Origin of the sequence: Pararhodobacter sp. (assembly GCF_036802785.1) — a bacterium.
Taxonomy (GTDB): Bacteria; Pseudomonadota; Alphaproteobacteria; order Rhodobacterales; family Rhodobacteraceae; genus Pararhodobacter.
The window spans coordinates 1-48,789 of sequence record NZ_DAIRVN010000031.1 but is presented as its reverse complement, the minus strand read 5'-3'; the positions used below and the strand labels follow the sequence as shown (position 1 = coordinate 48,789).

The window sequence follows — 48,789 nt, the reverse complement described above, 5'->3', positions numbered from 1 at the left end:
CCCCCGTTCTGCGCCTTGATGATCTGGAGCTTTCCCCCCATTCCCACGGCACCGGGTTTGCCGGTGCCGTGGCCGCCATCGCCGGGCCGCTGGGCGCAAGGCACCTTGGTGCGCGCCTGCAGGAGGTTCCGCCCGGCAAGGCCGCATGGCCCTTTCACGCCCATTACGCCAATGACGAGCTTTTCGTGGTGCTCTCCGGCACCGGGGAGTTGCGCTTTGGCGATCAGCGCCATGCGATCGGCCCCGGTATGGTGGCGGTCTGCCCGGCGGGCGGGCCGGAAACGGCGCATCAGCTTATCGCCACCGGGGACGAGCCGCTGCGCTACCTCGCCATCAGTTCGATGCGCGAACCCGATGTGATGACCTATCCTGACAGCGGCAAGGTCAATGTGGTTGCCGGGGCCGCCCCCGGTGCCGACAAGGCGCAGCGCCGCTTCGGTGCCGTGTTCCGTGCCGGGGATGCGGTGGGCTACTGGGACGGCGAGGAGCGATGAGCGGCATCGGGTTCTGGTTCGGCTTCTCTTCAGCCAATGCCTTTTTCGCCGCGCCTTTCTTCTTTGTCGACGGAGAACCCTTCCGGGGCCGGGACCGCATGGCAATGACGGAAGACTGGGCACGGCAAGGCCCGTGGTAAGCGACAACACCCCCCGCCTGCGCCCGCTGCAGCGCGATGATGCCGCCCGGCTGGCCGGACTGGTGAGCGCCTATCGCGCCGCGCTGGGGCATGGCGCCGCCGGGGTGATGAGCGTACCCGCCGCGCAGGCGCTGATCGGCAGCGCTGGTGCCGGCACCCTGCTGCTGGGGGCGGAAACCCGCGCCGGGCTGGTCGGTTTCGCCCATGCCTTTGATCTGCCCGAGATCCTCTCCGGCAGGCGCGCCGGGCAGCTTGATGACCTGTTCGTCGCGCCCGAGGCCCGGGGTGCAGGCGTGGCGCGCGCGCTGATCATGGCGCTTGCCGGTATCGGCAGGGAACGGGGCTGGACGCATCTGCGCTGGCTGGTGCCGCAGGATCAGCCCTCTGCCCGGCGGCTTTATGAAAAGATCGCGGCACCGGCCCCGTGGGACAGTTTTGTGATTGATCTGGCCACTGGCCCTGAAGCGCCGCCTCAGGCCAGGCTGATCTGATAGCGCCGCACGGCAACAGGTTCGGCGATGCGCTCATAGACGGCCTGCGCCGTCAGGTTGCCGGTGTCGGTTTGCCATTCCAGCTTTGTCCAGCCGCCCGCCTGCCCCTCCTGCACCAGCCGTCTGATCAGGGCCTGCGCCAGCCCCCTTCCCCGCGCCGCCTGCGCCACCCAGAGGTCTTCCAGTATGCCGACCGGGCGCGGGCTGAAGGTATGCGCGCGCAGCACGACATGGGCCAGCCCGGCAGGCGCGTGGTCAAGCAGCATCAGCCAGCCGTGCAGGGGTTCATCCGGGGCAAGCAGTCGCTGCCAGAGGCCGGGAAGGGCGGCAAACGCGCTCTCACCTGCCCCGAAATGCAGCAGATTGTCGCGCCACAGCGCTTCCCATGCGGGCTGATCTGCCGCGCCCAGCTTGCGGATCGTGATTTCTGACATGGCACCCTTCCTGTTACGCATTCCCGGTCAGGGTGCGCCGTTTTCTGCCCGCGTCTCCTGCGCGGTTCCGGTCATCCAGCGACTGAGGTTGCGCACCCGGCGGTCGCGCGCCAGTGCCTCGGGATAGACCAGATAATACCCGCCGCCGGTCTGGGCGCGATGGCTGAAAAGCGGGGTCAGCCGCCCGGCCCCGACATCAAACGCCGCAATCTCGGCCCCGGCAAGGGCAACGCCTGCCCCGTCCATCGCGGCGCGCAGGGCCAGCCCGGCGGAATCGACCATCATCACCGCGGCCGGGCGCACCGGGCCGCCGGGCAGGGTGGCGTTCCAGCGCGCATAATTCTCGCGCCGGTGCTGCGACAGAAACAGCGTCATCCCCGCGATTGCCGCGCGCATCGCCTCGGGCGTGGGGCGCGCCAGCGCGGGGGCGGCGAACAGGCCCACGGTTTCGGTAAACAAGAGATCGGCGCGCAGCCCTTCCCATTGGCCCTGCCCGTGGCGCACGGCGGTATCGGCAGCCCCCGCCGAAAGATCCACCGCCACCTGCGAGGTTGAGATCAGCAGATCGAACCCCGCCTTTTCAAACGGATAGCGGGTGAGGCGGGGGGAGAACCAATGCGCGGCGAAGGTGGGCAGCAGCGACAGGCGCAGGGGGCCGCTGCTGCGCTCCTGCATCAGGGCGGCGACGGCGCCATGGATGCGCGCGAAGCCTGCGGCCAGTTCGGGCGCCAGCCGTGCCCCGGCCTCGGTCAGGGTCAGCGCCGTGCCGGTGCGGCGAATCAGGACCAGCCCCAGCGCCTCTTCCAGCGCGCGCAACTGGTGACTGACCGCCGAAGGGGTGACGCCCAGTTCATGCGCCGCCGCCTTGACCGACAGATGCCGCCCCGTCGCCTCGAAGGCGCGCAGGGCGTTGAGGGGCACGTGGCGCACATGGGGCACATGGGGCCGGAAGAGGGGGGTTTTGCTGTTCATCGCGCCTGTCCTGGCCGGACTATCCTCCAATCCGCCGGCGAGCACGAGCGGTGATTTTTCAGCGGGGGCTGAGAATCGCTCAGTCAGCGGGGCGGGGGTAGCCGCTTGCTGGCGCAGGATAACCCGGGCGGGCGGGCGCAAGGCAAGGGTGGAAACGGTGCGTCAGACCCGTTTCAGACGGCGGCGCGCCACATCCTGAACCGCCCCTGCCCTGTCACCTCGCGGATCAGGCCCTGCCCCTCCATCCATGTCAGGTTGCGCTGGACGGCGGCGCGGCTGGCGCCGGTCAGCCCTTCGGCCATGGGTGCGGACAGAAGCGGCCAGTCGGCCAGTGCCGCGCGCAGAAGGGCGGGTGTGCGCCCGGAAAGCGGGGCCATGACGGTTTGCGCCCGCGCCGTCCATTCCTCGATCTGGTCCAGATGGCGCATCGCGGTCAGAAGCGCGCTTTCCATCCCCTCAAGCCAGCGCGCCAGCCGCACCGCAGGCGTGCCCGAGGCGCGCAGCCCCCCTGCCCCGCCCATCGCCAGCGGCGTAAAAACGGCCCCGCGCCCCTCGCTGGCGGCAACCCGCGCGGCGGTCACCGCCGCTTCCAGCCGGTCGCCCTGCTGGCCCAGCCCGGCCAGCGCCCAAAGGTGAAAGCCCATACAGGCGCGGGTGACCGGGTGCAGCGCGCGGGCCGACAGCATCAGCGCCTGCCAGCTTTCGGCGCGGTCGGTCAGCCGGTCGGCGAGGGGGTCGGCATGCGGGCTGCCCGCCTCTTCGCCCGGGTCATGGCGGCCCAGAAAGTCCTGCAAGCCCGCTTCCGGCCCCGGCCCCCCGGTCAGCCGCCGCACCGCCCAGCCCATCCGCGCCAGCGCGCCTGCATCATCCTGCACGCCCGAAAGCCGCAGCGCGACCCAGAGCGCAAGGCGTTCCGCGCCGATCCGGTCGCCGGAAAACCAGCTCAGTTCCGCCGCTTCGGTCAGGGCCAGCCGGTGGCGCCAGCCCTCGGGGCCGCGCGCCAGCCGGTCATCCAGCGCCCCCAGCCGCCCGGCAAGCCGCGCAAGCCGTGCCGCCACCCCTGCCTCGGCGCGCGCCCATTCGTCCAGAATGGCGGCTTCGGGGGTTTCGGCCCTTGGCCCGGGGGGCAGCGGGTGGTGTTCAGGCTCCTCCCCGGAGGGGCCGGGCAGAAACCACAGATCTTCCTCCGCGCTGTCGCCCGGTGCCGGATCATCCCCGAAAGGGTCAGAATACGCGTTGTTCATATGCGCAAAATACGCGGATTATGCGAACAGGCAAGGCACAACGCATCAGACGCCGGTCAGGAAAGCTGCCTGTCCAGGGTATCGAATGCCTTCTGAAACACATTCTCATGCACATTCGGGATCAGTTCCAGATCATCCCCGGGCGCGGCGACCCAGTCGGCGGTCCAGACGGCAAAGGTGTGGCCCGTGTCGGTCAGCGGATAAAGCTGTGCCCCGGCGTGGTAGTTCATCCACGGCATCGGGCTTTTGAGAATGCGGTAGCGGAAGGCGTGGTCGCGGTCTGACAGAAAGGTCAGTTGTTCATGCAACTGCCCCTCGCCAAAGATGAAATCGCGCACGCCAGATACCTTGTCAGCGCGCACCCCGCCGATCATCTCCATCTGCGGGATGTCTTCGTGCCAGTGTTTCATCCCGGCGAAATCGCGCATCTTTTCCCAGACAGAAGCCACCGGCGCATGGATGACGCTGGAGGTAAACACCTTGGCCGGGCGCAGCCCCTGCCAGCGCTGCGCATCGGCGGGCTGGGCCCCGTGCTTTGCCACATGAGCGGCCAGCGCCTTCAACCCGCCCGCAAACACCGTTTTCGAGATGAGGGCGGCGTATTTACCCTTATCCCCCGCGCCCTCATCGAACGAGGCCTGCCAGCGCACGAAGGTCTTGTTGCCATTGGTGACGGGGATCAGTTCCAGCACCGCAAGGTAGTTTTCCACCGGAAAGGCCGGGGTCTCAAAGTTATAGGCCATGTGGTAGCGGCTGTCGTCCAGCGCCAGCAGGCGTTCGCGCACAAAGGTGCCGTCTGCCAGCGTGAAGGCGCGGATGCAGCCCACGCTGTCTGAATCGCGCCCGTCCTCGATGGTGCTTTGCGTGACACCCGGGTTCCAGACCGGCATGCCGTTGAAATCGCGCAGCACGGCCCATACGGTTTCAACGGGCGCGTCGATGATGGTGGTGGCAAGGGCCTGAGCCATGGTCATGCTCCTGTCAGAACGTGAGCGCCTTGAAGGCGCGGGTGGTATTGGCGAGCGCGGTTTCCGTCGGCAGCCGCTCCATCGAGCTGGCGCCGTAGAAGCCGTGGCACAGATGGGTCTGGCGCAGGATATATTCGGCATCCTCAGGGGTGGCGATGGGGCCGCCGTGGCAGATCACCAGAACATCGGGGCGCACTTTGCGCGCGGCTTCGGCCCACAGATCAATGTCGCGCACGCAATCATCGAGCGAGCGCACGGTTTCCGCCCCGATCGCCCCGCCCGAGGTCAGGCCCATATGCATCACCAGAATATCGGCCCCGGCCAGCGCCATTTCATGCGCCTCATCGGCGCTGAACACATAGGGCGTGGTCAGCAGATCGCGCTCACGGGCCATGCGGATCATGTCGATCTCAAGCGCATAGCTCATCCCGGTTTCTTCAAGGTTCTGGCGGAAGGTGCCGTCGATCAACCCCACGGTGGGAAAATTCTGCACCCCGGCAAAGCCCATCGCCTTGAGCCTGTCCAGATGCGGGCCCATCAGCAGGAAAGGGTCGGTGCCGTTCACACCCGCCAGAACCGGCGTGTGGCGCACCACCGGCAGCACCTCGCGCGCCATGTCCAGCACGATCTCGTTGGCATTGCCATAGGCCAGCAGCCCGGCGAGCGAGCCGCGCCCGGCCATGCGGTAACGGCCCGAGTTATAGATCACGATCAGGTCGATCCCGCCCGCCTCTTCGCTTTTTGCCGAAAGGCCGGTGCCCGCACCGCCGCCGATGATGGGAATGCGGCTTTCGGCCATGGCGCGGAATTTCGCCATCAGCGTGGCTCGGTCGCGGTGGCTTTGGGGTGATTGGGTCATGCGGTCATCCTGCGGATTTCGGCGGCCATGGCATCGGCAAAGGCCGGGTCGTTGATTGCGTGGGGCAGTTCGGTCAGGCGGCGGGTGTCGGTTGCGCGGAAGGTTTCGCGGATGGCGGTGAACAGGGCTTCATCGGCCTGCGGGTCATGAAAGGGCATGCCCGGCACATCGACCGCCGACACACCGCCCAGCGGCAGAAACAGCGACACCGGGCCGTGGCACAGGTTCAGCTTTTCCGCGATGAAATGGCCGATGGCGGTGTTTTCCTCAGGCGTGGTGCGCATCAGGGTGATCTGCGGGTTGTGGATCAGAAACTGACGCCCCTCGAATTTCGCGGGCACCGTGTCACGCGCGCCGAAATTGACCATATCCACCGCGCCGACCGACCCCACCCATGGCAAGCCGGTGCGCGCGGGTGCGCCGTAGCGGTCAGGGGTGCAGGGCATGACGCCGCCCACCAGATAATCGGCCACTTCGGTGGCGGTGACATCCAGCAGGGCGGCGACCAGCCCGGAATCGGCCAGCTTCTCCATCGCCGCGCCGCCGGTGCCGGTGGCGTGAAAGACATAAGCCTCGAACACACCGTCAAGCTGCGCGCGCAGGCGGGTGACGCAGTCGGTGGTGACGCCGAACATGGTGATGCCAAGGCCCGGCAGATCGCGCTCTCCCTCGGGCACCGGGTTCAGCGCCATTGCGGCGGCGGCATGGGCAGCGTTGCCGATCACCTTGCGGCTGATTGCGTTCAGCCCGGCAACATCGGTCACCGAATAGACCATCCCCAGATCACTGGCCCCCACATAGGGCGCGACCTGCCCGGAGGCGACGGTAGAGACCATCAGCTTGGGCACCCCCACCGGCAGCGCCCGCATTGCCTGTGTGACCAGCGCAGTATTGCCCGAACCGCCCAGCCCCAGCACCGCGCCGATATCGGGCTGCGCCAGCAGCCAATGGGTCAGCGCTTCGGCCATGGCGGCGACGGCGTGGCCCCGGTCGGTGCCGCCCATCACCGCGCCCGCGCCTTCGGGGTGGTGGGCGGCAACCTCGGCCGCCGTGACATCCGGCGCCTTGCCCGGCGCTGATGTGCCCACATCGACCAGCACCGCGCGGCCCCCCACGGCGCGGATGCGCGCGCAGGCATAGGTCAGCTCCTCCTCCTTGGTGTCGCAGGTTCCGATGACATAGACCGGCCTAATGCCCATGGCTTACCCCCAGATAACGGTTCTGCATGTCGCGGTCGGCGGCCAGATCGGCGCTGGCGACGGTGGCGGCAATCCGGCCCGTGACCATGATCGCCACCTGATCGGACACGGCGGTGGCGACGCGCAGATTCTGCTCGATCAGCAACAGGCCCATCCCCTCGGCGGTGATGGCGCGCAAGACCTCGATCAGGTGATCGACAATCACCGGCGCCAGCCCCTCGGATGGTTCATCCATGATCACCAGCTTCGGGTTCATCAACAGCGCGCGCGAGATGGCCAGCATCTGCTGCTCGCCGCCTGAAAGCTGGTCACCGCCGTTGCGCCGCCGCTCTGCCAGACGGGGGAAGGTTTCATAGACGCGCTCGATGGTCCAGGCGGGGCTGCCCTTTTGCGCCACCAGCAACAGATGCTCATGCACCGAGAGCGAGGGAAACATCCGCCTCCCCTGCGGCACCAGCGCCATGCCCTTGCGCGCGATCCGCCCGGTGCCAAGGCCCAGCACCTCGGCCTGATCCAGCTTTACGCTGCCGGTGGCCGGAACCATGCCCATCAGCGCCGAGCACATCGTGGTCTTGCCCATGCCGTTACGGCCCACCACCGACAGCGGCTGCCCGGTGACCGACAGATCAACGCCCTGAAGGATGGTCGCCCGCCCGAACCGGGCCTGAAGATCGCGGATTTCAAGGTGCCCGGCCATCAATGCCCCTCCCCCAGATAGATCGCCCGGACCATGGGGTCATCGGTGATGCGGTCGGGCGTGTTTTCTGCCACGATGCGGCCATCCTTCATCACCGTCACCATATCGGCATTGGACAGCGCGACATCCATGTCATGCTCAATCAGCACCAGCGTCAGGGTGCGCGGCAATGAGCGGATCAGCGCGATCAGTTCGGGGCGCTCTGCCGCCGAGAGGCCCGCAGCGGGTTCATCCAGCATCAGCAGTTTAGGCTCCCCGGCCAGCGCCATGCCGATTTCGACCTGTCGGCGCTGGCCGTGGGAAATGGCGTCTATCCGCGTCTCCAGCAGCGCGCTGACCCGCACACGTCCGGCCAGTGCCACCGCGCGGGCGACATCGGCATCGCCCTTGCCCGCCTTGAGCAGCGAAAAGCGGCCGGGCCGGGCGGCGCGCACCGCGAGATAGAGGTTTTCAAGCACCGTCAGCCCGTTGAACAGGATGGAGCTTTGATAGGTGCGGCCAATCCCCAGCCGGGAACGCTGGTGGGGTTTGAGCCGTGAGATATCCTGCCCGAAATACTGGATCGTGCCCGAGGTGGGCGGGTAGTCGCCGCAGATGGTGTTGAAAAGCGTGGTCTTGCCTGCGCCGTTGGGGCCCAGAATGGCGCGGCGCTCGCCGGTGCGGATGCACAGCGTCACGTCACTGACCGCCGCCAGCGCGCCAAAGCGGCGGCCCACGCCGGTGAGCACCAGCGCATCGGCGGTGTGGGCCGCAGTTTCAGGCCCGGTTTCAGGCAACACAGAATTCATGGTCATCTTCCGTCGAGGGAGGGCCTGCCCCGGAAGCGCCCGGGGCAGGCAGGACCGGCCTTAGCGTGCCGGGGGGCAATCAGGGTTGTCGCGCGAGGGGGAACCGAGCGCGAGAAACTCCTCGGTCGGCATGCCCATCGTCTGGCTGACCCCTTCAGTGCGCCCGAAAGCCTGCGTGCGCATGGTGCCGTTGTCGTTGACGATGCGCGTCAGGTAGATGTCGGAAATCGCCTGACGGTTGTCATCCAGCCGGACACTGGCACCCATCGGGTTGGTGAATTCGACATTGCGCAGCGCTTCCTGAAAGGCGGCCTGATTGTCGGAGAGATCACCGCCCACCTCTTCCAGCGCCTGAAGCACTGCGATGGTGTTGGTGTAGTAGTTGAACGCATGGATCGAGGGGGAATCAAAGCCATCGGGCCAGCGCTCGCGGTAGGTGGCGACGAATTCCAGCCATTGCGGGTCATCGTTGAGATCGGCAATCGGCCCGGCGGCAACCATACCCTCCATCAGCCGCTGGTGCGGGCCGCGCGCTGAAAGCAGCGTCTGGTCCGCCGTGATGGAGCCACCGATGATCGGCAGATCGCCACCCACCTCGGCATATTGCGTCAGGAAGGCCAGCGCATCGGTGCCGCCCTGAATCAGCAGAACCGCATCGGCGTCATCCGGGATCTGGGCGATGATCGATGAGAAGTCTGTGGTATTCAGCGGCGACCACAGCTTGGTCACGGCCCCGCCCAACTCGCAGTATTCATGCATGAAGCCGAAGACCTGCGCATAGGGGAAGGCATAATCCGCCGCCACCAGCGCCACGTGATGCGCGCCCATGTCGTTATAGGCATGGGTGCCCAGCCCGGCCATCCACTGCGTGCCCTCGGTGTTGAAGCGGAAGAAGTTTGGCGAGGGGTCGCGCAGGGTGGTATCGGCGGCCCCGGACGAGCCGTTGACGATGGTGCGCCCGGTCAGCGTGCGCGAATAGTCGCGCAGCGCAATCCCCTCGGCACCCGAAAGCGGGCCGATGATGATATGCACATCGTCCTGCTCGATCAGTTTGCGGGCGCGGGCCAGTGCCACATCCGGCGTGGCATCAGACGACTCCCGCGTCCATTCGATGGTGTGGCCGCCGACGGTGTAATCAATCGCCTCGAATGCCATTTCCATGGCGCGGTAGGCATCCTGCCCGCCGGTGGCAAACGGCCCCTCCAGCGTGGTGATGGAGCCGATGCGGATGACATCCTGCGCCTGCGCGGGCGACAGCGCAAAGAACGCGGCTGCGGTGCCCATGGCCCAGGCGGTTGCGGTTTTGTAACGGTGTGTTTTCATGGTCTCTTCCCTGTTGGGCCAGCGCTCCTCCACGCTGGCGGTGGTAGTGTCGACCCTTTTCGCGTGACAGGCGGTCAGGTCGCGGTTCCGCCACTCCGGCACGGGGTCAGTGTTCCCCGGCCGCATTCTCTGCTGTGCCGGTATTCTTTGCTGTGGCGCGCCTGCGTCCGCGCGTCAGCCGTTGCCCCATGCCCCAGACCCCGTCCGGCGAGAGCAGAACGATGGTCAGAAACACCAGCCCGATCAGTGTGTTGAAGCGGTCATGGCCGATGATGGTTGAGGCGAAGGTGTCCATCACCGCGTAGATCAGCGCGCCCAGGAACGCGCCCAGCGGGTGCCCCAGCCCGCCGATCACTGCCATGACCAGCACCGCCACCGTGGGCCACAACCCGATGGAGCTGGGCGTGATGCCGATGTTGTAAAACGTGATCAGCACCCCGCCCCACCCGGCGATGAACCCCGCCAGCGCAAAGGCCGCGATCCGGTGCAAGGCCACGTTGAAGCCGATCGCCGCAGTCCGCCGCGCCGAATCGCGGATTGCCTGCAGGGCCAGCCCGAAGGGGGTGCGCACGACATAGAGCACCAGCAGATACATCAGCACGGCCATGATCAGCGCGACATAGTAGAACACGATATGCGTGCGGAACGGCATGCCGAACACTTCCGGCCCGACGATATTGCGGATCCCCTCATAGCCGCGGAACCACTGGGTGTTGGACTGCGCGAAAAGGCTGAAACCCACGGCCAGCGCCAGCGTGATCATCAGCAGGTAAATCTCACGCGTGTTGACCGCGATCAGCCCCACCAGCGCCCCCGCCAGCGTGGCGGCCAGCACGGCCAGCGGAATGGCAAAGCCATAGGGCATGGCAAGCGGCCCCAGCGGGATGGCCGTGGGCGCCATCATCGCCACCGAATAGCCCGCAACCCCGGCCAGCATGGTCTGCGCGAGCGAGATGAACCCGCCATAATGCGCCAGAAAGGTCAGCGACAGCGCGACAATCCCGTAAACCATCGCCCGGCCCAGAATGTTTGCCAGCCAGAAATTGGGCAGGAACAGCGGCAGCATCGCCAGCGCCAGCACCCCCGCGCCGGTCAGCAGCCACTGGCGGTTGGTCATCATGATCATGCCATTTTCCTTCCCATCAGGCCCTGCGGGCGCACGGCCAGCACGGCAGCCATGATCACGAAGGTCAGGATCACCGAATAGGTGGGGAACAGCACCTGCCCCCATTGCTCGGCCAGACCGATCAGGATGGCACCCAGCGCCGTGCCGCCGATGGAGCCCATGCCGCCCACGATCACCACCACCAGCGAGATCAGCAGAAACCGCGCATCGACCCCCAGCGCCATCGGCTGCGCTGTGGCTCCGATCACGCCGCCCAGCCCCGCCAGCCCCGCGCCAAGCGCGAAGACGGTTGCGGCGACCAGCGGCACATTGATGCCGCAGGCGGCCAGCATCTGCCGGTCATCGACGCCCGCGCGCACCATGATCCCCAGCCGCGTCTTGTTGAGCAGCAGCCACAGCCCCACACCCACCGCAATCGCCAGCCCCACCTGAAACAGCCGGAACACCGGGTAGCGCCCGATCCCCGGCACAATCACCGGGCCGAACAGCATGTCAGGCGCAAAGAACTGGAACGGGCTGCCGCCGAAGTTGGCCAGAAGCTGATCGGCAAGGATGATCGACAGGCCGATGGTGACCAGCGCCTGCCGCAGCTCCTGCCCCTGCATCCAGCCAAGCAGCGCCACCTGCATCACCACACCCAGCAGCGCGACCGAGGTGATGCCGGCCAGAATGGCGATCAGCCATGCATAATCCGCCCAGGATGAGCTGTAGAGCGGGTCAAACACCGCAAAGCCGACATAGGCGCCCACCATGTAAAGCGCGCCATGCGCCATGTTGACTGTGCGCATCAGCCCGAAGATCAGCGAAAAGCCACTGGCGACGATGAAGTATAGCGCGGCCAGCGTCAGCCCGTTGAGGGTGACGGTCAGTATGAACTGGAGCGACAAGCGTTCCTCCCTTGGCCTCGCCGCGCGCTGTTGGTCTTCCTCCCGCGCGGCGAATGCCGGTATTGTCGTCGTGATGGTCTAAGCATTGCAGCCGGAATGCCCTCGCGCCACTGGCTATTGCGGGGGATTTTGGGTAAAATCGGGTAATCGCGCTGCAAGGTTCCGCTCATGCCCGTATTGCCTGACCTGCTCATCCTTGATGCCGTCCGCCCTGCCGCCGTGCAGGGCGAATCGTTGCCTGAGCGAATGGCGGAAAGGGTGCCGCAATGCGTTCTGGCGCCGTGGCTGGCGGGGCTGCCGGTGCCGGGGCGTGACCTGCTGGCGCTGTTGCCGGTGCTGGATGTGAACGCCCGCGCCTTCGCCGCCCTGCGCGCGCTGCCCCAGGATGCCGGGCAGAACGCGATTGCCGCGCTTTTCTGTGCCGATCCGTTCCTGCGGGTGCGTGACGCCGTGCAGATATTGCGGGCGGCGGGTATCAGCCGGGTGACGAATTTCCCCACCATTCAGATCATTGACGGCGCGGCGGCCCACGGCTTTGAAAGCGCCGGGCTGGGGATGCGGCGCGAGGCCGAGATACTGGGTGAATTTGTCCGTGCGGGGTTTGCGGTCACGGGCTTTGCCGGTTCGGCGGAAAGCGGGGCGCTGCTGGCGCGGCAGGGCGTGGGCGCGCTGGTGCTGCATCCCGGCCCGGCCATGGCTGACTGGCGGATGCGCACGGCGGCGGCGCGCGACGCGGCGCAGGCGCTGCGCTCGTTGCGGCATCTGACCGATCTGCCGGTGCGGCTGATGGTGCCCGATGGCTATGGCACCGAGCTGGACGGCGCGATGGCGCTGGCCGATGGCGCCCTGCGCTATGGATAGGCGCTATTCCAGCAGCCCGGCGCGGCGCATCTTGTTGTAAAGCGTCTTGCGCGCGATGCCCAGGAAGGCCGCCGTATCGCCGCGCCGGAAGCGGTTGCGGCGCAGCGCGTCCAGCAGCCAGTCGCGCTCGGTCATTGCCTGCGGGGTGTCGCTGTCAGCGGCGGCAGGCCCGGCTGCCCCAATCGCGGCAGACAGCGCGGCGGAGCTGATCACCGTGCCCTCGGCATTCACCGCCGCCCGCTCGATCACCGCGCGCAGCTCAGGGATATTGCCGGGCCAGGCCTGCGCCAGCAGCAGCCGGTAGCCATCGGCCGAGATCTGACGGTGCCGGGCGCGCCCGGCATCGAGCAGCGACAGGATATGCCGCGCGATGGCCGGAATATCCTCTGGCCGGTCGCGCAGGGGGGCGATGTCGATGCGCCCCGGCTCCAGCCGCCGGGCAAGCGCCGGGTCCAGCGCGGTGCCACCACTGCCGGGCGGTTGCTTGATCAGGACCAGCCGCGCGATATCGGCGGGCTGGGTGCCGGCGGGCGGGTGTCCGGCCTGTTCCAGCCAGTCCGCCAGCCGCCGCTGCACGGCGGGCGGCAGCGCATCGGCTCCCTCAATCACCACGGTTGCCCCCAGCCGCGCCAGCATCGCCCGCCGCGTGGGGCCGGAACCAAAGAGCACGGCCTCGGCATCTGTGCCCGCATCCGGTGCGCGCAGGGTCAGGAGCGGCCCGGGGCGCTCAGCCAGCGCATGCAGCGCGCGCGCCAGCGTGCCCCGCCCCAGCCCCGCCGCCCCGCTGATCAGAACCGGCAGGCCGGTGCGCGCCAGCCGCAGTGCCTGATCGAGCACCGAGAGCACGAATTCCGACTGCCCGACAATCCCGGTGATCCGCGCCGCGCGCGACAGTTCGCGCGACTGCGCGCTGTCGGACTGCTTGAGCAGACCGAACGCCTTGAAGGCCGAGGTCCGCTCGGTCACCGAATGCTCAAGCGGCACGCGGTCAAGGGTGGAGCCGCCGACATAGCCATCGGCGCGCGCCTCGTCGCAGACGCGGAACATGTCATCGGGGCTGATGATCGGCCCGCCCTCGACAAAGCACAGCGTTTCAGGCGCGCGGGCGCGGACGGCGGCAAAGACCCGGCGCGCGCGGTCGGCTGCCTCGGATATGGTGAAGCTTTGCGCCACCGACAGCACGCCCCCGGCGTTCCAGCCAAAGTTGAGGCAGATCATGCCGACCCCGGCCTCCATCAGCTGCGCCACCTCGCTGCGGGTCTTGGCGTAGCCAAAGGTCATCAGCCCCGCCTGCCGCGCCAGCGCCAGCATCCGCGCCTCACGCTCAAAGCCGATACCCGCCTCTTCCAGCAACTGGCGGAAGCGGGCGTCGAAATGGATGGCGGAGGGGAAATTGGCCATGCCGTGATAACCCCCATCAAGGGTCTGCGCGACCAGCCGCTCAGGGCTCATCCCCGGATCAAAGCACGACGCGCCGAAAAGCACCGGCACCGACACCCGGTCAAGAATTTCGCGCCGCGCAAAGCCATCGGTGAAGCTGTTGGCATCGCCGATCGGCAGAAGGGCCGCGACCGAGGGCGCGCCCATTACCCGGTAGCGCCCGGCATTCAGCGCCAGCAGAAAATCGGCACCGCCCCGCACCGCCGCCTCGGCGGTCATGCCGATGCCGATGGCCCCGCCCACCAGAAGCGTCCCGGCGCCCGGCTGGCGCTGCAGGAGGGTCTTTGCTGCCTGCGTCATGGATATCCTGCCTGCTTTCGCCCGGGGCCAGAATACCACAGCTTTTGTGCCGTGTTGCAAGGGGTGCGCAGTGATATCATGCGCGGCCTTCTGCCCCTGACCCCTGAAACCCGCAGGATGCCCGCCCCCCGGCGCAGGCCCCCTCAGCACAGCGCGCTGCGCAACAGTCGGGTGAAGCGCGGATGGTTCGCCCGTGCCACGTTGATGCGGATACCGGGCCGGTGGCTGGCGGGATCGACCGAAAAGAACGTGCCGGGCGCCAGGAATATCCCCTCGCCCGCCGCCCGTTGCGCGAAGGCCAGATCATCCATACCCTCGGGCAGCAGCAGATAGGTGTAATACCCCTGCGCCGGTGTCGTATGCGTGCGCAGCCCCAGCCCGCGCAGGGTTGCGGCAAGAGTATCAGCGGCATCGGCAGTCAGCCGCGCGATCCGGTTGAGATGTTTCTGGTAGCGGCGGCTGCGGATGATATCGGCGATCATCAGCTCGGAAAACCGCGAGCTGTTGACCGAGGTGATCATCTTCAGCTCCGCCAGATCAGCGGCGATTTCCGGCGCGGCAGCGATATAGCCTGAGCGGAAACTGGCCGAGAGCATCTTTGAAAAGGTGCCCACAAAGATCACGTTGCGGAACTGGTCCAGCGAGGCAAGGCGCACCCCCTCCACCCCCGGCAGGTCGATGAACGGGTCATCATCCACCACCCGGCACCCGGCCTTTTCGGTCAGCCGCAGGATGCCATGCGCGGTGGGCAGGTCAAGCGAGCTGCCGGTGGGGTTCTGGGCCAGCGACTGGGTGAAGAACATCTTGGGCGCCTCACGCGCCAGTTTCGCCTCAAGATCCTCCAGATCAGGCCCCGCCGGCCCGCGCCGCACACCGACAAAGCGCACCTGTGCCAGTTTCAGCTTGGCGAACAGCGGGTAATAGCCCGGATCATCGACCAGCACGCAATCGCCCTGCCGCAGGTAGCGCCGCACAATCAGGTCCAGCGCGTGATTGCCGCCAAAGGTTGTGACGATCTGTTCGGCGGGCAGCTCAATGCCCTGCGTGCGGTGCCGGGCCGAGATCAGTTCCCGGATGGAGGTGTTGCCCTTGGGCACCCCGTAGCCCGAACTGTCGGCGATGGCATCAGCCGAGGCCGCGAACAGGCGGCGCGGCACCGTCGCCGTCATCCAGCTTCCGGGCGGGCGGCCATCGCCGACGCGCACGTCATAATTCTGATCAAGCTGCGCGCGCAGCAGCGAGATGTGATCGACGGCCTCGACCAGATGGCGCGGCGTCTCTTCCTGCCGGTGGGGGCGCGGGGCCTCGGTCACGAAGAAGCCCGCGCCGCGCCGCGACGTCAGCAACCCCATCGCCACCAGCCGCTCATAGGCCTCAACCACGGTATTGCGCGAAACGCCATGATCCTCCGCCGCGCGGCGGATGGAGGGGACGGCGCCGCCGGGGGCCAGTGCGCCCTGCCCGATCTGGCGGCGCAGGGTATCGACGATCCATTCTGCCTTGGTCATGGCGCTGCTTTTCCTGATCGCTGTACCCATGAACCATAGGGTACAGTTCCGGTATTATTTTGCCAACTGTACCTTTCATTCCCTCCGCTGTCAGCTATCCGTTTGCATAAGCTGGAGGAGCGGAATGTCGCATAATACCAATACCCAAGCCGGGCGCATCACGTCCCGCATCGAAAACCTGCGCAGCATGGAACCCGCCGCGCGGCTGGATGCTGTTGCCAAAGCGGCCGGGCTGGATAACGCGGCAAAGGCCGCGCTTGGGGCTGAACCCGCGCTGCCCATGACCATCGCCAATGGCATGATTGAAAACGTCATCGGAAAATTCGAGCTGCCGCTGGCGGTGGCCAGCAATTTCACCGTCAACGGGCGCGATTATCTGGTGCCCATGGCGGTGGAGGAACCCTCGATCGTGGCGGCGGCATCCTACATGGCGAGGATCGCGCGTGGCTGCGGCGGTTTTGTCACCTCGTCCACCACGCCGGTAATGCGCGCGCAGATCCAGCTTCTGGGCATCGCCGACCCGCATGCGGCACGCCACCGGCTGCTTTCGGCGACTGGTGAGCTGATCGCGATGGCGAACCAGCGCGACAAGGTGCTGATCGGGCTGGGCGGCGGCTGCAAGGATATCGAGGTTCATGTCTTTGAAACCTCGCCCGTCGGCCCGATGGTGGTGCTGCACCTGCTGGTTGATGTGCGCGATGCGATGGGGGCGAATACCGTCAACTCCATGGCCGAAACCATCGCCCCGCGCGCCGCTGAAATCGCCGGGGGGCATGTGCGGTTGCGCATCCTCTCCAACCTTGCCGACCGCAGGCTGGTGCGCGCCCGTGTCAGCCTGACGCCCGAGGCGCTGACCACCGACACCCTGAGCGGGGCAGCGGTGATCGAGGGGATGCTGGAGGCCTGCGCGCTGGCGCTGATTGACCCCTACCGCGCGGCGACCCATAACAAGGGCATCATGAACGGGATTGACCCGGTGGTGGTGGCTACCGGCAACGACTGGCGCGCGATCGAGGCGGGGGCGCATGCCTATGCCGCGCGCGACGGCCGCTATACCTCGCTGACCCAGTGGGAACGCGGCGCGGATGGCCGGTTGCACGGAACGATCGAGATGCCCATGGCGCTGGGGCTGGTCGGCGGCGCCACCAAAACCCACCCCGCCGCACAGGCCGCCCTGAAGCTGATGGGCGTGACCTCGGCGCAGGAGCTGGCCGAGGTGACGGTGGCAGTGGGGCTGGCGCAGAACATGGCCGCGCTGCGGGCGCTCGCCACCGAGGGGATACAGAAGGGGCATATGGCACTGCACGCCCGCAACATCGCCATTCTGGCGGGCGCGACGGGCGCGCAGATTGATGCCGTGGCCAAGGCGCTTGCGGCCTCAGGCAATGTGAGCGTGGACAATGCGCGGGAACTGCTTGACGGCAGCTGACCCGCAACCGGACTTCAAGGGAGGAGAGAAGATGACGATTTCCAACAGACGGACATTCATCCGCAGTGCGGGGGCGGCCATGCTGGCGGCACCGGCGGTTGTGGCGGCAAGCAGCGTGCGCGCGCAGGGCGTGACCCAGTGGCGGATGCAGGCGCTGTGGGACGGTGGCACCACCCCCATGGCCTATGAGGAGCGTTTCTGCGCACGGGTTGAGCAGCTTTCAGGCGGCACCCTGCAGATCCGCCCCTTCTCGGGCGGGCAGATCGTGCCTGCGGCGCAGTCGTTTGACGCGGTGCGCGGCGGTGCGTTCGAGATGATGAAAACCTTTGACGGCTACACCGCCGGGCGCATTGCGGCGCACGGCTTTTCCTCGACCGTGCCGTTCGGCTTTCCGCAGGGTGACCAGTTCGAATCGTGGTTCTATTACCGCGGCGGGCTGGAGATGGCGCAGCGCAGCTATGCGCCCGCCGGGCTGACCTATATCGCCCCCACCACCTATGGTGAGGAGCCGATTCACTCGCGCGTCGAAATCCGCCGCATCGCCGATCTGTCGGGGCTGAAGGGCCGCTTCGTGGGGCTGGCGGCCGCCGTGATGGCCGATTTCGGTGTGGCCGTATCGCCGCTGCCGACGGGTGAGGTGTATTCCGCGCTGGATCGCGGGCTGATCGACATTGCCGACCGTGGCGATGCCCGCGCCAATTTCGAGGAAGGCATTCAGGAGGTTGCGCCCTATCTGCTGCTGCCCGGCGTGCACCAGCCCAGCACCGCGACTTCCTATGTTGCCAATACCGCCGCCTATGACCGGCTGGATGAGCAGCAGCGCGTGGCGCTGGAAGTGGCGGCGCGCGAAATTTCGGTGTCGCTGCGGCAGGATCTGATCGCGGCGGATGGCGAATACCTTGGCAAATTCGCCGAGGCCGGGGTGGAGATCATCCGCTTTGATCCTGAGGATGTCATCGAGGGCCGTCAGCGCGCGGTTGACTCATGGGCGCGGGCGGCGGGCGATGATGCCCTTGCCGTCGAGATGATGGAAAGCCAGAAGGACATGATGCGCGAACTTGGCCTGCTTTAGGCCGCTGCGCATGATCCTGTAAAATGGCCGGCCGGGTTACCCGGCCGGCCCTGCTTTCGCAAGGGAGACAGCGCATGCTGGGCTTTGCACAGGCCGTCACCGGCCTGAACCGTCGGCTTTTCTCGCTCACGCGCTGGCTGGTGTTCGTCATCGCCGGGCTGATGCTGTTCGAGGTGGTCTCACGCTACAGCTTCCGGCTGCCCAGCTCATGGGCGCCCGAACTGGCGACCATGCTGTTCGGCCCCTTCTTCCTGTTCGGCGGGCCCTACCTGCTGCATCTGGGCGGGCATGTCGCCGTGGATATCATATCCGAGCGCGCGAAGGGCCGCCTGCACCGGGTGCTGGCCTGTGTTGCGGCGCTGCTGGCGCTGGTCTTTGGCGCGATCCTGCTGTGGTTCAGCCTGCCGCTGGCGCTGCAATCCTACAATTACGGCGAGACCACCTATTCCGCATGGAACCCGCCGGTCTGGCCGGTCAAGGCGATTTTGCCGGTGGCCGCGCTGCTGCTGATGCTACAGGCGCTTGCCGAACTGGTCTTTGCCCTTCTGGCCCCGGAGACGGAATGATGGAATCCTCTTTCGTCCTTATCGGCATGTTTGCCTCGCTGGTGCTGCTGATGCTGACCGGGGCGGGGCTGGCCTTTGTGCTGGGCGCCATCGCCTTTCTGTCAACCATCGCGCTCTGGGGGCCGCAGGCGCTGATCGTCACGGTGCTGAACACCTACCAGACCATGATGTCCGAGTCGCTGATGGCAATTCCGCTTTATGTGCTGATGGCCGCGATCCTTCAGAAATCGGCGATCATCGACGATCTGTATATGGCGATGGAGAAGTGGTTTGGCGGGCTCAACGGCGGGCTGGCCATCGGCACCGTGGTGATCTGCACCATCATGGCCGCAATGACCGGCGTTGTCGGTGCGGCGGTGGCGGCGATGGGCATTCTGGCGCTGCCGGCGATGCTGCGGCGTGGCTATAACGCGCCGCTGGCGCTTGGCACCATCTGCGCCGGGGGCACGCTGGGCATTCTGATCCCGCCCTCGGTCATCACCATTGTGTTTGCGATCACCGCACAGATCTCCATCGGGCAGATGTTCATTGCGGGCATCATGCCGGGGCTGATTCTGGCCGGGTCTTACTGCGCCTATATCTGGATCCGCACCCGGCTGAACCCTTCGCTGGCCCCCCTGCCCGAGGCCGGGTCAACCCCGCCGCTGCGCGAGCGCATCATCGCGTTGCGCACGCTGATCCTGCCGGTTTTCGTGATCATGAGCGTGCTGGGCACTATCTATATGGGCCTCGCCACGCCGACCGAGGCTGCCGCCGTGGGCGTGCTGGGTGCGGTTCTGTCGGCGCTTGTCTCTGGCCGTTTCCGCATCACGATTCTGGGCGATGCGGCCATGGACACCTTGCGCGTCACCGCGATGATCCTGTGGATCACGATTGGTGCAAAGGCCTTCATCTCGGTCTTCGTGGCGACGGGCGGGGCGGATTCGGTGCTGGATTTCGTGCGCGGCATCGAGGCATCGCGCTGGGTGGTGCTGGGCGTGATGATGGCCATTCTGATCCTGCTGGGGCTGTTTCTGGATGAGATCGGCATCATCCTGCTGTGTGTGCCGGTCTTCATGCCGATTGTGCGGATCCTTGGTTTTGACCCGCTCTGGTTTGGCGTGCTGTTCATGGTCACCGCGCAGATGGCCTATATCACGCCGCCCTTTGGCTATACGCTGTTCTACCTCAAGGGCGTGTTGCCCAAGGGCATCGGCATCGGCCAGGTGTATCGCGGGGTGATGCCGTTCTTTGCCATTCAGGTGCTTGTGCTGATCCTGTTCGTGGCCTTTCCCGGGATTGTCACCTGGCTGCCGGAACTGGCGATGGCCCGGCAGCGCTGAGCGCGGATAAAGCGGTGTGCGCCGGGAAAGGCTTGCATTTGCCGCAGGCCAGCGCCATGCAGTGAGGGTGAAACAGGCGCCCGAAATGACCTCTCCCTTGCTTGCCGGCCTTGGCTGGTCTCTGTTCTTTGCGGAACAGCTTGAACCCGGCGACACCGGCCATGTGCCGGTGCGCATCGCCTCTGTCCACCGCTCGCGGCTGATGGCGGAAACGGGCAGCGGGCAGATACGGCTGCGCCTGCCGCATCAGGTGAACACCACCGATTTCGCGGTGGGGGACTGGGTGCTGACGGAGCCGGAAACCGACACGCTGGTGCGCAGGCTTGAGCGAAAGATGCTGCTGCGCCGCCGGACCGAGGGCAGCCACAGCCCGCAACTGATCGCCGCGAACGTGGATACGCTGTTCATCGTCACCTCGTGCAACGATGATTTCAACCCCGCGCGGCTGGAGCGGTATCTGGCCCTTGCGAACGAGGCCGGGGCGGACCCGGTGATCGTTCTTACCAAGGCCGATCAGGTGGAAGATGCCGCGCCCTTCGTTGCGCAGGCCGCCGCTTTGCAGCGTGACCTTGCGGTGGTTGTGCTCAATGCCACCGCGCCCGATGCCGCGGTGACGCTGGCGCCGTGGTGCGGGCCGGGGCAGACGGTGGCGCTGGTGGGTTCGTCCGGGGTGGGGAAATCGACGCTGCTGAACACGCTGGCGGACAAGGCGCCCGCAGATGCGCAGGCCACCGGCGATATCCGCGCGAGTGACGCCAAGGGGAGGCATACCACCACCGCGCGCTCGCTCCATGCGATCAAGGGCGGCGGCTGGGTGATTGACACGCCGGGGATGCGCACGCTGCATGTCAGCGATGTGGCCGCCGGGCTGGACATGCTGTTTGCCGAGATCACCGAACTGGCCCCGAACTGCCGGTTCCGCGATTGCACCCATGCGCATGAGCCGGGCTGCGCGGTTCAGGCCGCCGTCGCTGCGGGGACATTGTCTGCCGAGCGGCTGGAACGCTGGCGCAAGCTGGATGAAGAGAACCGCGCGAACACCCCGGTTCAGACCGGGCCGCGCGGCAACAAATCCGAGGCACCGAGGGGTCGGCGGCGTTAGAGCGGGTCGCATTCACGCGCGCCCTCTGACCCCCTGATAACGCAGGTTCGGAAAGCAGAAAACCGGCCCCCACCTTTCTGCAACGTGCTCTAAATCCATTGTCAGGCGTCCTGAGGGGTCATTCCGGCAGCGTGGTCAGATCGGCGCCGCGCTGGCGCGCGCTTTCGCGCACGGCGGCGCGCAGCACCTCGTTACGCGCCAGAAGCCGCCGGAAAAGCGCCTCATCCAACACCAGCAGCGTGGAGTGGCTGATGGCCGTGACCTGTGTGCGGCGCATCTGGCGGGTGAGCAGGGCAAGCTGGCCGAACATCTCGCCCCGGCCCAGCTTGTGGCGGTGGCCTGCGGTTTCCACCTCGACCGCGCCGGAGGCAATGAAACAGACCTCGCGCGGGATGTCGCCCTTGCGCATCAGCACCTCGCCGGGGTGGACGTAGCGCGCCTTCAGGGCCCTTGCCAGCGGGCGGCGCGCCTCTTCATCCATATTGGCGAAAAGAGGGAACTGGCGCACCAGCTCGGATTTCTGAACCGCCAGATCCAGCGGCGGGCGCAGCTCAGCGCGTTTGCGCTTGCCGCCCAGCTCCTGCTTCAGGGTTGTGTAAAGCTCCCGCCCGATCAGGCCGTCTTCATACAGCACTTCATATTCGCGCTCTTCCAGACGCAACGAGGTGCGGCGGATGAAGCGGCGTTCGATTTCCTCGGCATAGCCGGGATATTGCAGGCGCAGGCCGTCGATGGCCGATTGCGTTTCCTCCTCGCGCCGTCTGAGCAGTTCATGCAGCAGATCGGCGACGCGGCGACCATGAATGCGGCGGATCTTGGTGTCGATATAGCCGTGCAGGTCGCGCAGCTGAAGGCGCTGGTTCAGCAATATCTCGAACCTGTCCGCCGTCAGCCGTGACAGAAGCCGCGACAGGCGCATGCGGTTGTGCAGAAGCACCGCAAGCTGATACCAGCGCCCGCGCGCAAGGCTCATCCGCCCCGCCGCGCGGTATTCATCGCGCCCGCCGGTCCGGGTGCGTTCGATCAGGCGGTCGGCGTCAGAGAGCATCTGTTCGGCCAGCCGCGCCGAAATCAGTTGTTCGCGGAAGGAATCAAGGATCATGTCGCGTTCGCGCCCGGCCAGCGCGACAAGGCCCAGCGTGATTCTGTCACGGTCTGGTATTTCGTCGGCGGCTTCGGCTTTTCCCATCGCGCCGTCCAGCCGTTCGGCAAAGCGCTTCGCCTCAGAGCGGACGATTTCGCGCGTCAGCTCGTGGCGCTTCGTGGTATCCGCCACCTCTTCGCGCACGTTCTGAAGGGCGACGGCGATCACCTGATTGGACAGCGCGCGGTCCAGCCGGGTCAGCTTGTCCAGCCCCAGAAGCGAGATCACCCAGCGCAGCGTTGTCCCCTGCACCAGAAGCGTGAACAGCGTGAAGCCGGTGGCAAGGATACCGACCTCGCGCTTGATGTCGATGGGCACGCGCAAATTCTCGGTCACCGCGAGGGCAAGCGCCAGCGTGACGGCACCGCGCAGCCCGCCCCACAGGATGGCCACGCGGTAAGGGCGGTCCACCCGGGGGGAAAGGCCAAGCGCGGTCAGCAGTGGCAGCACACCATAGAGCATGACAAGCCGCGCGGCGGTGGCGGCGGCGACCACCACGCCGATCAGCGCCACGTCACGCCACTGGATATCGGCCAGCAGCCGCGGCACCAGCAGGGCTGCCAGCAGAAAGATCAGTGCGCCGGCCCAATGCGCCAGAACATCCCAGACCTCACGCAGGTTGGACCAGTTCCCCGGCGACAGGCGGCCCGGCCCCAGATAGTTCAGCGTCATGCCCGCCATCACCACAGCAATGACGCCTGAGACGCCCAGCAACTGATCCGCCACAAGATAGGTGACATACGGCAGCGCCACGCTGAGCGATATCTGCGCCAAGGGAAAGCGCCCCAGCCATGCGAACAGCGACAGGCAGATCCGGGCCAGCACCCAGCCGGTACCAAGCCCGCCGAAAATCAGCACCGGAAAGCCCACCAGCGCATCGCGCAGCGTGGGGTTGGGCACACCGAGCATGACATAGGTCAGGAAAAAGCCGAAAAGCGCGATGGCGGCGGCGTCGTTGAGCAGGCTTTCGCCCTCGACAATGCGGGTCAGCCGCTGCGGGGCGGCGATGTTGCGGAAGATCGACACCACCGCCGACGGGTCTGTGGTGGCCACAATCGCCCCCAGCATGAGGCAGGCGACCAGCGGCAGAGTGGTAAAGGGCGTCAGCGCAAAGCCGATGACGAAGGTTGCCACCACCACCGCCAGCACGGCCATCACCAGAATCGGCACCCAGTCATCCGCCATGCGCCGCAGGTTCAGGCCCAGTGACACCTGAAACAGGAGCGTCGGCAGCAGCACATAGAGGAAGACATTGGCGCGGATGCTGATTTCAAAGTTTTCGATGGTCAGCGGCAGGCCGAACACGCCGCTGCCATGCTCAGCCAGATAGATGGCGGCGCTGCCGATCAGCCCGCCGATGATGGCCAGAACCACGGTGTAGGGCAGCCGCGTGCGGTCGGCCAGAGGCTCGCTCAGGGAAATGACGATGAACAGCGCGGCAACAATGCCGACAAGGGTAATGACATCCATGACATGGCCAATGACCGCGAAAGCGGCGCAAGAGTTTCACAGCTAGGGGAAACTTCTTGATAAATGATGTTTATCCGCGACCTTGTCAATCATTGCGGCGGCCTTTCCGGTGGGGTGGCGCGCCCGGAAAAGCACCTGTCGCGGGTGGTTCAGGCCCCTTCGACCGTGACCGCAACGCCCATATTCAGCAGGTCACCATCGGCGCCGACAAAGGTGCCGGATACCGGGGCAACCTGGGTGATATGCCTTGCCACGGCAACCGGAATCAGGTTGCCCGCGCCGACCGCGCGGTTGGTGGGGTCAAAGGGGATCCAGCCCGCGCCGGGAACAAAAACCTCCACCCAGGCATGGGTTGACCCCTCTCCTGCCGAGCCGACAAGATCGCGTGAGCGGTCGAACAGATAGCCGGAAACGATCCGCGCGCCAAAGCCCAGCGTTCTGACCGCTTCGGCGAACAGCACCGCGAAATCCCGGCAGGAGCCATAGCCACGGTCCAGCGTTTCAAGCGGGCCCTGCGTGCCTTCGTCGTCGCGGCTCTGATACGAGATCTGCGAGAAGACGCCGTTGCTGACATCCTTCAGCAGCGACAAAGTGTCGGTGGGCCTGCCCATCACGAACCGTTCCACCCAGTCCGACAACCGCCCCGCCCCATCGAAATACTGGGGGCGAGCCAGCGCGCCAAGGTCTGTCCAGTCATCGTCGGAATAGAGGAACGGATAGGATTGCGCCGAGGCGGCGATGTCGAATACCGGCCAGGCAGGCGCGCTCAGATCAACGCGTGTGCGGCTTTCCACGGTCAGCATATCGGTCATCGCGGTGAAACTGGCGGTGGCGACGGCATTGCCCGCCACATCATGCGCCCAGGTCACGTTGGCCGCAGGCGACAGCGTCAGGTCGAAGGACAGCAGGCGCAGTTCGGGCGTTTCGCGCGGGCGCAGCATCATCCGGTGCTGCCCCAGCGCGACGGGGGCGCGATAGTGATACTCGGTCTTGTGCGTAATGCTGAGGATTGTCATGCTCGCTGCTCCGCAGGCGTGAAGCGGATAGCCCCGCCGTGTTGTGTTGTTTCGTCCGGTGGCGCGCCCTGCCCTAGCGGCGGCGCGCGCGGCCATCACCCGAGGGGACAGAGGATTTCCATGATACCGTGCTTTTGCAGCGCGGGCAGACCCGCTCACCGAAACCGTCGCTCCAGAAGCTGGCCTGACAGCACAGGCAGATGCGTTCGGCGGGAATGTCGCCCCGGGCCCTGAGTGGTGTGTTCAGTTCGGGGGAGGTGTCATTCATCGCTTCCGCTCCTTGCGGCTGCCAGAAGCAAACGCCCCTTGGAAAGATATGGCCATGGTCAGGCTCAATTACCACCCATAGGGACGAAGGTCTTTGCGCGCGGCCTCTTGGGTGCGCACCTCAAAGCCCGTCATTTCAGCCGCGCCGAAGGTCTGGGTCAGGGGCACATCGGCGGCGTCACGGCCCTGTGCGATCAGGATTCTGCCAATGCGCGGGGTGTTGTTGCGGGGGTCAAAGACCCACCACTTCCCTTCCAGATACACCTCCATCCATGCCGCGAAATCGCCGGGGGCATGGGGCAGGGGCGTGCCGATATCGCTGAGATACCCGGTGCAGTAGCGCGCCGGGATGTTCATGCAGCGGCAGAAGGCGATGGCCAGATGCGCGAAATCGCGGCAGACGCCGTGGCCTTCGGCCAGCGTCTGCGATGCCGTGCGCGTGGCTTTCGCGTGTTCATAGCCAAAGGTCACGCGGTCCTTGCCGAAATCGCAGATCGCCTGAACGCGCGCCCAGCCGGGATCGCTGTCGCCGAACAGCCGCCACGCCTGTTCGGACAGCAGGTCGGTATCGCAGTAGCGGCTGCCCAGCAGGTAAACCAGCGTGTCCGAGGGCAGATCCTGCACCGGATGCTGGCGGGCATGGAGCGCAACCGGGTCCGGCTGACCGCTGTCACGGAGCAGCCCGCCGCTGGACAGCACAAACTCGCCCTCCGGGGCCACCATCCGGGTGCACCAGTTGCCAAAACCGTCGCGATACCCTGAAAACGGCACACTGGGGGCGCTGACAAGGGCATCCGGCTGCTCCAGATCGCTGCAACGGGTGAAATGCACGTTGAGCATGGTGATCAACGGGGTTGGCTGGGGCAGGTTGAACTGAAGACGGCAGCCGATGTTTATCAACATGCGACACCGCGCAGCGCGCGCGCTGTCAGGCCAGCGGGACAGCGGGAACTGGCATGCAGGGTGTCGGCGCTGTCTGTAGTGAGACACGGGGAGATTTGCATTTACTGTCCTTTCGTGGCGGCTTTTGCCGAGGACCTGCATCAGGTGCGGCCCGGCGTTAACGGGCCTCCTACGGTATCAGGCCCGCACGAAGACTGATCAGCGTTAGTGACGGCTGTGCTTTGGCGGCCCGCTGCGGGCCCCGCGGCAAGGAAAGTGATCAGGACTGCCCTGTGAAAGGCAAGTTATTGATCTGTCGCGGTGACCCGGCACGTTGGAGGGCAGACCGGGTAACAATCAGGGACAAAGGTGTTGACGGATGGTGACTCTCTTGTATACGCATGTGATATTTTACAGAGACACGCAGAATGGGATGGCAGACAGCGCAGCGGAGAGAGAAGCCCGCCACCTCGGATATACCGCGTGATGCTCTTATCGCAGACATCGGCGCAAGGGAGAATGAAAAGATGGAAACTGTCGAGATCGAGCGCGATGGACGTATCGCATGGGTGTTCCTCAACCGCCCTGAAAAGCGCAATGCGATGAACCCCAAGCTGCATTTCGAGATGAACCTCGTGCTGGATGAGCTGGAAGCCGATACCAGCGTGGGCTGTGTGGTTCTGTCCGGGCGCGGCGGGGCGTTCAGCGCGGGGCAGGACCTGAAGGAATTCTTCCGCGACCTTTCCGGCGATCTGGTGGCGCAGAAAAAGGCGCAGCGCGCGGCCAATGACTGGCGCTGGCACCGGCTGGAAGTGTTCGACAAACCGACCATCGCCATGATCGAGGGGGTCTGCATCGGTGGGGCCTTCACCCAGATGATTGCCTGCGACTTTGCCATCGCCGCTGAGGATGCGACCTTTTCGCTGTCGGAAATCAACTGGGGCCAGATCCCCGGCGGGCTTGTTACCCGCGTGCTGACCGAGGCGCTTGGCTACCGCGATGCGCTGGATCTGTGCCTGACCGGGCGCAAGTTTGACGGGACAGAGGCGGCGCGGCTGCGCCTTGTCAACGAGGCTGTCCCCGTGGGCGATCTGCGCGCCCGCACGCAGGCGCTTGCGGAACTGCTGCTGAGCAAGGACCCGGAAGCCTACCGCGCGACCAAACATGCGGTGCGCTATGTCCGCGGTATCCCGATGCGCGAGGCGGAAGATTATCTGGCGGCGAAGATCGGTGAGCTGCGGATGCGCGCGGGCGTGGGTGCGCAGGAAAGCGCGATCAGCAAATTCGTCGATGACAAAAGCTACCGGCCCACAGACAGCTCCTACACCTCGGTCAAAGGCGAGTGAGGGCGCGGGTGACAGGCCGGTCGAGAGCAGAAAAAGGACGTTGAGAATGGAAATCGAGCTTTCCGAAGATCTCAGGATGATGAAGGCGCAGGTTCGCCGCTTCATCGACAGCGAAGTGATCCCGATAGAGCGCGAGGCAAGCGACGGGTTCGATATGAAGCCGGAAATCCGCGCCAGGTTGGAGGCCAAGACCCGCGACCTGGGCTACTGGTTCGTGGAACTGCCCGAGGATAAGGGCGGGCTGGGGCTGGGGCTGATGGCGCGTGTGTTGTTGTGGGAGGAGATGGGCCGCACCATCGCCGTTCCGCCGCGCAAGCAAAGCATCTTTGGCCCCGAGGTCAGCCCGATGCTGCTGAACCTCGCACCCGCGCAGAAAGAGAAGTATCTGCTGCCGGTGATGAGCGGCGAAAAGAAATCCTGCTTCGCGCTGTCCGAGCCGGATGCGGGCGGAGACCCGGGCGGTATCCGCACCACGGCGGTGCGGGATGGCGATGACTATGTCATCAACGGCTACAAGGTCTTTATCACCAACGCTCAGGCGGCGGATTTCGCGCAGGTGATGGCCGTGACCGACCCGCAGAAGGGTCGTCGCGGCGGGATTTCAGCGTTCCTTGTGGATATGAACACGCCCGGCCTGACGATTGCCCGCGAACAGCCGACCATGATGGGCGACCGCCCCTGCGAACTGGCGTTCGACAATGTGCGCGTTCCCGCCTCGGCCCTCATTGGACAGGAGGGCAAGGGGTTTGAACTGGCGCAGGACTGGATCAATCAGGGCCGCCTCCGCCACGGTGCGCGCGCCATCGGTGTGATCGAGCGCTGTCTGGAGATGGCGGTCAACCACGCGCGGCAGCGCAAGACCTTTGGCACCTCGCTGGCAGACCGGCAGGCGGTGCAGTGGATGCTGGTGGATTCCTATCTGGACCTGAAAGCGCTCAGGCTGATGGTTTACGCCACCACGCTGGCCTATGACCGGGGCGAGGACGTGCGCCATGATGCCTATGTCGTCAAGATGCAGGGCGACCGCATGTCATTCGAGGCGGCGGACCGCTGCATGCAGATCCATGGCGGGCTTGGTCTGACCACCGATCTGCCGATCGAGCAGTTCTGGCGTGATCAGCGCAGCATGATGATTACCGAAGGACCGGAAGAAATTCTGCGCGGCGCGCTCGCGCAGAAGATATTGCGCGACTACGCGCAGTAACGATGAAGAAACGTCAAACCAATAGCGGAGTGTAATGACATGAAAATGCTCAAGTATGTTTCTGTGGGGGTTGCCTCGCTGGCGATCAACATGTCGCCGGCGCTGGCCGAGATGAACTATGAAGGGCGCGACATCACGCTGCTCATCAACTTTGGCGCGGGCGGGTCAACCGATATCGAAGGCCGTCTGATTGCCCAGCATCTGGGCCAGTATATTCCGGGCAATCCGAATATCATCGTTCAGAACATGCCGGGTGGCGGCGGCAATATCGGTTCCAACTATCTGGGGATGTCGGCGGCCAATGACGGCACGGTGGTGGGTTTCTTCACCTGGAACCCCATTGACCAGATCATCGACGCGCCGGGCCTGCTGGTGCCCTATTCCGATTTCACCTTCCTTGCCGGCATGCCGCAGCCCACCGTGTTCTACATGCGCGCTGATGTCGCGCCGGGGCTGGAAACGCCCTATGACCTGCTCAACGCCGAGCATTTCCGCGCGGGGTCGCTGTCGCCGACCATTCACCAGTCGGTCCGCACCCGGCTGGCGCTTGACCTGCTGGAGGTGCCCTATACGCTGGTCAGCGGCTATGCGGGCCTGACCGAGATCGCCACAGCGGTGATGCAGAACGAGGTGCAGCTTTCCAACGGTTCGCTGGCCAGCTACCGCCCCACGGTGGAGCCGCTGCTGATCGAACCCGGCATCGCCATCCCCCTCTTCCATTTCGATATCGAGCGTGACGGCGAATTTTCGGCCGATCCGCTGGTTGACGGGCTGGGCACGGTGACCTTCCTTGACCTCTACCGCGCGCGCCATGGCGATGATGCGATGCCCGGGGGCGATGAATGGGAAGCGCTGAGGATGATCAACAACATCATGGAAGCGATGTACCGCTCGGTCTTCCTGCCGCCGAACGCGCCCGCAGAGGCAACCGAGACGCTGCGCACCGCCTTTGCGGCGCTGGCTGAAGATGAGGCTTTCCTTTCGGACTATGAACGCGTGGTGGGTATGCGCCCGACCATGACGGTCGGCGCGCAGGGGCAGGCCGTCATTGACGAGCTGGGCGAGATGGACGACGCGTTCAAGGAACGCTTCACGGCCTATGTGAACCAGTAACCCCGAACCGGGCGCGGCGCAGAACAGGCGCCGTGCCCTTCCTCTTTCAGCAAGGAGCACATCCGCATGCTCGAACAGGCATTGGCCGGTGCGATGCAGTTGCTGGCCTGGCCAGCATTCGGCTTTCTGTTGCTAGGCGTCATTATCGGCATCTTCTTCGGGCTGATGCCGGGCCTGAACGGGCTGAACGGGATGGCAATTCTTTTGCCCTTCACCTTCACCATGGATACCGTTCCGGCGCTGTGCTTTCTGCTGGGTGTTTACGCCGTCACCTCCACCGCTGACACAATCTCGTCGGTGTTATTGGGGATACCCGGCACCGCCGCGTCGCAGGCCACCATTCTGGATGGTCATCCGATGGCCAAACGCGGCGAGGCTGAGCGCGCCTTTGGCGCGGCCTTCACGGTTTCGGCCATCGGCGGCGTGATCGGTGCCATCGCGGTGGTGGTCTCCATCCCCATCCTGCGGCCGATCATCATGGCCTTCTCCTCGCCCGAGTTCTTCATGCTGGGCCTTGTCGGCCTGACCATGGTCGGTGCCCTGAGCGGCAATTCGATCGGCAAGGGCGTGGCCGCGGCGGCGGTGGGGCTGATGATTGCGACAGTCGGCTATGGCCAGCAGATCGCGGTGCCGCGCTACTGGTTCAATGTGATCTATCTGCTGGATGGTGTGCCGCTGTTGCCGGTGGTGCTGGGCATCTTCGCACTGCCAGAGCTGGTGGAGCTGATGCGCGGCAGCAAGATCGCCCGCTCCGCGCCCGGAAGCAGTGTCAAAGGCGGCCTGTTGCAGGGCATGCGCGATGCGATGACGCATTGGTGGCTGACCCTGCGCTGTTCGGTGATCGGCGCTTATCTGGGCATCATCCCCGGGCTGGGTGCCGCCGTTGCCGACTGGATCGCCTATGGCCATGCCGTGCAGACCACGCGCGACAATCCGCAATTCGGCAAAGGCGATGTGCGCGGCGTGATCGCCCCGGAAAGCGCGAACAATGCCACCAAGGGCGGCGCGCTCATTCCGACCATCGCCTTTGGTATTCCCGGCAGCCCGCCGATGGCACTGCTGCTGGGCGGGTTGCTGATTCAGGGTATCGCGCCCGGGCCGTCGATGCTGACCACCAATCTGTCGCTGACCTTCAGCCTGATCTGGACACTGGTTTTCGCCAATATCATCGCCTCGGTCCTGTTGCTTCTGCTGGCGCGCTACTTTGCAAAGCTGATCTTCATTCCCGGCCTGTTCCTGGTTCCCGCGATCACCGTCTTTACCCTGATGGGCGCGTGGATGGCGACATTCCAGATCGGTGACTGGCTGGCGCTGTTCGGTGCCGGTGCGCTGGGGCTGGCGATGAAAAAGGCCGACTGGCCCCGCGCCCCGCTGATTCTGGGCTTCATCATCGCGCCGATCCTTGAGAACTCGCTGCATATCTCGCGCCAGTCCTACGGGATGACATGGATCGGCCGCCCGGTTGTGCTGGTGCTGCTGGCCATCGTTGTGCTGACGGTTGTCATGTCGGTGCGCGCGCGGAGGCGGCAGGCGAAGGTGCAGCAGGCCGTGGTGCTCGCGCCCGAAGGCTTAGCGATGCCCGGAGGCCATGTTGCGCCCGAAGGCCATGCGACGGATGAGCCCACCTCGCCGGTCTTCGGGGTGCTGTTCGGCGGCGTGATGGTTGCGACCTTTGCCTTCGCCATCTGGGAGGCGCGCAACTGGCCTGCGGCGCTGGGGGCCTTCCCTATTGTCGTGGCGGTCGCGGGTCTGATGTTCTCGGCGCTGGCGGCAGTGATGGACTGGCGGGCGCGGGCGAACCATCGGCGCTATGACACCAGCGCCTATGATCGCGCCATGTTCGAAATTGTCGCGTGGATGGCGGGCATTGTCGGCCTGACGCTTCTGGTGGGCCAGATACCGGCGCTGCTGACCTTCACCTTCCTGTTCCTGCTGTGGCGCGCCGGGGCGACACTTTTGCTGGCCTGCCTCTATACGGCAGGGATGTGGCTGATACTTTGGGGCCTGTTCGATCAGATTGTGCACATCGTCTGGTCACCGGCATGGCTGTTCTAGGGGGAACCGGATGAAATCTCTCACAGAACGGCGCGATCAGGGGCAGAGCTGGCTGGAGGCGGGCAAAGGCGCGCCCTTGGTGCTGGTGCACGGCATCGGCGGCAGCGCGGCGACATGGCTGCCGGTGATGGACGCGCTTGCCCGCCATCACCATGTCTATGCGTGGAACTTTCCGGGCTATGGCGGCGCAGCCCCCCTGCCCGGTGACGCCCCGCCCGCCACCGATTACGCCCGCGCGCTGCTGGCGTTTCTGGACCAGCGCGGCATCAGCGCGGCGCATGTCGTCGGCCATTCGCTGGGGGCGGTCGTTGTGGCCGCGCTGGCGCAGGCGGCGGCTGCGCGGGTGTCGCGGCTTTCGCTGATCTGCCCGGTGATCGGCGCGGGGCACCTGCCGGCGGATGCGCGCGAACAGATGCGTCTGGCGCGCCGTGATGAAATTCTGGCCGGGGGGATGGGTGCCTTTGCGCAGGCGCGCACCGCCTCCATCATCGGGCCACAGGCCTCGCAGGAGGATGTGGCAGGGATCATTGAAACCATGGCGGGAATCGCGCAGCCCGCTTATCTGCAGGCATGGGAAATGCTCTGCGCCGCGCAGATCGTGCCGCTGCTGGACCCTGCCCTTGCCCCCGCGCTGGTGGTGGGCGGCGATGTTGACCCGGTCGCGCCGCCGCAGGCCGTGACGCAGGTGGCGCAGGCCCTGTCGGTAACGCCGCATATCCTGCCCTCGGTCGGCCACTTCCCCACGCATGAAGCCACCGAAGAACTGGTGGCGCTGATCTGTCAGCACGACTGAGCCGCTGACCCCGCCTGAACAAAGGACGTTTGTAACACCATGACCACCCCCCTTTCCGGATTCCGCGTGATCGAGCTTTCCACCATGATCACAGCCCCGCTTGCAGGCATGATGCTGGCCGATATGGGGGCCGAGGTCATCAAGATCGAGCGGCCCGATGGCGGCGATCCGTTCCGCAGTTTCAGGGGCGGCAATTACAGCCCGCATTTCTGCTCCTACAACCGCAACAAGCGCAGCATGGTGCTGGACCTGCAATCAGCCGAAGGGCGCGGCGTTCTGGAAAAGTTGCTGGAGGGCGCCGATGTCCTGCTCGACAATTTCCGCCCCGGCGTTCTGGCGCGGCTGGGTTTTGATGATGCGCGGCTGCTTGCGATCAACCCTGCGCTGGTGCGCTGCTCGATCAGCGGGTTTGGCACTGACGGCCCCAATGCCAACCGCCCCGCCTATGACGCCGTGGCGCAGGCGCTCAGCGGCATGTCCAGCCTGATGCTTGACCCCGAAGCGCCGGTGCTGGCCGGGCCGACGATCTCCGACAATGTGACCGGCATTTACGCCGCCTATGGCATTCTGACGGCCCTGCTTGAGCGGGAGCGCGGCGGAAAGGCGCGGCGGGTGGATGTGAACATGCTGGAATCGACCATGGCCTTCATGCCGGATCCGTTTGGCTATTACACCCAGATGGGGCTGGTCTCGGATCCCTATCTGCGGGTGCGGACTTCGCAATCCTATGTGTTCCGCTGTGCGGATGAGCGGATGCTGAATGTGCACATGTCCTCGCAGGAAAAATTCTGGACCGGGTTTGTGAAAGCGATCAACCGCCCGGAACTGGCCAGCGATCCCCGCTTTGAAACCCGCGCCGGGCGGATTGACAATTATTTTGAGCTGGCGGGCGAGGCCGGGAAGACCTTCGCGCAGCAGCCGCTGGCCCACTGGCAGGAAAGGCTGACCGCCTGCGACGTGCCCTTTGCCGCTGTGAACACGATCCCCGAGGCAATGGAAGAGCCGCAGGTGCGCCATCTGGAAACCTTCATGGATATGGAGCACCCGCAGAACGGCCCCGTCCGTGCGGTGCGCAATCCCGTCTGGCTGGACGGAAGCCGCAAGATGCAGGGCGAAGTGCCGCCGCCTGCGCTGGGGGAGCATACCGATGAAATCTATCAGGAGCTTGGGCTGACCCGCAGCGCTGCCAGCAAGGCTTAGGCCGGGCGGCTGAGCGATCAGCGTTGATGTCACGCCTTCCCCCGGCTGCGGTTTGCGGCCCGGGGATGAAACCTGTTGCGGGTGCTCAACAATTCTTTGCATGCCCGACGGATGATACCTGCCATAACAGAAGGTTTTGAGGGCCAGGGCGGCTACTCGTCCAGCGATTAGCCATCATTTTGTCTGTTCCAACAAATTTTTGTTGCCCGATGCCGGGAACCGTGCTCAATTCCCTTCCAGCAAGTCCGGCCGGCAAAAACCGCAAAAGTTAACGGGAGAGACAGAACATGAAAGTATCAGCGAAAAACAGGCCGGGCCTTTTGCCCGCCGGGACAGCGGCCCTTGCCGCCTTTCTGACCCTTGGCGCCCCGCTTGCCGCGCAGGACCCGGCGGTTATCCGGCTGGCACTGGGCGCGGACCCCACCACCTTTGACCCGGCGCGCTACCGTGCGGGCGATGACAGTGTGGCCTACCGGCTGATGTTCAGCGCGCTGACCCGGCGGGGCGATGACGGCGCCATCACCGGCGGTCTGGCCGAAAGCTGGGAGCAGACCGGGCCCACCACCTATGTCTTTCATCTGCAACCGGATGCCGTCTGCGCCGACGGCACGCCGGTGGATGCCGAGGTCGTCGTCAACAGCCTGCGCTATATCGAAGACCCTGAAACGCAGATGATCTTCCGCGGCGTGGTCTTTGGCCCTGACCGGCCGGAGATCAGCGCTTCGGATGACGGGCGCTCGGTCACGATCGAGCTGCCGTCGGCCTATCCGGGCCTTCTGGCGGGGCTGTCGATGCCCATGGCGGGGGTCATCTGCCCGGCTGGTCTGGCCGATCTGGAGGGATTGCACCGTGGCGATGTGCCGGGCGCCTCTTCTGGCGGTTACGTCCTGACAGAGGCTGTGCCGGGTGTGCGCTACAGCTTTGCGATGCATGACAATTTCAACGGCGGCGCTGAATTCGTGCGCAACCTGCCCGGGCGCTCGCCGGACGCGTTCCACTATTCCGTGGCCACCGACCCCAGCGCGCTGATCAACCAGCTTATCGCCGGGGAGCTGGACAAGGTGAACCTGCCCGCCAATGCCGTCGAACGCATCGAAGGGGATGCGCGCTTTGACATTGCCTCGTTCATTCTGGCGACCGATACGCTCTATTTCAACCAGTCGCCCACCAGCCCCTTCAATGAAAACCCTGACCTGCGCCGCGCGGTGCTTCAGGCCATCGACCGGGCGGCGGTGACCGAGGTTTCCACCGGCGGGCGCGGCACCCCGGTGAACACCGTGCTGTTCCCCAATCTGGCCTGCGGCAATGACGATGCGTCGCTGTTCCCGGAATTTGACCCGGCAGCGGCGGGCGCCCTGCTGAACGGCGTGGAGATCCGCATCTCCGCCTCGCCCTCTACCCGTGTGACGCTGGAATATATTCAGGCCTCGCTCATGGCGATGGGGGCGAATGTCACCATGATGACCGGCGACAACGCTGAAAACTGGGCGCGCGTTCTTCAGCGCCCGGAAACCTGGGATATGTCGATCACCAATGTGATCAACTTTGCCGGTGTGCTGGATGCCCCCTTTGACCGGCTGATCGGCACCGGGGTTGAGGACGGCGGGCAAAGCATCACCCGCTCAGGCAATGCCGAGGCTGCCGCGCTGCTGGATCAGGCGCGCGCGGCGGGTGATCTGGAAAGCCAGTGCGCGCTGGTGACCGAAGCCGAGCAGGCGGCGCTGCGCAACTATGACTTCATGCCGCTGCACAGCTTTGAGCGGTTCCTTGGTTATCGTCAGGGGCTGTTTCCGGGCGTTCTGCCGGGCCTGAATGACGATTCGACCATCCGCATCCTTGCCGCCGACTGACGCGGCCGTTGCCTCTGCCCGGCCGGTGCCCTTTGGCGCAGCGGCCGGGCCCATGCCTCTGAGCGACAAACGATAAGGCGCCGCTGACGTGAGACAGGCCGCTTCCGCATCACTGCCCGGGTTTCTGCCCCGCCTGCTCGGCTCGCCCTGGCCGGGATTTCTGCTGCGCCGTCTGGCCGGTGTGGCCGCCGGGGTGCTGATGCTGATCGCGCTGAGCTTTGTGATGGTGCAGCTGATCCCCGGTGACCCGGCGGTGATTCTGGCCGGTGAGCATGCCACCGCCGCGATGATCGACCATACCCGCCAGCAACTGGGGCTGGACCGCGCGCTGGGGGTGCAGTTCATCGCCTATGCCGCGATGATGTTGCAGGGAGAGTTCGGCACCTCGTTCCGGCTGGGCATTCCGGTGCTGGACGTTCTGATGGTGCGCCTGCCCTATACGATTTCGCTGGCCACGGCGGGGATTGTGCTGGTGCTGGCCGTCGCCGTGCCCATGGGCGTGACGGTGGGTGTGCTGACCCGCAATGGCCGCCGCGCATGGCTGGATGTGGGTTTCGGCGTTGTCACCGGCTTTCTGACCGCCGTGCCCGGTTATGTCAAAGCCACCCTGCTGATCCTGTTTCTGGGGATATGGGCGGGGCTGCTGCCGCCCTCATTCTCCGGCAGCGCGCCGGTGGTGTCGATGATCATGCCGCTGATCGCGCTGGCGCTGGGGCCGATCTGCGTGATCGCCCGTGTTCTGCGGCGTGAGACGGCGGATGTGCTGGAGCAGGATTTCATGCGCACGGCGCGGGGCTGGCGGCTGGGGGCGGCGAAGCTCTATGTCAAATACGCCCTGCCCAACCTGCTGACCACTACCCTGACCCTCAGCGCCATGCTGATGACCTCGATGATCGGTTCTGCCGTGGTGATCGAGACGGTGTTTTCCATCCCCGGTGTGGGCCGCGCGGTGGTGGAGGCGATTGCGAACCGCGATTACCCTCTCATTCAGGGGGCCATCATCATGATCGGCACGGTGGCGCTGTTTCTGCACCTGCTGGTCGATATCCTGCTGGGCCTGTTTGACCCGCGCACGCTGGGGGGGCGGCGATGAGCGCGCCCGCCTTTGCCCCACCCCCCCGCCTGCGCCTGAATGCCGGGCTGGTGACGGGCCTTGTGATGATGGGCATCGTGGCGCTGATTGCCATTTTCGCGCCGGTTTTCCTGTCCGAGAAGGCCACGATGCTGTCGGCCAACCGCCTGCGCCCGCCGGGGCCGGAGTTCTGGCTGGGCACCGACTCATTCGGGCGTGACCTGTTCGCGCGCGCGCTGGTTGCCACGCGGCTGACGGTGCTGATGGCGCTGGGGGCCACGGCCATTTCGGTGATCATGGGCGTGGCGATCGGTTGTTTCGTCTGGCTGGCGCCGCGCCCGCTGCGCGAGGCCAGCCTGCGCACCATCGACATTGTGGTGGCCTTTCCCGGCCTTCTGTCGGCGCTTGTGGTCGCCGCCATCCTTGGCCCCAGCGCGACCACGCTGATCATCGCCATCGGGCTGGCCGGGGTGGCCAATTTTGCGCGCATCACCGCCAATCTGGGCGCCCGGATCTCGGCGCGCGATCATGTGACCACGGCGCGGTTGATGGGGGTTCCGGGCCACCGGATTGTGCGTGATCACATGATCCCCAACATGGCTGAGCCGCTTCTGGTGCTGACCGCCACCAGCTTTGCCAGCACCCTGATCGAGATATCGGCGCTGTCGTTCATCGGCCTTGGGGTGCAGGCGCCCGCGTTTGATTTTGGCAAGTTGCTCAATGAAGGGCTGGCCGTGATCTATACCCGCCCGACCGAGGTGATCGGGCCGGTGGTGATGATTGTCTTTACTGCCGTGTCGGCGATGCTGGTGGGTGACGGGCTGGCCGCCGCCGCCAGCCCCCGCACCACGCGCGCGCTGGCCCGGGCCAAGGCCCTGCCCCCCCGCCGCCTGCCGCCGCGCCCTGACCGGCTGCTCGATGTGGAAAACCTGCGCATCACCACCGAGGCGGGCGCGGTGCTGGTTGACGGCGTGTCGCTGTCGCTGCGCGAGGGTGAGATACTGGGCATCGTCGGCGAATCCGGCTCAGGCAAATCGCTGACCGCGATGGCGATTGCCCGGCTTTTGCCTGAGAATCTGGTGGTCAGCGCCGACCGGCTGGATTTTGCGGGCATGGACCTGCGCCAGCCGCAGGCCGCGCGCGATCTGGCGACCACCATGGCGCTGATCTATCAGGACCCGGGCTCTACCTTCAGCCCCGCGCTGCGCATCGGTACGCAGGTGACCGAGGTGTTGCGCACCCATCTGGGCCTCAGCCGTGCCAGGGCCGATGCCGCGCTGACCGATGCTTTCGCCAAGGTCCGCATGACCGAGCCCGCGCTCAGGATGCGGCAGTATCCGCATGAGCTGTCAGGCGGAATGCGCCAGCGCGCGATGATCGCCGCCGCGCTGAGTGTCTCACCCCGGCTGGTGATCGCCGATGAGGCGACGACCGCGCTGGATGTCACCGTTCAGGCCGAGGTGCTGCGCGAGATAAGGCGCATGCGGGCGGAAACGGGGGCCTCTGTCCTGTTCATCTCGCATGATCTGGGGGTTGTCGAAACCCTGTGCGACCGGGTGGTGGTGATGCATGGGGGCCGGGTGCAGGAGGTGCTCAGCGCGGAAGATCTGCGCCTGCACCGCACCGACCATCCCTATACGCGCAAGCTTCTGGCGGCGACGCCGCGCATCGGGCGGCTGAAGGACGCGGCGGCGCATGGCTGAGACAACCCGCCCCCCTGAAACCCGTCTTGCCCTTCGGCAGGTGACCGCCAGCTATGGCGGCCGCCATGCCGCGCCGATCCTCAAGGCGGTGGATCTTGAGGTGCGGCGCGGCGAAACCGTGGGGCTGGTGGGTGAGTCCGGCTCTGGCAAATCGACCATCGGCAAGGTCATCACCGGCCAGCTTCGCCCCGCCAGCGGCAGGATGGAGGTGGACGGGCGCGATATTACCCGGCTGGGGCGGGCAGACCGGGCGTGGCTTTACCGCAGCCTGCAGCTGATCCCGCAAGACCCCTACGCCTCGCTCAACCCGCGCCGCACCATCGGCTTTTCCATCGCCGAAGCGCTGAATCCCGCCCGCCCCTCGGTCAGGCGTGACGGGGCGCGGATTGTTCAGTGGCTGGAACAGGTTCGCCTGCCCGCCGATGCGATCAGCAAGTATCCGCATGAGTTTTCGGGCGGCCAGCGCCAGCGCATCGCCATCGCCCGCGCGCTGGCCGTGGAGCCTGACCTGATTGTCGCCGATGAGATCACCTCGGCGCTGGATGTCTCAGTTCAGGCAGAGATTCTGGCGCTGATCGACCGGCTGCGGCAGGAGCTGGGCCTGACAATTCTGTTCATCTCGCATAACCTTGCGGTGGTGCGGCAGGTCTGCGACCGTGTGGTGGTGATCTGGCATGGCGAGATTGTCGAGGAGGGGCCGGTGGAGCAGGTCTTTTCCGCGCCCGCCCACCCCTATACGCACCGGTTGCTGGCCTCCATTCCCGGTGCAGAGGGCTTTGAGCAGAGGGAGCAGGAAGCATGACGCTCACCACCGATCAGAAAACCCTGCTGGCCGCGCAATTCGATGCCCGCCCGGAGGGGGCCTATCTGGATACCGGCTCCATCGGGCTGGTGCCACGCGATGTGCGCGACGCGCTGGTGACAGCGGCGCAGGCGCTTGGCGGCGGAACCACCGGCGCACCGCACTGGCAGGCAGAAGTTGCCGCCACCACCGCGCTGCTGGCCGATGAATTTGGCGTGGAGCCCGCACAGCTCGGCTTTTTCGCCACCACAAGCGAGGCGATCAACGCCACCGCGCGCGCCATTCCTTGGGCGCCGGGCGAAGAGGTGCTGACCTTCGGCGATGATTTCCCCGCCGTCCGCCTGCCGTGGCGCGGGCTGGGGGCGGCGGTGCACTGCGTCGATATCGCCCCCGGCGCGGGTGATGAGCGCACGCAGGCGCTGATCGGCGCGCTTGGCCCGCGCACCCGTGTGGTCTGCGTGGCGCAGGTGCATGCCGGGACGGGCACGGTGATTGATCTGGCGCGGCTGGGGGCGGCCTGCCGGGCGAACGGCACCTGGCTGGTGGTCGATGGCGCGCAGGGTGCGGGCCTTGCCCCGGCTGATCTGGCGGGCGTCGATGTTTATGTGGCGACCGGCTACAAATGGCTGCTGGCGGGGTTCGGCATCAGCCTGATCATCACCGGCGCACGGTTTCACGCGCAGGCCCGGCCCGGCTTGCTGAGCTATGGCAACGCCCCGCCCGCGACCGGGCTGATCTATGGCCACCGCAACCTGTACGGCATTTACGCCATGGGTGCGGCGGCGCGGCTTCGCCAGTGCTTCGGGCGCGCGGCGATCCGGCAGCGCACGGCGCAGCTTGCCGGGCGGCTGGCAGAGGGGCTGGCGGCGATGGGGCTGGAGCCCGTCGGCGCCGAGAGCCCGCGCGCAGGCATTGTGTCGGTGGCCGTCGATGACCCCGAAGCTGCCGTGGCGCTGTGCCGGGCTGCGGGCGTTCATGTTGCTGCCCGCTCAGGCCTGCTGCGGTTGACGCCCTATTTCTACACGGCTGAGTCCGAGATCGACCATGCGCTTGGCGTTCTTCAGGGTGGCCTTCGCAGCGGACAGATACTTCCCCGGAACACCGACAGACAGGAGGCCCAACTATGAGCGCGCCACAACACACCCTGCCCCCCGCGATGGGCCCCTATGCGACCACCCGGCGCGCCGCTGGCTTTCTGTTCCTCTCCGGTCAGGGCGGGATAGACCCTGAGACCGGCAAGCGCGGCGCCTTCGGGATCGTCGATGAAACGCGGTTGACGCTGGAGAATATCCAGCGCCTGCTGCGCTCTGAGGGCTATGAGATGGCTGACCTTGTTCAGGTCACCTGCTATCTGACCGATATGGAGGACTGGCCCGCGCTGAACACCGTCTATGCCGAATTCATGGGCCCTGACACCCGCCCGCCCCGCACGGCGGTGGGTGTGGCCAGTCTGCCTTTCGGGCTGACGGTCGAAATTGCGGCGGTGGCGTACAAGGACTGAGAGGCTGGAATGCCAGCGGTGCCGGCATCAGAAACGGCAAAGAAAGAACGGGAGATCGACCAATGGCAGAGCCAACCCCCATGACCCGGCAGTTTGAGCAGTTCTCGGGCCTGGGGCCGTTTGATGAGGCCGATCGGGCCCATGCGGGGGTGGTGGTCACTGTGCTGGGCCCGGCGCTGGACGGTCTGGCAAAGGCCATGCTGCTGGAAAGCGAAGTGGTGCTGCATGATCTGACCCGCTTTCCCCATACCATCGCCGCCATCGTCAACCCGCTGACCGGGCGCAGCGTGGGCGGCCCGCTTTCCGATCTGGGGCTGGTGGTGCTGCGCGATGAGCTGCCGGAGCATCTGATCAACTACTACAGCATCCTGCCTGATGGCACCAACTGCCGCTCCTCGTCAATCTTCTTCCGGGCGCCTTCAGGGCGGGTTGTGGTGGCGCTGTGCATCAATTCGGTCAGTACCGAGATTGACCGGATCCGCGATTTTGTCAGCCGGATTTCGCCCGGCGGCACCGACATCGCCCCGATGGAGCATTTCCATCAGTCGGTCGACGCCCTTGCCAGCGCCATCCTGAAAGAGGCGATCGCCTCGGTCGGTGAAAGCGCGGAGCTGATGAGCCGTCAGGCCAAACTGGCGGTGATCAGCGCATTGGAGGCGCGGGGTTTCTTCTCGCTCAAGGAATCGGTGAAAATGGCGTCGGATGCTCTGGGTGTCAGCAAATTCACGGTCTATTCCTACCTCAACGAGGTCACGAACCCGCAAGGCGGTGGCACGGGTCTGCCAGAGGGCTGAAAGCGGGCGGCCTCAGCGCAGCAGCGGCCCTTCCTGATCCAGATAGCTGGTATCAAAGCCCACCCGCTCACGCAGGCGCGCGAAGTCATCGAAGGTGACGCGCCCCTTCTGGAAGGTCAGCAACCCCTCCTCGCGCAACTGGCGCAGCACGCGGTTCACATGCACCGCGCTCAGCCCCAGCGCATCGGCAAGATGATACTGCGTCAGCGGGCAGTCAAACCCCGTCTGGTCACCCACGCCCACAAGTTTCAGCCGCGCGCCCAGCTCCAGCAGGAAATGCCCCATCCGCTCGTCGGCGGAACGGCGGCCAAGGTTGACCAGATGCTCCACCACCATCGCCTCATCGCGCGAGGCGGCCCACAGCACGGCGGTGGCAAGGCGGGGGGCGCGCGCGAAAGCGTCCAGTATGTCTGAGGCCAGCACCTCGGACGCCTCGATGCGGGTGATCGCCTCAACCCCGTGATCGGAGGTGCGGAACAGGATGCTGCGCAGCCCCAGAAAATCACCCGGAAGCTGGAAATCGACAATCTGGCGCCCGCCATCCGGCAGCATCTTGTAGGAACACGCCCAGCCCTCGGCCAGAATGAACGCCGCGGAATTGGTCTGCCCTTCATGGATCAGCGCATGGCCTGACAGGAAGGTCCGGCGGCGCTGGTGGAAGCGCGCCAGCAGGTCAAGGTCGGTGCCCGACAGCGCGACAAAGGCTGAAAGTTTGCGGGTCAGCGGGCTTTGAAGGTGGGGCATGGCGGCTTTCTGCGGAGCGTGAAAGCAGAGGTGGCGGCAGAGCGCCGGAAAAGATGCGCCCCTCGCTGCTCTGGATCAGTCAGGATTACCAGATTGCGCCTAAGGTTGCGAGGCTTGTCAGCCCATATGCCGCCGGGCCCCTGCCCCGCCTGAACCGAAAGAGCCGAACATGCCCGCGCCCAATGATGTCGCCGGAACCGCAGCCCTGGCGATCTGCGAATCGCTGCTTCTGGCCCTGAGCGACCACAAGATTTTGCCGGACAGAGAGATCATGGGCGTGCTGGAAGATGCCGCTGCCGCCCATGCCTTTGCCCCGGGGCAGGAACAGGCGGAACTGCACGCCGCTGTGGCCGCGCTGATCAACGGGATACGGGCCGCTGAACACCCGGGGCGGCGGCGCTGACGGGCTCAGGGGGAAATGAGGGTGCAGGACTGATCCAGGTGAGTGCCGGGCGGCGCGAATACCGCATGGTCAGGACTCAGGATTGCAGGCCCCGGAAACCTGACCGGCGCCGCATTCCCCCTTTCAAAGGAGAATTCCATGTCACAGTCAAACATCATCGGGCTTGTTGTGCTCGCCCTTGGCGGCGTGCTGCTGTTCTTCGCCTGGCGCGCGTCAAATGCGCCGGTCGAACAATTGTCCGAGGCGCTGACCGGCCGTTATACCGACAACACGATGTGGTATATGATTGGCGGTGTTGTTGCAGTGGTGGCGGGTATCGCGCTGCTGGTCCGGGGCGGCGCGCGGCGCTGATTGCCGGTTGGGGGGCTGGCGCGGGTTGCCGCGTCACTCCCCGCCGCTGCCGAAGAACAGCGAATACAGGATGTAGGCCAGTGTCATGAACGCGGCCAGTGCGGGAAGAAAACGCATGGTCAGGGCGCGGGATATGACCGGCTTTGCCTGATCCGTCCGCCTGTCCGAGGATTTGGGCAGCAGCTCAATCAGCCGTGTCGTGACAGGCCCATGGTCGCTCCCCAGCGCCGGAACATCGCCGAACCGCGCCAGAAGCTGGTCAAGGCGGGTGCGCGCACCCTCACGCGGCAGGTCGGACAGTGCTGCGGCCTCAACCCAGGGATCAAGCCCAAGCCGGGCGAGGGCTGACAATACGCTGACAACATTGCCGCTGCGGTCCTCGCCGACATACGCGTACAGGAAGCCGTCAAACTGCGTGCCGCCATGGCGGAGGATATCGGTGCTGGCCATGAGAAATGCCTTTCGGTTGCGCTGCCGGTGTTTCAGCAGCACAGGGCTGTGCCGGTGATCGCTTATAGCGGGTCCGGTGTGGCGCTGCCCTGATGCAGATCAGTGCGCCGGGAAACGGGCGCGCGATCAGGGCCCGTTGCAATCCGCTCAGTCGCGGACCACCTGCGCCAGAATGCTTGACTGAAAATCCTTGATATGGTCGCGCATCGCCTGTTCGGCCTTGTCTGCGCTACCGCTTTGCAAGGCGTCAATGATGGCGGCATGCTGTTCGCAGACCCGGTCATTGCGGTGCGGCATTTTCAGTGACAGGGTCCAGAACCGCAACGAGCGATCATGCAGCCTGCCCAGCAGCTCTGCCAGAATTTCATTGCCCGTCGCTGCGCTGATCAGGCTGTGAAACTGGCTGTCCAGCATGATCAGCGTGGCCACATCGCGCGCGGCTGAGGCCTTGTGCATCCGGTTCAGGTTATCGCGCATGTCGTCAAGCTGCTGTTTGCTGATGCGCTCGGCGGCCCAGCGGGCGGCCTGAATTTCGTTCAGCAGCCGGACCTCGATGATTTCGACCAGATCATCCAGCGAAATGGGGCTGACCACCACGCCCTTGCGCGGCATCACCTCTACCAGCCCTTCCAGCATCAGCCGGTCAACGGCCTGAATCACCGGCGTGCGGCCGATCCCCAGTTCTTCGGCCAGTTCCGTGACAGTGACGGCCTCACCCGGCTTCAGATCGCAGTTCAGAATGCCGCGCTTGAGTGATTCATAGGCCTGATTTCTGAGCGAGGGGTTTTTCTTCCGGGCCGTGGCAGTGTCGCGGGTTTCGTTCATGTTTCGTCTCTATCATCAGCCAGATGGCCATCCCCTGACGCTGAGCCAGAGAAACTTCACTAGCATCTCAAGGATGCAATGACTAGCCGTTTGCCCTGCTGCCGGTTGCATCACGCTGGCGCGGGCGTCGGACGGGGCCGCGCCCGCGCCTATTTCTCGATCTTTGCCGGGTCCAGCCTGAGGTCAATCATGAGCGGCCCCTTGCGGTCCCGGATGGCGCGGCAGGCAGCGTCCAGTTCAGCCTCATCGCGTACGCACAGCGAGGCGATGCCCGCCGCGGTCCCCAGCGCGGCGAAATCAGGCGGTGCGATCATGGACAGATCGGTCGGCAGGTTGCGGTTGGCGAACTGGATGTATTCGGCGCCATAACTTCCGTCATTGCAAAGGATGATCACCATATCGGGCTGTTCGCGCGCAATGACCGACAATTCGCCCACGCCCGAAAGCACGAAGCCGCCATCCCCGGCAACCAGCACCGTCGGCCTGTCCGGCACCGCAACGGCAGCGCCGATCGCCTGCCCCGTCCCGCATCCAATTCCACCGAAATGGGCGGTGAAAACCAGATCCTGTGGCCGGGTGACTGGCAGGTTGCGCCATACGGAAAAGACAAAGCGCCCCAGATCGGCGACCAGAACCCGCTCTTGCGGCAATGCCTGATTGAGGCGGCGCAGCGCGGGGATGAAATCCACCGTGCCCGGCGCAGTCTGCGCAAAGGGCAGGGGCGCGGCGCGGGCTGCGGCCTCGGCGGCCAGCCCCTCGGCAAGGGCGCTGTCGGTCGCCGCAGAGCCGGGAATTTCCGCCAGATCCAGCAGTTCCGCCATCGCCCGCGCGGTGCCCGCAATGTCGCCGATCAGGCGTATGTCGGGCGTTTCCAGCCAGGGCGTTTCATGGGTATCGGCCAGCACCTGAATGACGCGTTTGCCCTTCAGATAAGCGCCGCCCTCGGTGGTGTATTTGCCAAGGCTGGCCCCGAAGGCAATGATACAGTCCGATTTCATGATCGTATCAATCGCGGTCGGATGGCTCAGGTTGCCGCTGATGCCCAGATCGAACGGCTCTCTGTGAAACAGGGCCTGTGCCTTGAGCGTGGTCGCCAGCGGGGCCTCCAGCCGGGTGGCAAGGGCGACCAGCGCGGCGCGCGCGGCATCGTCCATCGCCCCGCGCCCTGCCAGAACCAGCGGTCGGCGGGCCGATGCGATCATGGCGACGGCCTCTTCCAGCGCCTCGCCCCCGGCGGGCTGGCTTTGGGGGCGGGTGATTGCGAAGCCGGTTTTCTGTGGCGTGACATCGGCCCATTGCAGATCAACCCGCATGTTGAACACCACCGGCCTGCGCTGCAGCGCCGCGATGCGGAACGCCTGCTCCAGATCGCTCAGCGCCATATCAGGCCCGCGCAGTTCGACAAAGGCCGCGCCCGTCGCCTCGACCAGCGCGCGCTGGTTGGTGTTCTGCAGATGCTGCGCATCGCCGGGCGCGGTATCGCCACAAAGCAGCACCAGCCCAATGCCGCCGCGCGCCGCCTCGGTCAGGGCGGTGGCGCAATTGGTCAGCCCCGGGCCATGGGTGACGGTCGCCACCCCGGTCCGGCCGGTGGTCTGGGCGTAACCGATCGCCGCCAGCACCGCGTTGGCCTCATGGTTGCATGCCACATACCGCCCTGCTCCGGCGGTGCAATAGGCCTGCACAAGGAACAGATTGGCATCCCCGATAAGGCCGAACAGATGCCCGACACCCAGCTGCCGCAAACCATCGGCAAGGAGTTGATGCATTTTCATGATGGATCGCTGCCCCTTGTTCTGTGCGCGCGGCCCTCAGGGCCGGTGGTTACCCGGCAATCGGCAAGGCGCGGATATCATAGGCAAAGCGGATGGTGCGGCCAAGCACCGGGTCTTCCAGCTCACATTCAAACTTCTGGCCCGGGCGGATACCGCCGATAGCGGGCATGGTGCCGCCGAACATGGCGGTGCCGTCTGCAATCTGCCGGGTGCCGAACTTGTCGAACAGCACATCCGGCGCCAGCAGCCCGCTGACCGCCCCTTCCTGATACAGCGCGCGCGCGCCATCCGCAGTCAGCCAGCTGCGCAGGATCAGCGAGTCCCAGTGCGGCAGAACCTCGGCCAGCGGCCAGATGTCTTTGGCGACCGGCTTGTCGCAGACCTGCTTGGACACCGTGATGCCATAGGTCTCAACTTCCCGGTCGGTATGGTCAGAGCCGAGGCCGACATAGAGCTGACCACCTTGCGCGATGAAGACCACTTCGGCCTCACCGCTGGAAGCCTCACCAACGCATTCGATCATCGGCGCGGTCGTCAGCCGGAGGGCGGAATTGCGGTAGAACACCGGTGTCGACGAGGGCCGCTGCACGCCCAGCAGCTCCAACTCCCGGATGTGATGTTCCATCGCTTCGGCATCGCGCCCGGCCCACCCTGCGATGACAAGGCTGTCGATAGTCACCCTGAGCGGGCCTGAGCCGTTTTTGGTGATCAGGTTCAGGTCGATCTGCATTTGGGGCCTCTCCTTGCGTGCGTTTTGCTTCTCTCGGGCTGTCCGTTCACAGGAAGCGTCGATACGAATCCTGACTAGATGTTTCTGAGAAATTTCACAACACCTTAAGTAAGGAGCAGTGTTATTGCGCGGGAAATCAGGCGCGTGCGCGCGGAATTTGCCTGCGGAGCAGGCACCCGGCAGTGGTAGGGGCAGTCGGAAGGAAAAGGGGCGCCAGCGCCGCGCGCTTTGGGGTCGCCTAGCGGGCGGCACCCGCCACTTGCGCGAGCGGGTCAAGGATCGCCGGTGCGCGGACAAGGTCTGCCAGGGTCAGCGATTCAATGAGCACCAGATAGGACCAGAACACCTCGCCAAAGAGGGTACGGATCCGGCAACTGGCCTCGTCTGTGCAGTCTTCGCAGCGTTGATAAGCCCGGCGTGACAGGCAGGGCAAGGGCGCGATCGGCCCGTCGATCAGGCGCATGATCTCGCTCAGCGAGACATCGCGCGGCTCTTTGATCAGCACATAGCCGCCGTGGCGCCCGCGCGTGGAGGCGATGAAGCCCGCATTGCGGATCTCAAGCAGGATATGCTCCAGAAACCGCTTGGGCGTTCCTGACCGCCGCGCAATCTCTTCAATGCGCAAGGGCTGACCCTCGCCCGCGCGCTCAGCGGCGAGTTCCATCAGCGCTTTGAGCGCATATTTCATCTTCTGCGTGATCATGGATAAGAATACCGTGTGCCCGGCGCCGCCTCAACAAGAATCCCGCCCGCGCCTTGCCTGTAAAGGGGTTTGGCCCTGCCACGCTACTTGCTGACAGATGCGGCAGGGGAACTCAAGTCTGCCCATAATTTGACCTTTTGTGCAAGGTGCCCGGCCCCCGCGCCCCAAACATCCCGCAGGGTGTAGAAAAATTCGGCAGCGCGGCATTTACAGGGGCAAAGGCGGGGCGCGCATTGAAACTTCAGATTGTCATTGTTGAACCCGATGCTGTCCGCGCCCGGCTGGTGATCGACAGTCTGGAGCCGCTGGGCCATCAGGTGACGGTCATCGGCGAGGCGGCGGGTCTGCTGCGCCGGGTGCGTGAGATTGCGCCCGATATCGTGCTGATCGACATGGCCAACCCCTCCCGCGATACGCTGGAGGAGATGGCGCTTGCCTCTGGCCCGATGGACCGCCCGGTGGCCTTCTTTGTTGACCGCACCGACCGCGACCTGACGCAACAGGCGATCGAGGCCGGGGTTTCGGCCTATGTCGTCGACGGGTTGCACCCAGATCGGGTGGCCAGCGTCATGGATGCGGCGATCGCCCGGTTCCAGATGTTCCGCCGCATGCGCACCGAGCTGGAAACCACCCGCCGCGCACTGGAAGAGCGCAAGCTGATCGACCGTGCCAAGGGGATTCTGATGAAGGCGCGCGGCATCAGCGAGGAAGAGGCCTATGCCCTGCTGCGCAAGACGGCGATGGATCAGGGGCGCAAGGTGGCCGATGTGGCGGGCGCGCTGGTCACGGCGGCGGGGCTTTTGTCATGAACATGGCCACTCTGCGTCTGGGCTTCGTGCCGCTGCTGGACATGGCTCCCCTCGCCATCGCCCATGAGATGGGCTTTGCCGCCGCCGAGGGGCTGGCGCTTGAACTGGCGCGCGCGCCGTCATGGGCCAGCCTGCGCGACATGCTGCTCTGGGGGCAGGTGGAGGCCGCGCAGATGCTGGCGCCGGTGCCAGTTGCCATGGCGCTGGGGCTGGGGGGGGCGGTTGCGCGGCTGGATATCCTGCAGGTGCTGTCGGTGAACGGCGATGTTGTGGGCGTGTCCTCGGCGCTGGCCGATGCCCTGCGCGATGCGGGTCATGATTTCGGCTTTCATGACGCCCGCGCGGCGGCGCTGCATCTGGCGCAGGTTGCGCCGCGCCCGTTGCGCATTGGTGTGCCCTTCCCCTTCTCCACCCATGTTGAACTGGTCAGCTACTGGCTGCGCGATCTGCCGCTGGCGTATGAGCTGTGCACCATCCCTCCGCCGCGCATGGCCGACGCATTGGCGGCAGGCGAGGTGGATGCCTTCTGCGTGGGGGAGCCATGGGGCTCGGTTGCGGTTGAGGG

General features: G+C 65.6%; 48 protein-coding genes. 25 read left to right on the top strand and 23 right to left on the bottom strand.

Translation table 11 applies throughout. The features are described 5' to 3' along the window. Together V7Q53_RS12165 and V7Q53_RS12160 are read left to right on the top strand one after the other, a co-directional pair. Positions 1–494 (top strand): cupin domain-containing protein (locus V7Q53_RS12165; protein ID WP_333828825.1); only part of this gene is annotated, 494 nt, incomplete at its 5' end. Positions 495–627: 133 nt separating this feature from the next. Further along, positions 628–1,125: a GNAT family N-acetyltransferase gene (locus tag V7Q53_RS12160; RefSeq protein ID WP_333828824.1), complete on the top strand. Its 498-nt coding sequence runs from the start codon at positions 628–630 to the stop codon at positions 1,123–1,125. Here the strand turns inward: V7Q53_RS12160 and V7Q53_RS12155 are convergent. The 11 genes from V7Q53_RS12155 to V7Q53_RS12105 form a co-directional block, all read right to left on the bottom strand. Then, positions 1,107–1,559, bottom strand: a complete 453-nt coding sequence (locus V7Q53_RS12155; RefSeq protein ID WP_333828823.1) for a GNAT family N-acetyltransferase — start codon at positions 1,557–1,559, stop codon at positions 1,107–1,109. The two genes, V7Q53_RS12160 and V7Q53_RS12155, sit on opposite strands and share 19 nt — an antisense overlap. Positions 1,560–1,586: 27 nt before the next feature. Continuing rightward, the gene (locus V7Q53_RS12150) at positions 1,587–2,531 is read right to left on the bottom strand and encodes a LysR substrate-binding domain-containing protein (RefSeq protein ID WP_333828822.1); all 945 of its coding nucleotides are present in this window, start codon (positions 2,529–2,531) and stop codon (positions 1,587–1,589) included. A 173-nt stretch (positions 2,532–2,704) separates the two neighbouring features. After that, on the bottom strand, positions 2,705–3,775 hold the full coding sequence (locus V7Q53_RS12145) for a hypothetical protein (RefSeq protein ID WP_333828821.1): 1,071 nt from the start codon (positions 3,773–3,775) through the stop codon (positions 2,705–2,707). A 56-nt stretch (positions 3,776–3,831) separates the two neighbouring features. Beyond that, positions 3,832–4,743: an SRPBCC family protein gene (locus V7Q53_RS12140; protein WP_333828820.1), complete on the bottom strand. Its 912-nt coding sequence runs from the start codon at positions 4,741–4,743 to the stop codon at positions 3,832–3,834. A gap of 13 nt (positions 4,744–4,756) precedes the next feature. Beyond that, positions 4,757–5,602 carry a phosphoenolpyruvate hydrolase family protein gene (locus tag V7Q53_RS12135; protein WP_333828819.1) on the bottom strand — a complete coding sequence of 282 codons (846 nt, stop codon included), beginning with the start codon at positions 5,600–5,602 and terminating at the stop codon, positions 4,757–4,759. Then, positions 5,599–6,801, bottom strand: coding sequence for a Tm-1-like ATP-binding domain-containing protein (locus V7Q53_RS12130; protein ID WP_333828818.1), 1,203 nt, complete (start codon positions 6,799–6,801; stop codon positions 5,599–5,601). The genes V7Q53_RS12135 and V7Q53_RS12130 overlap by 4 nt, the downstream gene beginning before the upstream one ends. Continuing rightward, on the bottom strand, positions 6,791–7,498 hold the full coding sequence (locus tag V7Q53_RS12125) for an ABC transporter ATP-binding protein (RefSeq protein ID WP_333828817.1): 708 nt from the start codon (positions 7,496–7,498) through the stop codon (positions 6,791–6,793). The genes V7Q53_RS12130 and V7Q53_RS12125 overlap by 11 nt, the downstream gene beginning before the upstream one ends. Further along, positions 7,498–8,286, bottom strand: a complete 789-nt coding sequence (locus tag V7Q53_RS12120; protein WP_333828816.1) for an ABC transporter ATP-binding protein — start codon at positions 8,284–8,286, stop codon at positions 7,498–7,500. The genes V7Q53_RS12125 and V7Q53_RS12120 overlap by 1 nt, the downstream gene beginning before the upstream one ends. A 60-nt stretch (positions 8,287–8,346) precedes the next feature. Then, positions 8,347–9,609 (bottom strand): ABC transporter substrate-binding protein, encoded by a 1,263-nt coding sequence (locus tag V7Q53_RS12115; protein WP_333828815.1) that lies wholly within the window; start codon positions 9,607–9,609, stop codon positions 8,347–8,349. Positions 9,610–9,715: 106 nt separating this feature from the next. Beyond that, positions 9,716–10,735, bottom strand: a complete 1,020-nt coding sequence (locus tag V7Q53_RS12110; RefSeq protein WP_333828814.1) for a branched-chain amino acid ABC transporter permease — start codon at positions 10,733–10,735, stop codon at positions 9,716–9,718. Beyond that, entirely contained in the window at positions 10,732–11,622 is an 891-nt protein-coding gene (locus V7Q53_RS12105) for a branched-chain amino acid ABC transporter permease (protein WP_333828813.1), read from the bottom strand. The genes V7Q53_RS12110 and V7Q53_RS12105 overlap by 4 nt, the downstream gene beginning before the upstream one ends. A gap of 168 nt (positions 11,623–11,790) precedes the next feature. Between V7Q53_RS12105 and V7Q53_RS12100 the strand changes: the two genes are divergently transcribed. Continuing rightward, entirely contained in the window at positions 11,791–12,483 is a 693-nt protein-coding gene (locus V7Q53_RS12100) for a phosphoenolpyruvate hydrolase family protein (protein ID WP_333828812.1), read from the top strand. Between the two features lie 3 nt (positions 12,484–12,486). Here V7Q53_RS12100 and V7Q53_RS12095 read toward each other — a convergent pair whose 3' ends face one another. Together V7Q53_RS12095 and V7Q53_RS12090 are read right to left on the bottom strand one after the other, a co-directional pair. After that, positions 12,487–14,223, bottom strand: a complete 1,737-nt coding sequence (locus V7Q53_RS12095; RefSeq protein WP_333828811.1) for a phosphoenolpyruvate hydrolase family protein — start codon at positions 14,221–14,223, stop codon at positions 12,487–12,489. Between the two features lie 143 nt (positions 14,224–14,366). Then, positions 14,367–15,731, bottom strand: coding sequence for an aminotransferase-like domain-containing protein (locus V7Q53_RS12090; RefSeq protein ID WP_333828810.1), 1,365 nt, complete (start codon positions 15,729–15,731; stop codon positions 14,367–14,369). A gap of 124 nt (positions 15,732–15,855) precedes the next feature. Between V7Q53_RS12090 and V7Q53_RS12085 the strand changes: the two genes are divergently transcribed. The 5 genes from V7Q53_RS12085 (at position 15,856) to rsgA (ending at position 21,222) form a co-directional block, all read left to right on the top strand. After that, a complete protein-coding gene (locus V7Q53_RS12085; RefSeq protein WP_333828809.1) occupies positions 15,856–17,160 on the top strand; it encodes a hydroxymethylglutaryl-CoA reductase, degradative in 1,305 nt (434 codons plus the stop codon). A gap of 31 nt (positions 17,161–17,191) precedes the next feature. Continuing rightward, positions 17,192–18,232, top strand: coding sequence for a TRAP transporter substrate-binding protein DctP (gene dctP, locus V7Q53_RS12080; protein WP_333828808.1), 1,041 nt, complete (start codon positions 17,192–17,194; stop codon positions 18,230–18,232). Between the two features lie 74 nt (positions 18,233–18,306). Continuing rightward, positions 18,307–18,798 (top strand): TRAP transporter small permease subunit, encoded by a 492-nt coding sequence (locus V7Q53_RS12075; protein ID WP_333828807.1) that lies wholly within the window; start codon positions 18,307–18,309, stop codon positions 18,796–18,798. Next, positions 18,795–20,120 (top strand): TRAP transporter large permease, encoded by a 1,326-nt coding sequence (locus tag V7Q53_RS12070; RefSeq protein WP_333828806.1) that lies wholly within the window; start codon positions 18,795–18,797, stop codon positions 20,118–20,120. The genes V7Q53_RS12075 and V7Q53_RS12070 overlap by 4 nt, the downstream gene beginning before the upstream one ends. Before the next feature lie 85 nt (positions 20,121–20,205). Further along, complete coding sequence (gene rsgA / locus V7Q53_RS12065; RefSeq protein WP_333828805.1) at positions 20,206–21,222, top strand: ribosome small subunit-dependent GTPase A; 1,017 nt, start codon at positions 20,206–20,208, stop codon at positions 21,220–21,222. A 118-nt stretch (positions 21,223–21,340) separates the two neighbouring features. On the opposite strand, the gene V7Q53_RS12060 is transcribed toward rsgA, so the two are convergent. The 4 genes from V7Q53_RS12060 to V7Q53_RS12045 form a co-directional block, all read right to left on the bottom strand. Beyond that, entirely contained in the window at positions 21,341–23,836 is a 2,496-nt protein-coding gene (locus tag V7Q53_RS12060; protein ID WP_333828804.1) for a cation:proton antiporter, read from the bottom strand. A 149-nt stretch (positions 23,837–23,985) separates the two neighbouring features. After that, positions 23,986–24,852, bottom strand: a complete 867-nt coding sequence (locus V7Q53_RS12055) for a transglutaminase family protein (RefSeq protein ID WP_333828803.1) — start codon at positions 24,850–24,852, stop codon at positions 23,986–23,988. A 73-nt stretch (positions 24,853–24,925) separates the two neighbouring features. After that, positions 24,926–25,120, bottom strand: coding sequence for a hypothetical protein (locus V7Q53_RS12050; protein ID WP_333828802.1), 195 nt, complete (start codon positions 25,118–25,120; stop codon positions 24,926–24,928). 68 nt (positions 25,121–25,188) lie between these two features. Continuing rightward, positions 25,189–26,022 carry a transglutaminase-like domain-containing protein gene (locus V7Q53_RS12045; protein ID WP_333828801.1) on the bottom strand — a complete coding sequence of 278 codons (834 nt, stop codon included), beginning with the start codon at positions 26,020–26,022 and terminating at the stop codon, positions 25,189–25,191. Between the two features lie 506 nt (positions 26,023–26,528). On the opposite strand from V7Q53_RS12045, the gene V7Q53_RS12040 reads away from it, so the two are divergent. The 13 genes from V7Q53_RS12040 (at position 26,529) to V7Q53_RS11980 (ending at position 41,434) form a co-directional block, all read left to right on the top strand. After that, a complete protein-coding gene (locus tag V7Q53_RS12040; protein WP_333828800.1) occupies positions 26,529–27,347 on the top strand; it encodes a p-hydroxycinnamoyl CoA hydratase/lyase in 819 nt (272 codons plus the stop codon). 46 nt (positions 27,348–27,393) lie between these two features. Continuing rightward, positions 27,394–28,551, top strand: a complete 1,158-nt coding sequence (locus V7Q53_RS12035; RefSeq protein ID WP_333828799.1) for an acyl-CoA dehydrogenase family protein — start codon at positions 27,394–27,396, stop codon at positions 28,549–28,551. Positions 28,552–28,590: 39 nt separating this feature from the next. Further along, the gene (locus V7Q53_RS12030; RefSeq protein ID WP_333828798.1) at positions 28,591–29,664 is read left to right on the top strand and encodes a hypothetical protein; all 1,074 of its coding nucleotides are present in this window, start codon (positions 28,591–28,593) and stop codon (positions 29,662–29,664) included. Between the two features lie 66 nt (positions 29,665–29,730). Further along, positions 29,731–31,719, top strand: a complete 1,989-nt coding sequence (locus V7Q53_RS12025) for a tripartite tricarboxylate transporter permease (RefSeq protein ID WP_333828797.1) — start codon at positions 29,731–29,733, stop codon at positions 31,717–31,719. A 10-nt stretch (positions 31,720–31,729) separates the two neighbouring features. Then, positions 31,730–32,512 (top strand): alpha/beta fold hydrolase, encoded by a 783-nt coding sequence (locus V7Q53_RS12020; protein WP_333828796.1) that lies wholly within the window; start codon positions 31,730–31,732, stop codon positions 32,510–32,512. A gap of 39 nt (positions 32,513–32,551) precedes the next feature. Continuing rightward, on the top strand, positions 32,552–33,712 hold the full coding sequence (locus tag V7Q53_RS12015; RefSeq protein ID WP_333828795.1) for a CaiB/BaiF CoA transferase family protein: 1,161 nt from the start codon (positions 32,552–32,554) through the stop codon (positions 33,710–33,712). Between the two features lie 287 nt (positions 33,713–33,999). Beyond that, positions 34,000–35,562 (top strand): ABC transporter substrate-binding protein, encoded by a 1,563-nt coding sequence (locus V7Q53_RS12010; protein ID WP_333828794.1) that lies wholly within the window; start codon positions 34,000–34,002, stop codon positions 35,560–35,562. 88 nt (positions 35,563–35,650) lie between these two features. Continuing rightward, complete coding sequence (locus tag V7Q53_RS12005; protein ID WP_333828793.1) at positions 35,651–36,655, top strand: ABC transporter permease; 1,005 nt, start codon at positions 35,651–35,653, stop codon at positions 36,653–36,655. Continuing rightward, complete coding sequence (locus V7Q53_RS12000) at positions 36,652–38,337, top strand: dipeptide/oligopeptide/nickel ABC transporter permease/ATP-binding protein (protein ID WP_333828792.1); 1,686 nt, start codon at positions 36,652–36,654, stop codon at positions 38,335–38,337. Before V7Q53_RS12005 ends, V7Q53_RS12000 begins: the two co-directional genes overlap by 4 nt. Further along, the gene (locus V7Q53_RS11995) at positions 38,330–39,139 is read left to right on the top strand and encodes an ABC transporter ATP-binding protein (RefSeq protein ID WP_333828791.1); all 810 of its coding nucleotides are present in this window, start codon (positions 38,330–38,332) and stop codon (positions 39,137–39,139) included. The genes V7Q53_RS12000 and V7Q53_RS11995 overlap by 8 nt, the downstream gene beginning before the upstream one ends. Further along, positions 39,136–40,266: an aminotransferase class V-fold PLP-dependent enzyme gene (locus V7Q53_RS11990; protein WP_333828790.1), complete on the top strand. Its 1,131-nt coding sequence runs from the start codon at positions 39,136–39,138 to the stop codon at positions 40,264–40,266. Before V7Q53_RS11995 ends, V7Q53_RS11990 begins: the two co-directional genes overlap by 4 nt. Then, a complete protein-coding gene (locus V7Q53_RS11985; RefSeq protein ID WP_333828789.1) occupies positions 40,263–40,640 on the top strand; it encodes a RidA family protein in 378 nt (125 codons plus the stop codon). The genes V7Q53_RS11990 and V7Q53_RS11985 overlap by 4 nt, the downstream gene beginning before the upstream one ends. Before the next feature lie 62 nt (positions 40,641–40,702). Beyond that, positions 40,703–41,434 (top strand): helix-turn-helix transcriptional regulator, encoded by a 732-nt coding sequence (locus V7Q53_RS11980; protein WP_333828788.1) that lies wholly within the window; start codon positions 40,703–40,705, stop codon positions 41,432–41,434. Between the two features lie 12 nt (positions 41,435–41,446). On the opposite strand, the gene V7Q53_RS11975 is transcribed toward V7Q53_RS11980, so the two are convergent. Beyond that, complete coding sequence (locus V7Q53_RS11975) at positions 41,447–42,178, bottom strand: Crp/Fnr family transcriptional regulator (RefSeq protein ID WP_333828787.1); 732 nt, start codon at positions 42,176–42,178, stop codon at positions 41,447–41,449. Between the two features lie 169 nt (positions 42,179–42,347). On the opposite strand from V7Q53_RS11975, the gene V7Q53_RS11970 reads away from it, so the two are divergent. Then, positions 42,348–42,581 carry a hypothetical protein gene (locus V7Q53_RS11970; protein ID WP_333828786.1) on the top strand — a complete coding sequence of 78 codons (234 nt, stop codon included), beginning with the start codon at positions 42,348–42,350 and terminating at the stop codon, positions 42,579–42,581. A gap of 138 nt (positions 42,582–42,719) precedes the next feature. Next, entirely contained in the window at positions 42,720–42,932 is a 213-nt protein-coding gene (locus V7Q53_RS11965; RefSeq protein ID WP_333828785.1) for a DUF3185 family protein, read from the top strand. Positions 42,933–42,965: 33 nt separating this feature from the next. On the opposite strand, the gene V7Q53_RS11960 is transcribed toward V7Q53_RS11965, so the two are convergent. The 5 genes from V7Q53_RS11960 to V7Q53_RS11940 all read right to left on the bottom strand — a co-directional run bounded on the left by V7Q53_RS11960 (position 42,966) and on the right by V7Q53_RS11940 (position 47,415). Next, entirely contained in the window at positions 42,966–43,382 is a 417-nt protein-coding gene (locus tag V7Q53_RS11960; RefSeq protein ID WP_333828784.1) for a hypothetical protein, read from the bottom strand. A 147-nt stretch (positions 43,383–43,529) separates the two neighbouring features. After that, positions 43,530–44,207 carry a GntR family transcriptional regulator gene (locus V7Q53_RS11955; protein WP_333828783.1) on the bottom strand — a complete coding sequence of 226 codons (678 nt, stop codon included), beginning with the start codon at positions 44,205–44,207 and terminating at the stop codon, positions 43,530–43,532. Between the two features lie 149 nt (positions 44,208–44,356). Then, positions 44,357–45,982, bottom strand: a complete 1,626-nt coding sequence (locus V7Q53_RS11950) for a thiamine pyrophosphate-binding protein (protein WP_333828782.1) — start codon at positions 45,980–45,982, stop codon at positions 44,357–44,359. A 49-nt stretch (positions 45,983–46,031) separates the two neighbouring features. After that, positions 46,032–46,712, bottom strand: coding sequence for a DUF2848 domain-containing protein (locus V7Q53_RS11945; protein ID WP_333828781.1), 681 nt, complete (start codon positions 46,710–46,712; stop codon positions 46,032–46,034). A 238-nt stretch (positions 46,713–46,950) separates the two neighbouring features. Further along, positions 46,951–47,415 carry an RrF2 family transcriptional regulator gene (locus V7Q53_RS11940; protein WP_333828780.1) on the bottom strand — a complete coding sequence of 155 codons (465 nt, stop codon included), beginning with the start codon at positions 47,413–47,415 and terminating at the stop codon, positions 46,951–46,953. Between the two features lie 233 nt (positions 47,416–47,648). On the opposite strand from V7Q53_RS11940, the gene V7Q53_RS11935 reads away from it, so the two are divergent. Both V7Q53_RS11935 and V7Q53_RS11930 read left to right on the top strand, forming a co-directional pair. Beyond that, entirely contained in the window at positions 47,649–48,224 is a 576-nt protein-coding gene (locus V7Q53_RS11935; RefSeq protein WP_333828779.1) for an ANTAR domain-containing response regulator, read from the top strand. Next, on the top strand, positions 48,221–48,789 hold a 569-nt coding region (locus tag V7Q53_RS11930; protein ID WP_333828778.1), incomplete at its 3' end, for an ABC transporter substrate-binding protein. The genes V7Q53_RS11935 and V7Q53_RS11930, both read left to right, overlap by 4 nt.

Excerpts from the sequence above, each read along its gene's own strand:
- V7Q53_RS12155 (WP_333828823.1), bottom strand. The coding sequence starts at position 1,559 with ATGTCAGAAATCACGATCCGCAAGCTGGGCGCGGCAGATCAGCCCGCA.
- V7Q53_RS12150 (WP_333828822.1), bottom strand. The coding sequence starts at position 2,531 with ATGAACAGCAAAACCCCCCTCTTCCGGCCCCATGTGCCCCATGTGCGC.
- V7Q53_RS12145 (WP_333828821.1), bottom strand. The coding sequence starts at position 3,775 with ATGAACAACGCGTATTCTGACCCTTTCGGGGATGATCCGGCACCGGGC.
- V7Q53_RS12140 (WP_333828820.1), bottom strand. The coding sequence starts at position 4,743 with ATGGCTCAGGCCCTTGCCACCACCATCATCGACGCGCCCGTTGAAACC.
- V7Q53_RS12135 (WP_333828819.1), bottom strand. The coding sequence starts at position 5,602 with ATGACCCAATCACCCCAAAGCCACCGCGACCGAGCCACGCTGATGGCG.
- V7Q53_RS12130 (WP_333828818.1), bottom strand. The coding sequence starts at position 6,801 with ATGGGCATTAGGCCGGTCTATGTCATCGGAACCTGCGACACCAAGGAG.
- V7Q53_RS12125 (WP_333828817.1), bottom strand. The coding sequence starts at position 7,498 with ATGGCCGGGCACCTTGAAATCCGCGATCTTCAGGCCCGGTTCGGGCGG.
- V7Q53_RS12120 (WP_333828816.1), bottom strand. The coding sequence starts at position 8,286 with ATGAATTCTGTGTTGCCTGAAACCGGGCCTGAAACTGCGGCCCACACC.
- V7Q53_RS12115 (WP_333828815.1), bottom strand. The coding sequence starts at position 9,609 with ATGAAAACACACCGTTACAAAACCGCAACCGCCTGGGCCATGGGCACC.
- V7Q53_RS12110 (WP_333828814.1), bottom strand. The coding sequence starts at position 10,735 with ATGATCATGATGACCAACCGCCAGTGGCTGCTGACCGGCGCGGGGGTG.
- V7Q53_RS12100 (WP_333828812.1), top strand. The coding sequence starts at position 11,791 with ATGCCCGTATTGCCTGACCTGCTCATCCTTGATGCCGTCCGCCCTGCC.
- V7Q53_RS12095 (WP_333828811.1), bottom strand. The coding sequence starts at position 14,223 with ATGACGCAGGCAGCAAAGACCCTCCTGCAGCGCCAGCCGGGCGCCGGG.
- V7Q53_RS12090 (WP_333828810.1), bottom strand. The coding sequence starts at position 15,731 with ATGACCAAGGCAGAATGGATCGTCGATACCCTGCGCCGCCAGATCGGG.
- V7Q53_RS12085 (WP_333828809.1), top strand. The coding sequence starts at position 15,856 with ATGTCGCATAATACCAATACCCAAGCCGGGCGCATCACGTCCCGCATC.
- dctP (WP_333828808.1), top strand. The coding sequence starts at position 17,192 with ATGACGATTTCCAACAGACGGACATTCATCCGCAGTGCGGGGGCGGCC.
- V7Q53_RS12075 (WP_333828807.1), top strand. The coding sequence starts at position 18,307 with ATGCTGGGCTTTGCACAGGCCGTCACCGGCCTGAACCGTCGGCTTTTC.
- V7Q53_RS12070 (WP_333828806.1), top strand. The coding sequence starts at position 18,795 with ATGATGGAATCCTCTTTCGTCCTTATCGGCATGTTTGCCTCGCTGGTG.
- rsgA (WP_333828805.1), top strand. The coding sequence starts at position 20,206 with ATGACCTCTCCCTTGCTTGCCGGCCTTGGCTGGTCTCTGTTCTTTGCG.
- V7Q53_RS12060 (WP_333828804.1), bottom strand. The coding sequence starts at position 23,836 with ATGGATGTCATTACCCTTGTCGGCATTGTTGCCGCGCTGTTCATCGTC.
- V7Q53_RS12055 (WP_333828803.1), bottom strand. The coding sequence starts at position 24,852 with ATGACAATCCTCAGCATTACGCACAAGACCGAGTATCACTATCGCGCC.
- V7Q53_RS12050 (WP_333828802.1), bottom strand. The coding sequence starts at position 25,120 with ATGAATGACACCTCCCCCGAACTGAACACACCACTCAGGGCCCGGGGC.
- V7Q53_RS12045 (WP_333828801.1), bottom strand. The coding sequence starts at position 26,022 with ATGTTGATAAACATCGGCTGCCGTCTTCAGTTCAACCTGCCCCAGCCA.
- V7Q53_RS12040 (WP_333828800.1), top strand. The coding sequence starts at position 26,529 with ATGGAAACTGTCGAGATCGAGCGCGATGGACGTATCGCATGGGTGTTC.
- V7Q53_RS12035 (WP_333828799.1), top strand. The coding sequence starts at position 27,394 with ATGGAAATCGAGCTTTCCGAAGATCTCAGGATGATGAAGGCGCAGGTT.
- V7Q53_RS12030 (WP_333828798.1), top strand. The coding sequence starts at position 28,591 with ATGAAAATGCTCAAGTATGTTTCTGTGGGGGTTGCCTCGCTGGCGATC.
- V7Q53_RS12025 (WP_333828797.1), top strand. The coding sequence starts at position 29,731 with ATGCTCGAACAGGCATTGGCCGGTGCGATGCAGTTGCTGGCCTGGCCA.
- V7Q53_RS12020 (WP_333828796.1), top strand. The coding sequence starts at position 31,730 with ATGAAATCTCTCACAGAACGGCGCGATCAGGGGCAGAGCTGGCTGGAG.
- V7Q53_RS12015 (WP_333828795.1), top strand. The coding sequence starts at position 32,552 with ATGACCACCCCCCTTTCCGGATTCCGCGTGATCGAGCTTTCCACCATG.
- V7Q53_RS12010 (WP_333828794.1), top strand. The coding sequence starts at position 34,000 with ATGAAAGTATCAGCGAAAAACAGGCCGGGCCTTTTGCCCGCCGGGACA.
- V7Q53_RS12000 (WP_333828792.1), top strand. The coding sequence starts at position 36,652 with ATGAGCGCGCCCGCCTTTGCCCCACCCCCCCGCCTGCGCCTGAATGCC.
- V7Q53_RS11995 (WP_333828791.1), top strand. The coding sequence starts at position 38,330 with ATGGCTGAGACAACCCGCCCCCCTGAAACCCGTCTTGCCCTTCGGCAG.
- V7Q53_RS11990 (WP_333828790.1), top strand. The coding sequence starts at position 39,136 with ATGACGCTCACCACCGATCAGAAAACCCTGCTGGCCGCGCAATTCGAT.
- V7Q53_RS11985 (WP_333828789.1), top strand. The coding sequence starts at position 40,263 with ATGAGCGCGCCACAACACACCCTGCCCCCCGCGATGGGCCCCTATGCG.
- V7Q53_RS11980 (WP_333828788.1), top strand. The coding sequence starts at position 40,703 with ATGGCAGAGCCAACCCCCATGACCCGGCAGTTTGAGCAGTTCTCGGGC.
- V7Q53_RS11975 (WP_333828787.1), bottom strand. The coding sequence starts at position 42,178 with ATGCCCCACCTTCAAAGCCCGCTGACCCGCAAACTTTCAGCCTTTGTC.
- V7Q53_RS11970 (WP_333828786.1), top strand. The coding sequence starts at position 42,348 with ATGCCCGCGCCCAATGATGTCGCCGGAACCGCAGCCCTGGCGATCTGC.
- V7Q53_RS11965 (WP_333828785.1), top strand. The coding sequence starts at position 42,720 with ATGTCACAGTCAAACATCATCGGGCTTGTTGTGCTCGCCCTTGGCGGC.
- V7Q53_RS11960 (WP_333828784.1), bottom strand. The coding sequence starts at position 43,382 with ATGGCCAGCACCGATATCCTCCGCCATGGCGGCACGCAGTTTGACGGC.
- V7Q53_RS11955 (WP_333828783.1), bottom strand. The coding sequence starts at position 44,207 with ATGAACGAAACCCGCGACACTGCCACGGCCCGGAAGAAAAACCCCTCG.
- V7Q53_RS11950 (WP_333828782.1), bottom strand. The coding sequence starts at position 45,982 with ATGAAAATGCATCAACTCCTTGCCGATGGTTTGCGGCAGCTGGGTGTC.
- V7Q53_RS11945 (WP_333828781.1), bottom strand. The coding sequence starts at position 46,712 with ATGCAGATCGACCTGAACCTGATCACCAAAAACGGCTCAGGCCCGCTC.
- V7Q53_RS11940 (WP_333828780.1), bottom strand. The coding sequence starts at position 47,415 with ATGATCACGCAGAAGATGAAATATGCGCTCAAAGCGCTGATGGAACTC.